The 54,876-nt window shown below is 61.7% G+C and carries 59 protein-coding genes (2 of these 59 running past the window's edge); 21 read left to right on the top strand and 38 right to left on the bottom strand.

Annotation, left to right across the window (positions count from 1 at the left end):
* The 5 genes from dapB to FJV77_RS16455 all read right to left on the bottom strand — a co-directional run.
* Positions 1-72, bottom strand: the 5' portion of a protein-coding gene (gene dapB / locus FJV77_RS16475) for a 4-hydroxy-tetrahydrodipicolinate reductase (RefSeq protein WP_142867831.1). It extends 708 nt beyond the left edge of the window; the window shows 72 of its 780 coding nt (coding positions 1-72); it begins with the start codon at positions 70-72; the stop codon falls past the left edge of the window.
* 63 nt (positions 73-135) lie between these two features.
* A complete protein-coding gene (locus tag FJV77_RS16470) occupies positions 136-939 on the bottom strand; it encodes an agmatinase family protein (protein WP_142867830.1) in 804 nt (267 codons plus the stop codon).
* A 108-nt stretch (positions 940-1,047) separates the two neighbouring features.
* Complete coding sequence (locus tag FJV77_RS16465; protein ID WP_142867829.1) at positions 1,048-2,220, bottom strand: amidohydrolase; 1,173 nt, start codon at positions 2,218-2,220, stop codon at positions 1,048-1,050.
* Between the two features lie 13 nt (positions 2,221-2,233).
* Complete coding sequence (locus FJV77_RS16460) at positions 2,234-3,460, bottom strand: Zn-dependent hydrolase (RefSeq protein ID WP_142867828.1); 1,227 nt, start codon at positions 3,458-3,460, stop codon at positions 2,234-2,236.
* The gene (locus tag FJV77_RS16455) at positions 3,457-4,665 is read right to left on the bottom strand and encodes a diaminopropionate ammonia-lyase (RefSeq protein WP_142867827.1); all 1,209 of its coding nucleotides are present in this window, start codon (positions 4,663-4,665) and stop codon (positions 3,457-3,459) included. The genes FJV77_RS16460 and FJV77_RS16455 overlap by 4 nt, the downstream gene beginning before the upstream one ends.
* A 106-nt stretch (positions 4,666-4,771) precedes the next feature.
* On the opposite strand from FJV77_RS16455, the gene FJV77_RS16450 reads away from it, so the two are divergent.
* Entirely contained in the window at positions 4,772-5,248 is a 477-nt protein-coding gene (locus tag FJV77_RS16450; protein WP_142867826.1) for an Lrp/AsnC family transcriptional regulator, read from the top strand.
* Positions 5,249-5,254: 6 nt separating this feature from the next.
* Here FJV77_RS16450 and FJV77_RS16445 read toward each other — a convergent pair whose 3' ends face one another.
* Positions 5,255-7,363: a molybdopterin oxidoreductase family protein gene (locus FJV77_RS16445; RefSeq protein ID WP_142867825.1), complete on the bottom strand. Its 2,109-nt coding sequence runs from the start codon at positions 7,361-7,363 to the stop codon at positions 5,255-5,257.
* Between the two features lie 215 nt (positions 7,364-7,578).
* On the opposite strand from FJV77_RS16445, the gene FJV77_RS32400 reads away from it, so the two are divergent.
* Positions 7,579-7,737, top strand: coding sequence for a hypothetical protein (locus tag FJV77_RS32400; RefSeq protein ID WP_185970344.1), 159 nt, complete (start codon positions 7,579-7,581; stop codon positions 7,735-7,737).
* Positions 7,734-8,435 (top strand): hypothetical protein, encoded by a 702-nt coding sequence (locus tag FJV77_RS16440; RefSeq protein WP_142867824.1) that lies wholly within the window; start codon positions 7,734-7,736, stop codon positions 8,433-8,435. The genes FJV77_RS32400 and FJV77_RS16440 overlap by 4 nt, the downstream gene beginning before the upstream one ends.
* Before the next feature lie 18 nt (positions 8,436-8,453).
* Here the strand turns inward: FJV77_RS16440 and FJV77_RS16435 are convergent, their stop codons facing one another.
* The 5 genes from FJV77_RS16435 to FJV77_RS32395 all read right to left on the bottom strand — a co-directional run bounded on the left by FJV77_RS16435 (position 8,454) and on the right by FJV77_RS32395 (position 13,198).
* The gene (locus tag FJV77_RS16435; protein WP_142867823.1) at positions 8,454-10,331 is read right to left on the bottom strand and encodes an ABC-F family ATP-binding cassette domain-containing protein; all 1,878 of its coding nucleotides are present in this window, start codon (positions 10,329-10,331) and stop codon (positions 8,454-8,456) included.
* 230 nt (positions 10,332-10,561) lie between these two features.
* Positions 10,562-11,008, bottom strand: coding sequence for a MucR family transcriptional regulator (locus FJV77_RS16430; protein WP_142867822.1), 447 nt, complete (start codon positions 11,006-11,008; stop codon positions 10,562-10,564).
* Positions 11,009-11,177: 169 nt separating this feature from the next.
* Positions 11,178-11,396 carry a hypothetical protein gene (locus FJV77_RS16425; RefSeq protein ID WP_142867821.1) on the bottom strand — a complete coding sequence of 73 codons (219 nt, stop codon included), beginning with the start codon at positions 11,394-11,396 and terminating at the stop codon, positions 11,178-11,180.
* Entirely contained in the window at positions 11,389-12,351 is a 963-nt protein-coding gene (locus FJV77_RS16420; protein ID WP_246691283.1) for a DMT family transporter, read from the bottom strand. Before FJV77_RS16420 ends, FJV77_RS16425 begins: the two co-directional genes overlap by 8 nt.
* Positions 12,352-12,364: 13 nt before the next feature.
* A complete protein-coding gene (locus FJV77_RS32395; protein WP_185970343.1) occupies positions 12,365-13,198 on the bottom strand; it encodes a hypothetical protein in 834 nt (277 codons plus the stop codon).
* Between the two features lie 111 nt (positions 13,199-13,309).
* Here FJV77_RS32395 and FJV77_RS16405 point away from each other — a divergent pair, with 111 nt between their 5' ends.
* Positions 13,310-14,278 carry a LysR substrate-binding domain-containing protein gene (locus FJV77_RS16405; protein ID WP_142867820.1) on the top strand — a complete coding sequence of 323 codons (969 nt, stop codon included), beginning with the start codon at positions 13,310-13,312 and terminating at the stop codon, positions 14,276-14,278.
* 61 nt (positions 14,279-14,339) lie between these two features.
* Here FJV77_RS16405 and FJV77_RS16400 read toward each other — a convergent pair whose 3' ends face one another.
* The 3 genes from FJV77_RS16400 to FJV77_RS32390 all read right to left on the bottom strand — a co-directional run bounded on the left by FJV77_RS16400 (position 14,340) and on the right by FJV77_RS32390 (position 15,165).
* Positions 14,340-14,531 carry a hypothetical protein gene (locus tag FJV77_RS16400; RefSeq protein ID WP_142867819.1) on the bottom strand — a complete coding sequence of 64 codons (192 nt, stop codon included), beginning with the start codon at positions 14,529-14,531 and terminating at the stop codon, positions 14,340-14,342.
* Positions 14,512-14,835, bottom strand: a complete 324-nt coding sequence (locus FJV77_RS16395; protein ID WP_142867818.1) for a hypothetical protein — start codon at positions 14,833-14,835, stop codon at positions 14,512-14,514. Before FJV77_RS16395 ends, FJV77_RS16400 begins: the two co-directional genes overlap by 20 nt.
* A gap of 171 nt (positions 14,836-15,006) precedes the next feature.
* The gene (locus FJV77_RS32390; protein WP_185970342.1) at positions 15,007-15,165 is read right to left on the bottom strand and encodes a hypothetical protein; all 159 of its coding nucleotides are present in this window, start codon (positions 15,163-15,165) and stop codon (positions 15,007-15,009) included.
* Between the two features lie 140 nt (positions 15,166-15,305).
* Between FJV77_RS32390 and FJV77_RS32385 the strand changes: the two genes are divergently transcribed.
* The 3 genes from FJV77_RS32385 to FJV77_RS16385 all read left to right on the top strand — a co-directional run bounded on the left by FJV77_RS32385 (position 15,306) and on the right by FJV77_RS16385 (position 18,100).
* Positions 15,306-15,470 carry a hypothetical protein gene (locus FJV77_RS32385; RefSeq protein WP_185970341.1) on the top strand — a complete coding sequence of 55 codons (165 nt, stop codon included), beginning with the start codon at positions 15,306-15,308 and terminating at the stop codon, positions 15,468-15,470.
* Positions 15,471-15,559: 89 nt separating this feature from the next.
* Positions 15,560-17,641, top strand: coding sequence for an ATP-dependent helicase (locus FJV77_RS16390; protein WP_142867817.1), 2,082 nt, complete (start codon positions 15,560-15,562; stop codon positions 17,639-17,641).
* A gap of 156 nt (positions 17,642-17,797) precedes the next feature.
* The gene (locus FJV77_RS16385) at positions 17,798-18,100 is read left to right on the top strand and encodes a DUF982 domain-containing protein (protein WP_142867816.1); all 303 of its coding nucleotides are present in this window, start codon (positions 17,798-17,800) and stop codon (positions 18,098-18,100) included.
* Between the two features lie 31 nt (positions 18,101-18,131).
* Here the strand turns inward: FJV77_RS16385 and FJV77_RS16380 are convergent, their stop codons facing one another.
* The 4 genes from FJV77_RS16380 to FJV77_RS16365 form a co-directional block, all read right to left on the bottom strand.
* Positions 18,132-18,959 carry a sterol desaturase family protein gene (locus FJV77_RS16380; RefSeq protein ID WP_142867815.1) on the bottom strand — a complete coding sequence of 276 codons (828 nt, stop codon included), beginning with the start codon at positions 18,957-18,959 and terminating at the stop codon, positions 18,132-18,134.
* A gap of 223 nt (positions 18,960-19,182) precedes the next feature.
* The gene (locus tag FJV77_RS16375; protein WP_142867814.1) at positions 19,183-19,971 is read right to left on the bottom strand and encodes a GGDEF domain-containing protein; all 789 of its coding nucleotides are present in this window, start codon (positions 19,969-19,971) and stop codon (positions 19,183-19,185) included.
* A gap of 260 nt (positions 19,972-20,231) precedes the next feature.
* On the bottom strand, positions 20,232-20,807 hold the full coding sequence (locus tag FJV77_RS16370; protein WP_142867813.1) for a hypothetical protein: 576 nt from the start codon (positions 20,805-20,807) through the stop codon (positions 20,232-20,234).
* A 229-nt stretch (positions 20,808-21,036) separates the two neighbouring features.
* Positions 21,037-21,549 (bottom strand): DinB family protein, encoded by a 513-nt coding sequence (locus FJV77_RS16365; protein ID WP_142867812.1) that lies wholly within the window; start codon positions 21,547-21,549, stop codon positions 21,037-21,039.
* A 70-nt stretch (positions 21,550-21,619) separates the two neighbouring features.
* Here FJV77_RS16365 and FJV77_RS16360 point away from each other — a divergent pair, with 70 nt between their 5' ends.
* Both FJV77_RS16360 and bluB read left to right on the top strand, forming a co-directional pair.
* Positions 21,620-22,318, top strand: a complete 699-nt coding sequence (locus tag FJV77_RS16360; protein WP_142867811.1) for a glutathione S-transferase family protein — start codon at positions 21,620-21,622, stop codon at positions 22,316-22,318.
* Positions 22,319-22,408: 90 nt separating this feature from the next.
* Positions 22,409-23,044, top strand: coding sequence for a 5,6-dimethylbenzimidazole synthase (gene bluB, locus FJV77_RS16355; RefSeq protein WP_142867810.1), 636 nt, complete (start codon positions 22,409-22,411; stop codon positions 23,042-23,044).
* Between the two features lie 6 nt (positions 23,045-23,050).
* On the opposite strand, the gene FJV77_RS16350 is transcribed toward bluB, so the two are convergent.
* Positions 23,051-23,251, bottom strand: coding sequence for a hypothetical protein (locus FJV77_RS16350; protein ID WP_142867809.1), 201 nt, complete (start codon positions 23,249-23,251; stop codon positions 23,051-23,053).
* A 197-nt stretch (positions 23,252-23,448) separates the two neighbouring features.
* Between FJV77_RS16350 and ndk the strand changes: the two genes are divergently transcribed.
* Entirely contained in the window at positions 23,449-23,871 is a 423-nt protein-coding gene (ndk, locus tag FJV77_RS16345; protein WP_142867808.1) for a nucleoside-diphosphate kinase, read from the top strand.
* A 135-nt stretch (positions 23,872-24,006) separates the two neighbouring features.
* Positions 24,007-24,618, top strand: coding sequence for a class I SAM-dependent methyltransferase (locus FJV77_RS16340; protein WP_142867807.1), 612 nt, complete (start codon positions 24,007-24,009; stop codon positions 24,616-24,618).
* A gap of 2 nt (positions 24,619-24,620) precedes the next feature.
* On the opposite strand, the gene FJV77_RS16335 is transcribed toward FJV77_RS16340, so the two are convergent.
* Positions 24,621-25,037 carry a MarR family transcriptional regulator gene (locus FJV77_RS16335; RefSeq protein ID WP_246691282.1) on the bottom strand — a complete coding sequence of 139 codons (417 nt, stop codon included), beginning with the start codon at positions 25,035-25,037 and terminating at the stop codon, positions 24,621-24,623.
* Positions 25,038-25,140: 103 nt separating this feature from the next.
* On the opposite strand from FJV77_RS16335, the gene FJV77_RS16330 reads away from it, so the two are divergent.
* The gene (locus tag FJV77_RS16330) at positions 25,141-25,617 is read left to right on the top strand and encodes a cupin domain-containing protein (protein ID WP_142867805.1); all 477 of its coding nucleotides are present in this window, start codon (positions 25,141-25,143) and stop codon (positions 25,615-25,617) included.
* Between the two features lie 80 nt (positions 25,618-25,697).
* Here FJV77_RS16330 and FJV77_RS16325 read toward each other — a convergent pair whose 3' ends face one another.
* The 7 genes from FJV77_RS16325 to FJV77_RS16295 form a co-directional block, all read right to left on the bottom strand.
* Positions 25,698-25,967, bottom strand: a complete 270-nt coding sequence (locus FJV77_RS16325) for a hypothetical protein (RefSeq protein ID WP_142867804.1) — start codon at positions 25,965-25,967, stop codon at positions 25,698-25,700.
* A 198-nt stretch (positions 25,968-26,165) separates the two neighbouring features.
* The gene (locus FJV77_RS16320) at positions 26,166-26,933 is read right to left on the bottom strand and encodes a YbaY family lipoprotein (RefSeq protein WP_142867803.1); all 768 of its coding nucleotides are present in this window, start codon (positions 26,931-26,933) and stop codon (positions 26,166-26,168) included.
* Positions 26,934-27,002: 69 nt separating this feature from the next.
* Positions 27,003-27,476, bottom strand: coding sequence for a molybdenum cofactor biosynthesis protein MoaE (locus tag FJV77_RS16315; RefSeq protein WP_142867802.1), 474 nt, complete (start codon positions 27,474-27,476; stop codon positions 27,003-27,005).
* Between the two features lie 4 nt (positions 27,477-27,480).
* Positions 27,481-27,738, bottom strand: coding sequence for a molybdopterin converting factor subunit 1 (gene moaD / locus FJV77_RS16310; protein ID WP_112560833.1), 258 nt, complete (start codon positions 27,736-27,738; stop codon positions 27,481-27,483).
* Position 27,739: 1 nt separating this feature from the next.
* A complete protein-coding gene (gene pgsA / locus FJV77_RS16305; protein ID WP_091577231.1) occupies positions 27,740-28,336 on the bottom strand; it encodes a CDP-diacylglycerol--glycerol-3-phosphate 3-phosphatidyltransferase in 597 nt (198 codons plus the stop codon).
* 100 nt (positions 28,337-28,436) lie between these two features.
* The gene (uvrC, locus tag FJV77_RS16300; protein WP_142867801.1) at positions 28,437-30,515 is read right to left on the bottom strand and encodes an excinuclease ABC subunit UvrC; all 2,079 of its coding nucleotides are present in this window, start codon (positions 30,513-30,515) and stop codon (positions 28,437-28,439) included.
* Entirely contained in the window at positions 30,512-31,276 is a 765-nt protein-coding gene (locus FJV77_RS16295; RefSeq protein ID WP_142867800.1) for an SDR family oxidoreductase, read from the bottom strand. Before FJV77_RS16295 ends, uvrC begins: the two co-directional genes overlap by 4 nt.
* Positions 31,277-31,688: 412 nt before the next feature.
* Between FJV77_RS16295 and FJV77_RS16290 the strand changes: the two genes are divergently transcribed.
* Positions 31,689-32,339, top strand: a complete 651-nt coding sequence (locus FJV77_RS16290; RefSeq protein WP_142867799.1) for an outer membrane protein — start codon at positions 31,689-31,691, stop codon at positions 32,337-32,339.
* A 64-nt stretch (positions 32,340-32,403) separates the two neighbouring features.
* Here FJV77_RS16290 and FJV77_RS16285 read toward each other — a convergent pair whose 3' ends face one another.
* Positions 32,404-33,000 carry a glutathione S-transferase family protein gene (locus FJV77_RS16285; protein WP_142867798.1) on the bottom strand — a complete coding sequence of 199 codons (597 nt, stop codon included), beginning with the start codon at positions 32,998-33,000 and terminating at the stop codon, positions 32,404-32,406.
* Positions 33,001-33,299: 299 nt separating this feature from the next.
* Positions 33,300-33,725 carry a histone gene (locus FJV77_RS16280; protein ID WP_142867797.1) on the bottom strand — a complete coding sequence of 142 codons (426 nt, stop codon included), beginning with the start codon at positions 33,723-33,725 and terminating at the stop codon, positions 33,300-33,302.
* 140 nt (positions 33,726-33,865) lie between these two features.
* Between FJV77_RS16280 and FJV77_RS16275 the strand changes: the two genes are divergently transcribed.
* The gene (locus FJV77_RS16275; protein ID WP_142867796.1) at positions 33,866-34,138 is read left to right on the top strand and encodes a hypothetical protein; all 273 of its coding nucleotides are present in this window, start codon (positions 33,866-33,868) and stop codon (positions 34,136-34,138) included.
* Between the two features lie 178 nt (positions 34,139-34,316).
* Here FJV77_RS16275 and FJV77_RS16270 read toward each other — a convergent pair whose 3' ends face one another.
* Positions 34,317-34,847 carry a DinB family protein gene (locus FJV77_RS16270; protein ID WP_142867795.1) on the bottom strand — a complete coding sequence of 177 codons (531 nt, stop codon included), beginning with the start codon at positions 34,845-34,847 and terminating at the stop codon, positions 34,317-34,319.
* Between the two features lie 62 nt (positions 34,848-34,909).
* On the opposite strand from FJV77_RS16270, the gene FJV77_RS16265 reads away from it, so the two are divergent.
* The gene (locus FJV77_RS16265) at positions 34,910-35,536 is read left to right on the top strand and encodes a TetR/AcrR family transcriptional regulator (RefSeq protein ID WP_348643825.1); all 627 of its coding nucleotides are present in this window, start codon (positions 34,910-34,912) and stop codon (positions 35,534-35,536) included.
* An 86-nt stretch (positions 35,537-35,622) separates the two neighbouring features.
* On the opposite strand, the gene FJV77_RS16260 is transcribed toward FJV77_RS16265, so the two are convergent.
* The 3 genes from FJV77_RS16260 to FJV77_RS16245 all read right to left on the bottom strand — a co-directional run bounded on the left by FJV77_RS16260 (position 35,623) and on the right by FJV77_RS16245 (position 38,002).
* A complete protein-coding gene (locus FJV77_RS16260) occupies positions 35,623-36,075 on the bottom strand; it encodes a hypothetical protein (protein ID WP_142867794.1) in 453 nt (150 codons plus the stop codon).
* Positions 36,076-36,531: 456 nt separating this feature from the next.
* Complete coding sequence (locus FJV77_RS16250) at positions 36,532-37,380, bottom strand: 23S rRNA (adenine(2030)-N(6))-methyltransferase RlmJ (protein WP_142867793.1); 849 nt, start codon at positions 37,378-37,380, stop codon at positions 36,532-36,534.
* 7 nt (positions 37,381-37,387) lie between these two features.
* Entirely contained in the window at positions 37,388-38,002 is a 615-nt protein-coding gene (locus tag FJV77_RS16245; RefSeq protein ID WP_142867792.1) for a hypothetical protein, read from the bottom strand.
* A 1,210-nt stretch (positions 38,003-39,212) separates the two neighbouring features.
* On the opposite strand from FJV77_RS16245, the gene FJV77_RS16240 reads away from it, so the two are divergent.
* On the top strand, positions 39,213-40,250 hold the full coding sequence (locus FJV77_RS16240) for a UDP-glucuronic acid decarboxylase family protein (protein WP_142867791.1): 1,038 nt from the start codon (positions 39,213-39,215) through the stop codon (positions 40,248-40,250).
* Complete coding sequence (galE, locus tag FJV77_RS16235) at positions 40,251-41,330, top strand: UDP-glucose 4-epimerase GalE (RefSeq protein WP_142867790.1); 1,080 nt, start codon at positions 40,251-40,253, stop codon at positions 41,328-41,330.
* 201 nt (positions 41,331-41,531) lie between these two features.
* On the opposite strand, the gene FJV77_RS16230 is transcribed toward galE, so the two are convergent.
* The 3 genes from FJV77_RS16230 to FJV77_RS16220 form a co-directional block, all read right to left on the bottom strand.
* A complete protein-coding gene (locus FJV77_RS16230; protein WP_246691281.1) occupies positions 41,532-42,107 on the bottom strand; it encodes a DUF995 domain-containing protein in 576 nt (191 codons plus the stop codon).
* A 228-nt stretch (positions 42,108-42,335) separates the two neighbouring features.
* Positions 42,336-44,825: a sulfatase-like hydrolase/transferase gene (locus FJV77_RS16225; RefSeq protein WP_142867788.1), complete on the bottom strand. Its 2,490-nt coding sequence runs from the start codon at positions 44,823-44,825 to the stop codon at positions 42,336-42,338.
* Positions 44,826-45,098: 273 nt separating this feature from the next.
* The gene (locus FJV77_RS16220) at positions 45,099-45,617 is read right to left on the bottom strand and encodes a hypothetical protein (RefSeq protein ID WP_246691280.1); all 519 of its coding nucleotides are present in this window, start codon (positions 45,615-45,617) and stop codon (positions 45,099-45,101) included.
* 337 nt (positions 45,618-45,954) lie between these two features.
* Here FJV77_RS16220 and FJV77_RS16215 point away from each other — a divergent pair, with 337 nt between their 5' ends.
* Positions 45,955-48,540 (top strand): DUF6212 domain-containing protein, encoded by a 2,586-nt coding sequence (locus tag FJV77_RS16215; protein WP_210246566.1) that lies wholly within the window; start codon positions 45,955-45,957, stop codon positions 48,538-48,540.
* 172 nt (positions 48,541-48,712) lie between these two features.
* Complete coding sequence (locus FJV77_RS16210) at positions 48,713-49,000, top strand: hypothetical protein (protein ID WP_142867786.1); 288 nt, start codon at positions 48,713-48,715, stop codon at positions 48,998-49,000.
* 50 nt (positions 49,001-49,050) lie between these two features.
* Here the strand turns inward: FJV77_RS16210 and FJV77_RS16205 are convergent, their stop codons facing one another.
* Entirely contained in the window at positions 49,051-50,049 is a 999-nt protein-coding gene (locus FJV77_RS16205) for a glycosyltransferase family 2 protein (protein WP_142867785.1), read from the bottom strand.
* 156 nt (positions 50,050-50,205) lie between these two features.
* On the opposite strand from FJV77_RS16205, the gene FJV77_RS16200 reads away from it, so the two are divergent.
* Both FJV77_RS16200 and FJV77_RS16195 read left to right on the top strand, forming a co-directional pair.
* The gene (locus tag FJV77_RS16200; protein ID WP_185970338.1) at positions 50,206-53,481 is read left to right on the top strand and encodes a DUF6212 domain-containing protein; all 3,276 of its coding nucleotides are present in this window, start codon (positions 50,206-50,208) and stop codon (positions 53,479-53,481) included.
* Between the two features lie 88 nt (positions 53,482-53,569).
* Positions 53,570-54,346, top strand: a complete 777-nt coding sequence (locus FJV77_RS16195; protein ID WP_185970337.1) for an OmpA family protein — start codon at positions 53,570-53,572, stop codon at positions 54,344-54,346.
* Between the two features lie 46 nt (positions 54,347-54,392).
* On the opposite strand, the gene FJV77_RS16190 is transcribed toward FJV77_RS16195, so the two are convergent.
* A protein-coding gene (locus FJV77_RS16190) for a TetR/AcrR family transcriptional regulator C-terminal domain-containing protein (protein ID WP_246691279.1) crosses the window boundary here: on the bottom strand, positions 54,393-54,876 show its 3' portion. It continues 125 nt past the right edge of the window; 484 of the gene's 609 nt are visible here — the last part of the coding sequence; its start codon lies beyond the right edge, outside the window; the stop codon is at positions 54,393-54,395.

Raw genomic sequence — 54,876 nt, 5'->3', positions numbered from 1 at the left:
GGCCGTGACGGCTTCAGCCATTTCCCTGCCCATGCGGCCAAGCGCGCCGGCTATCGCTACTTTCAACGGCATGGCGGCTTTTGTTGAAAATGCGTGTGCGAACAATCGTCTGGCATGCCGCCTTGCCGGATTGATTCAAGCAGCGCCATGCGTCTTGATCATCATACCGGCGATCTCCTTGACCAGCTTGGCAGCAACCAGCGCCGTCAGGTTGGAGATGTCCTGGTTCACATTGTACTCGACGACATCGGCGCCGACGATGGGCTGGTCGATCCTCTGGATCAGGTTGATCACTTGCCGGGTTGTCAGACCACCGGGTTCGCGGTGCGACACGCCGGGCGTACAGGCCGGATCCAGGCCGTCGAGATCGACCGAGAGATAGACCGGCGTCTTGAGGTCGAGCCGCAGATCCTCGCTGAAATGGCGCGCCTCGATCGCCTCGACGCCGAAGCGTTCGAGCTGGTCACGAAGCTCGTCGTTGAGCGTGCGCAGGCCGATCTGGATCAGCCGGTCGGCCAGTCCCTCCTCCAGGATGCGCGCGAAGGACGAGGTGTGCGAGCGTTTGTTGCCCTGATAGGCGTCGTAGATGTCGGGATGGGCATCGATCTGGACGATCGTCAGGCTGGGGTGACGCCGACGCACGGCGCGCAGCAGCGGCCAGGCGATCGCATGGTCGCCGCCAAGGCTGATCAGCGGATGGCCGGCGTCCAGCGCGCGGCCGACCTCGGCCTCGATCCGGTCCCACGGGTCGCCGGCGGCTGTGAAATCGATGTCGCCATGGTCGAGAAAACTGTCCGCCACATCGAAGCCGGTTTCGCTCCACGAGGAGTGCGCGTCGCTTTTGAGCTCGCGCCGGATCAGGGCCGGCGCTGCGGCCGCGCCTTTGAGATAGGACGAGTTGTCGTCATGCGGTATTCCCAGAAGCGAAACCCTGGCCATTGGCGTACGATCTCCGGCTACAGGCCTTGTGACTAAACCCGGGAGCTGGCTGGCGATAGCGCAGCCGCTTGGGCCAGCAGCGAAGGCGAACCGGCAATCAGGCCGCCGTCATTTGCCGGCTTCGCCGCCCAGCCTTTGCCTGACGATCGCGACATGGAAATTCGTGCCATGCAACAGCCCGTCATCGTTGAAGTCGTAGCTGGAATTGTGCAGCGGCCCCGAAGCCTCGCCATTGCCGAGGAAGACAAAGCAGCCCGGCACATGGTCGAGGAAGCGGGCGAAATCCTCCGAACCGGTCATCGGCTCCGCCGCAACGCCAACGGCGTTGTCGGCCAGCACACGCCTTGCGGCGGCAAAGGCTTCATCCACCAGGTCGGCATCATTTTGCAGCGGCACGAACTCCCTGGTGTAGGTGATCTCGGCGGAGACATTGTAGGCGGCGGCCGTACCCTCGGCGATGATGCGCATCTGCCGCTCGATCTCTGCGCTGACCTCCGGCCGAAAACTGCGGGCGTCACCGAGGATGCGGGCAAGGCCGGGCAACGCGTTGCGCGTGCCGTCGGTGATCAGTTCGGTCACCGAAACCACCGATATGTCGGCCGGGCTCAGCCGGCGCGAGACGATGGTCTGCAGATTGGTGACCAGCGCGCAGGCGGCAACCAGGGTTTCGTTGCCGGAATGCGGCCGGGCGGCGTGGCCGCCGATGCCCTTAAGCACGATCTCGAAATTATCCTCGGCCGACATGATCGGGCCGGCGCGGGTTTCGAAATATCCGATGGGCAGACCAGGCATGTTGTGCAGGCCGAAAATCTCGTTGAAGGGAAAGCGCTGCCTCAGGCCGTCGTCGAGCATCGCCAGCGCGCCCTTGCCCCACTCCTCGGCCGGCTGGAAGATGAAGCGCACAGTGCCATCGAACCCGCCCTCGGCGGCCAGCAGTTTTGCCGCGCCGAGCAGCATGGTGGTGTGGCCGTCATGACCGCAGGCATGCATGATGCCGGGGTTCTGCGAGCGATAGGCGGCCGCCGACTGCTCGGTGATGCGCAGCGCATCCATGTCGGCCCTGAGCGCAATCGCCCGGTTGCCGCTGCCGCGCTTCAGCGTGCCGACGACACCGGTGCCGCCGACACCCTCGGTGACGTCGTCCAGCCCGAATTCACGCAGCTTGGCGGCGACGAAGGCGGCGGTGCGCTTTTCCTCGAAACCGAACTCGGGATGCGCGTGCAGATCGCGCCGCCAGCCCGTCATCTCCCGCTTCAGCGCACCACGATCGAGCTCAGCCATTTTCTCCCCCGACCTATCTTGCAAGCTCACTGGCGACATCAAGCAGGTTGTTGGCGCCGGCGACAAGCTCGGCATCCTCGGTATGTTCGAGCGGACTGTGGCTGATGCCGCCGGCACTCGGCACGAAGATCATCGCCGCCGGCGCCATGCGGGCCATCATCTGCGCATCATGGCCGGCGCCGGAGGTCATGCGCCTCACAGCGAGACCACGGTTTTTTGCTGCAGCCTCAATCCGTTCGACGATGCCGATGTCGAATAGAACGGGCTCGAAGCGAGCCAGCCGTTCGACCGAGATCGATACGTTCTCGGAAACGGCAAGCTCTTCGAGATAGGCGGCAAGGGCTGCCTCATGCGCCTGCAGGCGCTGTTCGTCGGGATCGCGCAAATCGATGGTGAAGATGGCGCGCGAAGGGATGACGTTGATGGCATTCGGCTCGAAGCGTATCGTGCCGACGGTAACCACGGTCGGCCCATTGGAAGCCGTGGCCCGATCGTGCAAGAAGGTGATGACGCGGGCGGCGGCATGCCCGGCATCCCTGCGCATCGACATCGGCGTGGTGCCGGCATGGTTGGCCGCGCCGTCGATGGTAATGCGCTGCCAGGAAATGCCTTGCAAATTCTCGACCGCGCCGATCGGCACGCCTTCGCGCTCCAGCACCGGCCCCTGCTCGATATGCAGTTCGAGATAGGCGTGCGGCTTGAGGAAGCCGGGTTCGCGGTCGCCGGCATAGCCGATGCGGGCGAGTTCCTGGCCGAGCACGCTGCCATCCGTGCCGACGGCGGCCAACATCGCGTCCGCGCCGGCGCCACCGGCATGGACCAGCGAGCCCATCATGTCGGGCGTGTAGCGCACACCCTCCTCATTGGTGAAAGCGGCGACCGCGACTGGACGTGAGGGCGAAAAGCCCGAGGCCTTGAGCGTCTCGATCACCTCCAACCCGGCCAGTACGCCATAGCAGCCATCATAGATGCCGGCATCGATGACGGTGTCGATGTGCGAACCGATCAGCAGGGGCGCCTGCCCGGCATTATCTGGGCTTTGCCAGATGCCGAAGATATTGCCGACCCGGTCGATCGCGACATCGAGCCCGGCCTGGTTGAGCCAGCCGACGAAGAGGTCGCGGCCTTGCTTGTCGGTATCGGAAGCGGCGAGCCGGATCAGCCTGCCGTCGCCGTCACGACCGACGGCGCCAAGTTCACGGATGCGGCCGAGCAGGCGCTGTGCATCGATGCCAATCATTGCAAAGCCTCGGCAGGCACTTTGCCGACCAGCACATCGGTGGGGCTTTGCCCAACCAACTCGGCATAGCGATGCGGGTCGGTGGCGCCTTCCGTGTTGATCACCAGCACCCGGGATCTGCGATCGAGGCCGAGCTCGACCTTCTGGTCAGCCACCGCCCGGATTAGTCCAGCAAGACCAACACCGCCGCTTTCACCTGAAACGATCGCCGGATCGCCTGCATTTGGCTGGGCGAGAAGCCGCATCACCGCGACGGCCTCATCCTCGTCCACCGTCATGAAGGCATCGGCAACCCGCGCCAGCACGCGCCAGGCGACTGGAGAGGCCTCATAGCATTCAAGCATCGCCATCACGGTTGGCTGGTCGTGCACGACCTTGACCACGCGACCCGCCTGGGCTGCCGCGGCAACGCAGGCCGCACGCGCCGGTTCGACCACGATGAAGGTCGGCCTGGCGTCACCGAGCACGATGGCGAGATGACCGGCCACCGCTGCGGCAATGCCGCCGACACCGGCCTGCACGAAGACATGGGTTGGCGGCTGCGGCAACAGGTGCAACGCTTCGCGCACGATCGCCGTATAGCCCTGCATGACCAGACCGGGGATGCGTTCGTAGCCGGGCCAGGAGGTGTCGGACACCACGGTCCAGCCCTTCTCGGCCGAAACCTCGGCGGCCTGCCTCACCGAATCGTCATAATTGCCGTCGACGCGGATCATCTGCGCGCCATAGCGGGCGATGGCCGCTATCCGCTCCTCGCTGACGCCCTGGTGAACGAAGATTGCAGCCTTGGCGCCGACGAGTTGCGCCCCTTGCGCAACCGAGCGGCCGTGATTGCCGTCGGTGGCACAGGCCACCGTCATGCCGGCAGTGATCGCCCGGACGTCGGGCCGGTCGAGATCGGCTACGTCCACGGGCCGGCCGAGCGACCGGCTTGCCTCCTCCAGCACAAGGCGGAAGACGGCATAGGCGCCGCCCAGCGCCTTGAAGCTGCCGAGGCCGAGGCGAAAGCCTTCGTCCTTGATGTGGATCGCGCCGAGGCCGAGGCCGCCGGCCAGCGCCGGCAGCGCATGCAGCGGCGTTGGCAGGTGATTGTCGCGGTGGGCAAGAAAGCGCTCGACCGTGTCGGCTCCGGCAATCCCCAGCGTTTCGGCATCGACCGGTTCGAGCGGTTCGCGGTGCAAGGTATTGCTGTTGAGCAGGAACACGGATGGCCTCCTTGAGAGTCAGACGAAATCGTATTGCAGCAGAGGCGCAAAGTGCGCTGTAATTGGCGCTTTGAAATGCAAGTTTGTTTCGCCGGGGACAGCGCCTTTGCCTACATCGCCTTCACTCGACAGTTTCGACCTCGCTATCCTTGCCATCCTGCAAAGGGACAACACCACCCCGCAGCGGCTGATCGGCGAAGCCGTCAACCTGTCGGCGCCGGCGGTGCAGCGGCGTATCAAGCGCATGGAACAGTCCGGCGTCATTGCGGGCAATATCGCTGTCGTCGAGCCGGCGGCGGTCGGCCAGCCCATCACCATCTTCGTCGAGGTCGAGTTGGAGAGCGAACGCTTTGACCTGATCGACGCGGCCAAGCGGCAATTCTCGGCAGAGCCGCAAGTGCAGCAATGCTACTACGTCACCGGCGAGGCCGACTTCATCCTGGTCATCACCGTGGCAGACATGGGCGCCTATGAGGCGCTGACGCGCAAACTGTTCTTCGACAGCAAGAATGTGCGAAAATTCCGCACCTTCGTCGCCATGGATCGCGTCAAGGTCGGGCTGACCGTGCCCTTGCCCGGATAAGCCGGATCAATCAGCCGGCCGCAGCCAGACCTTGTTGTCGTGGAAAGCGGCACCGCCATAGGGCGCAGGCGCATCGGCGCCGGTCAGCACATTGATGCCCTCGCCGCGCTCATGCGCGCTGTTTGGCCAGATGCCTTCGGCGATGACCACGCCGCGCTTGATGCCGTCGAACAGCTTGGCGTGCAGGACGACCTCGCCGCGCCGGTTGCCGACCTCGATGCGGTCGCCATCGGCGAGCCCGAGAGCCGCGGCATCGTCCGGATGCAGCAGGAGTTCCGGCCGGCCCTCCTTGGCCCGCGACACCGGTGTTTCCGAGAAGGTCGAGTTCAGAAAATTGCGCGCCGGCGATGTCGTCAGCCGGAACGGATGCTCGGCGTCCGCGACCTCGATCAGGTCGACATGGTCGGGGAATTCCGGCAGCTCGGACACCGGCCCGAACAGGCCCATGCTTTTCGGTGGCCGGTTAGGCGCCGCCTGCCCGCTCCAGTTGGCGCGGAAGTGGAATTTCTTGTCGGCGTGACCGAAGCCACTGATGAAATGCGCCGCCTCGAAATCTGGCTGCAGGTCGACCCATTTGTCTTCCTTCAGGCTGGCGAAGCTGCCCAGCCCGCGCTTGCCCAGGATGATGTCGATATGCTGCTGCTCGGTCAGGCCAAAGCCCGGCCGGTCGGCGACGCCGAGACGCGCGGCCAGTTGCTCGATGACGAAATGGTTGGTGCGCGGACCTTCCGGCGGTTCGATCAGCTTGGGGCCGAGCGTGATGTGCTGGTTGCCGCCGCCCTTGTAGACGTCGTCATGTTCCAGAAACATCGTCGCCGGCAAAACGACATCGGCGAGTTTTGCCGTGTCGGTCATGAACTGCTCGTGCACGCAGGTGAACAAATCGTCGCGCAGGAAGCCTTGTTTCACCAACCGCTGCTCGGGTGCGACATTCACCGGGTTGGTGTTCTGGATCAGCATCGCCGTCACCGGCGGGCCGCCATAGAGCGCATCGGCCGCTCCGGTCAGCACCGGGCCGGTCCGCGACTGGTCGAGATAGCGGATGTTGGGATCGCGCATCGCGGTGCCTTCCAGCACATCCTGGTTGAGCTTGAAGATACCGGAGTTGGAATGGAAGGCGCCGCCGCCCTCATATTGCCAGGCGCCGGTGACGGCGGCGATGCAGGATGCCGCGTGCATGTTGACCGAGCCGTTGCGCTGGCGGGCAAAGCCATAGCCGAGGCGGAAATAGGTCTTTTTGGTCGTGCCAACAAATCGCGCAAAGGCCTCGATCTCGGCGACGGCAAGGCCGGTGATGGCGGACGCCCATTCCGGCGTGCGCGTCTCAAGATGCGCCTCCAGACCCTTGGGGTCGTCGGTGTATTTTTCGAGGTAGGCGCGGTCGGCCATACGTTCCCTGAACAGCACATGCATGACCGCGCAGGCCAGCGCGCCGTCGGTGCCGGGCTTCAGCACCAGGCCCATATCGGCCTGCTTCATCGTCGCGTTCTCGTAGACGTCGATGACGACGATCCTGGCGCCACGTTCCTTGCGCGCCTTGATGGCGTGGGTCATGACATTGACCTGCGTGACCACGGCATTGGTGCCCCAGATCACGATGCAGTCGGACTTCGCCATTTCGCGCGGATCGGGACCGCGCAAGGCGCCCGCCCCCATCATCCAGCCGGTCCAGGCCAGATTGGTGCAGATCGAGCCGAAGAAGCCGGAGTATTTTTTCGCATGGCGCAGCCGGTCGATGCCGTCGCGCTGTACCAGTCCCATCGTGCCGGCATAGTAGTAAGGCCAGACAGTCTCGGAACCATATTTTTCTTCCGCCGCGATGAATTTTTCGGCGACGAGGTCGAGCGCCGCTTCCCAGCTGGAGTCCTTCCAGACGCCGTCGCCCTTGGCGCCGGCCCGCACCAGCGGTTTCAGCAGCCGGTCCGGATGGTGGACACGGTCGGCGTAGCGCGCGACCTTGGCGCAGACGACGCCGGATGTGTAGGTGTTAGCCTTGGCGCCATGGACGCGGCCGATCCGGTTGCCGTCGAGCAATTCGACCTCGAGTGCGCAGGTCGACGGGCAATCATGCGGACAGGCGGAGTGGCCGATGCGGAGCTTGGCGTGCTGGTTCATGGTGCGTGTCTAGCGGGTTCCAGACGCGGCGTGTTGGGCCAGATATGGCGCAGGCTTACCCTCTCCTGTTTCGAAGCCTCGAAGCCGCACCTTTGCTTAGCATCTTGTTAGGCTCACATCCGAAATTCAACTGCAGATGGTGGTTTCCCAGAGTATTCATGGTGAGAGCTTTGCCATGTTCGGCAGAGTCGGCGATCCGTGGGGTGTGATCGAGAATGCGCAAGGCAGCGATTGTCGTCGGCGAGGTGATTGTGTTCGCGGGCCTGTGGGCGGCGCAACTGGCGGCTGCATGCGACGCAGCTGGCAGCCGCGTGATGGGCAAAGGCAAGCTCTTGCATGGACTGGTGATCGCCCCATTGGAGCGTCGCCCATGAAATATCGAAAGCTTGCGGTCGGGCTGATTCTTGCGGTTGTCGGAGTGGCAGGCGGATTGCTCTTGTTGGGCGGGGCTCTCGCAAGCCTCACCACTTCAATGTTCGGCGCATCTCGTATGATTTCCAAAAGCATGGAACCTTATGAGGTCGTGCTACGAACCTCTTTCAAAGGGGGCAAACGTCTTCCGCCTGAGGCAAAGCCCCTTGAGTGGCGCGTCGTCTTGCCACGAGCGTTCGTGACCATAGAGATAGGCACCAACGGCGCGATTGCCCCTGGGGAGCGCCCAGATAGCCGCTGGTACGAATGGCCGGTGCAAAGGAACTTTTTCGTACATTTTGAGACGGTTATCGATCTTGAGAATGATCAGTTGACGCCAGCTGTGCTGTCCAACCCAGAAAAGATTAAGGATAATTTTATGGACATTGCGCTGAGTAACGGAGCGCTCTATCCCGACGTTATATACGATGAATACTGTATCCGCGACGACGAATATGACAAGAATATTTTAAAAAATGGAAACCAAAAGCCATTGTCTCCATGCTCATCAACGCCGAGATGTGGCATTAACACGATTCTCGACGGGTGGGACATCCGACTTATTGTTTCGCGGGCGATCTATGATCAGCCCCAAAAAATGTGTGCCGCCGCTCGGCGCTTTCTTTCAGAGCACACAATCAAACGTGACAGCATCCGTTAGCCCGGAGACGGCGCCGCTTTACTCCGCCGTGCCTTCCTCATACTCGGCCGACATGGTCAGCCATTTTTCCTCGTGGCCGGCCAGTTGCTGCGCCAGTTGCGAGCGCTCCTTGGCGAGCCTGGTCGCCGTCGACGGATCCTTCTCGTAGACGGCCGGATTGGCGAGTTCGTCCTCGATCAGGTCGATGCGCTTGCGGATGCGGTCCATCAGCGCCTCGGTGGCGCGGATTTCCTTGGCCAGCGGTTCGAATGCGGCGCGGCGTGCGGCCGCATCGCGGCGGCGATCGGCCTTTGATGCCTTCTCGGCCTCGCGCTTGCCGCGGCGGTCCCCGGACACGCCGGTGACCAGCGTCTTGTAGTCCTCCAGGTCGCCGTCATAGGGATTGACCGCGCCGTCCTTGACCAGCCACAGCCGGTCGGCCGTCGCCTCGAGCAGATGGCGGTCGTGCGAGATCAGGATGACGGCGCCGGGAAACTCGTTCAGCGCATGGATCAGGGATTCGCGGCTGTCGATGTCCAAATGGTTGGTCGGTTCGTCGAGGATGAACAGGTTCGGCCCCTCGAAGGCCGACAGGCCCATCAGCAGCCTGGCCTTTTCGCCGCCCGACAGGTCCTTAGCCGCCGTATTCATCTTTTCGGTGGTGAGGCCAAACTGGGCGACGCGGCCGCGCACCTTGGATTCCGGCGCTTCCGGCATCAGCCGGCGGACATGCTCGTAGGCATTTTCCTCCGGCCTGAGATCGTCGAGCTGATGCTGGGCGAAGATCGCCACTTTCAGCCCGGGCGCAACCGTCATGGTGCCGGTTTCCTGCTTCAACCGGCCCGACAGAAGCTTGGCGAAGGTCGACTTGCCATTGCCATTGGCGCCGAGCAGCGCGATGCGGTCGTCGGCGTCGATGCGCAGCGTCATCTTCTTCAGGATCGGCTGGCCTTCGGTGTAGCCGACATTGACGTTGTTCAAGGCAATGATCGGCGAGGCCACCGTTTTCACTGGCTCCGGAAAAGAGAACGGCCGCACCGTGTCGTTCACGATCGCCGTGATCGGCTTCATCTTCTCCAGCGCCTTGATGCGAGACTGCGCCTGCCTGGCCTTGGAAGCCTTGGCGCGGAAGCGCTCGACGAAGGATTCCATATGCTTGCGCGCGGCTTCCTGCTTGACGCGGCCCTTCTCCTGCAACTCCTTCTGCTCGGTGTACTGGCGCTCGAACTGGTCGTAGCCGCCGCGCCAGAAGGTCAGCTTCTTCTGGTCGAGATGGACGATGGAGTTGACGGCGCGGTTGAGCAGGTCGCGGTCGTGCGAGATCAGAAGCACCGTGTGCGGATACTTCGACACATAGTTTTCCAGCCACAGCGTGCCTTCGAGATCGAGATAGTTGGTCGGCTCGTCGAGCAGCAGAAGGTCGGGCTCGGCAAACAGCACCGCGGCGAGCGCCACGCGCATACGCCAGCCGCCGGAGAAGGACGAGGCCGGGCGGCGCTGCGCCGCATCATCGAAGCCGAGGCCAGCAAGGATGGTGGCCGCGCGCGACTCGGCCGAGTGCGCATCGATATCGGCCAGCCGCATGTGGATGTCGGCGATGCGGTGCGCGTCGGTGGCGGTCTTTTCCTCCTCAAGCAGGGCAGTGCGCTCGAGGTCGGCCTTGAGCACGATCTCGATCAGCGGCTCCTCGGTGCCCGGCGCTTCCTGCGCCACCTGGCCGATGCGGGTGTTCTTCGGCAGGCTGATCGAGCCGGTCTCGGAAGGGAAATCGCCGGTGATCGCCTTGAACAAGGTCGTCTTGCCGGTGCCGTTGCGGCCGACGAGGCCGGCCTTGGTGCCGGCCGGCAAGGTCAGCGAGGCATGGTCGAGAAGCAGGCGTCCGGCCATGCGGAGCGAAAGGTCGTTGATGATAAGCATGCCGGGGCTTTTGCACGGGAGGGCGGCGCTTCGCAAGGGCTTGGAGGGCCGGCCGGGGCATCAGGCATGAAAACGGCGCGCCTGAAGCGCGCCGTCCAAACTGATAACTTTCAGAGACGACCTAAAGCGTGTCGCGCTGAAACGGATTCAAGCGACGCCCTTTAAGTCTTTGTTTTGATGCATGTCGTTATCCCAGAACCGCAACACACTTCTGGGCGACATGCATTAGGTCAGGCCTTCGTCTTGCGCTTCGTCACCTTGGCCGTGGCGGCCGGAACGGCCGGCTTGCGGCCGAGGCCCGAGGATTTGGCCAATGCCGAACGAGTCGCGGAATAGTTCGGCGCCACCATCGGATAGTCCGGCGGCAAGCTCCACTTGGTGCGATACTCGTCAGGGGTGAGGCCATGATCGGTCATCAAGTGGCGCTTCAGCGACTTGAATTTCTTGCCGTCCTCGAGGCAGACGATGTGGTCGGGAAACACCGAACGCTTCGGATTGACGGCCGGGTTAAGCACAGGGCTCTCCACGGCGGCGGCATTGCCCAACTTACGAACCGAAGCGCTGACGCTTGCGATCAAGTCCGGTAGACTAGAAGCTGGCAGTGGATTGTTGCCGACATAGGCCGATACAATGTCGGCGGTCAGTTCAATAGCAGTCTTGTTGTCGAGAGTTTGCAATTTGTTTTTCTCCCGCCGGTGATGCAGTTGCCGGCTTTTTTTGAAGAGTGTTCTCGATGTATCCGCTTAACAGCACCTCCCCAGCAGGTCGTTAAGCGTCAGTAACTCATCAAGAATCGGTGCAGGAGGATGTTTCCACATCAGGTTGCAACGTTGCAAATTAGAAAATCTAATACTTCGAAGCGGCCGATTTCGCCGTTGCGGAACTGACGGGTCTGGAGTCGGCCAATATCTCTAGAATACGTTTCCAGCGGGCGCACCGCCCGAAGTCTTTTTGCTCGATCGCCTTTTCGGCTTTCATCGCGGCATAGAGCGGCGCCTCGGCGCCGAACTCCTTGATCAGCCAGTATGCTTCCTGTCTGGCGAGGCGTTCATCGTCGTCAAGCATGGTTTTCAGCCTCCGAACGTTCAATGCCCACCGCAATGCAACTACCGATGACGAGGACCGCACCGGCAATCGCGGTCAGCGTCAGCCTTTCACCAGACAGCGTCAGCAGCAGCGTCGAGGTGATCGGCGTCAGATAGGCGACAACCGCAACCTTGCCGCCGCCTTCGAGCTTCAAAGCGCGTGACCAGAAATAATAGCCCAGCCCCATCGGACCGGCGCCGAGATAGAGGCTAAGCAGGAGGTCCGCGCCAGCTGGCCAGGCCGCGCCGTCGTGAACACACCACAGCAAGGTCAGGCCGACGCCGACCAGTGCCGAAGGCAAGAGCAAACGCTCCGACGGTGTGGCCAGGCGAGCGACCGCGATCGAATAGAACGCCATGCACAGCGCCGAGCCGAAGGCGGCGAGATAGCCGACGATGCTGCCCTGGAGAAAAGACTGGTCGCGACCACCCGAGATCACCAGCGCCACGCCGACAAAGCCGACCACGGCAGTCAAGCCGAGGAGCACGGGGCGCTGCGGTTTGCCCAGCACGATGACCGCCGCCGCGACCATCAGCGGCCAGGTGTAGGCGACGAGATTGGCCTCGATCACCGGCATGGAGGCAAAGGCGATGTATTGCAGCACCATGGTGCCTACCAGGCCGATGATGCCGACCGCGACCGCCAGGGCGCCTGTGGCTGTGTTTTCTGGCGCCGCGTTCTTGCGGCTCGCCAAATGGATGACGGCGAACACCAGCGCCGCTCCGCAAAACTGCAGCAACTGCACCAGCGACACCGGGTGACTGGCCAGCAGGGATTTGCCGACCAGCGCGTTGGTCGACCACAGGGCGACCGCGCCGGCGGCGAAGACCAGGGCCGAGGGCGAGCCCGACCCGTCCCGGGAAGGCCGGGACGGCGCCCTGTCCCCGTCGCCGACCATGATTTCTTCCGAACCGACGGTCAAACCGGTGTCCACTTCTACGCTCTGGCTACCATGATTCCCTTGACCCGCCCGGGAACGGCGCATCGGTCGCCGCCGCAACCGGGCGTTCTTCCTCGAAGCGGCGATAGGCCGGCAGCTGGTTTGTCCAGACGTCTTCGGCCAGTTCGTTGACCCATTCGCGGTCATGATCATTGTCGGCGGCGAGATAGAACATGCGGTTGTCGTCGACATAGGGCTTGGCCACCGAGCGCTGGTTGAGCACAAGCGTGACGCGATCACCGAACTGGATCGGTGCCGTCCGGTGCAGAACGCCAAGAAACTGCCCGAGCGTCGCGTAGTTCATCTTGTGGTCGATGCGCATGACACGGTTGCGCGGGATCTCGCGGCCGGATTCGAGGATGGCGCGGCCGGTCTCGGAATCGTCGCAGTAGATTTCGAGATGGCCGCCAACCAGCGGATTGCTGATCGACAGCGGAATGAGTTCGGTGACCGGAACACCGTCGCAATGCCAATCGACGGCGCCGTCCTTGGGATTCATGAAGGTGACGGTCGAGCCGACGATCGACAGCGGGTAAGGCTCGAGCTTGGTGCCCATCATGTCGGACAGACGCTCCAGGCGCAGCTTGTCATGCAGCAGTTCCTTGATCTCCGGAATGAAGCGATCGGCGCCGGTGATGAAGGTCAGATCGAGATGCTTGTGCACGGCGTGGCTGGCCTTGAGCTTCAACGCAGCCTCCTCGATCGCCGCCAGCAACGCCGGGTCGTAGCCGTGCAGATACTGCGCAACGCCGAAACTCGACACTTTCCAGGCTGTCTCGTGACCGATAATGGCTTCACGGCTCATCGCATAGCGCAAATCGGGAATGGTATGGGCGTTCATTCTACTTCTCCAGGGTGGGGACATCACTTGGTAAACAGTCGATTAATTTCCCCACCCCTGTAAAATTAGGAATGCTGGTGCTAGTGTAAGCCCAGCTTAAGGTCGAAACGCGTGCGTCTGCTCAGTCAGGTCAACCTCAATTCGCTGAAGATTGTGGAAAGTGCCGCCCGGCACCGTAACTTTACGCGCGCCGGCGAAGAGCAGTTCATTACTGCTTCCGCGGTCAGCCAGCGTGTCAAAAGCCTTGAGGACCAGCTGCGCTTCAAGATTTTCCAGCGTGGCGGCAATGCGGTTTCGCTGACGCCCGAGGGCGAGACCTATGTGTCGCGCGTTCGCGAGGCGCTGGAGCGGATCGTGGCCGCCAGCATGGAGGCGACCGGACAGTCGCAGGCACATGTGCTGAAGATTTCGGTGCTGCCGACTTTCGCCGCGCGCTGGCTGTTTCCGCGCCTGCCGCTGTTCCAGCGGCAATATCCCGAAATCGAGATGCGCGTCTCGACCTCCTACGCCACGAATGAGTTCGCAACTTCCGAGTTCGATCTCGAGATCCGCTACGGAGACGGCAGCTTTCCGGACCTGGCGGCGGACCTCTTGTTCAAGGAGGATTTGACGCCGGTATGCAGCAGGAAACTGTTCCAGGAGATTCTCGGCGACAAGCCGCTGTCAAAGGTGACGCCGGACGACCTCAGGCATTTTACGCTGCTGCATTCCGACACCTGCACGCAGAACTGGCAGTCGTGGCTGGGTTTTGCCGGCGCGAGTTCCGTGCTCGGCGAGGCCAAGAGCATCTATTTCGATTCCTGCATGATGTCCTATGAAGCGGCCAATGCCGGCATGGGCTTTGCAGTCGCCAACCGCGCCTATATGGCGAGCGACATCCGCGCCGAGCGGCTGGTGGCGCCGTTTGCCGTCCATCACCCCAACACCGCCGGCTGGTATTTCGTCAGTCCGGCCACCGCGCTCTATGCGCGCAAGGTGGACCTGTTCAAGCAGTGGATCATGGCCGAGGCGGCGCTGACACAGTGCCAACTGGACGCCGAGATCGCCAGCGGCCCGGTGCTGCGGCAGGCTATGGCCTGAGGTCGCTCCTACCGAGAGTTCTTGCCCAGCGCTGCAATCTCTCGCACGTCACCGTAGTTGCCTACCAGAGGCTTCGGGTATTTTCCTCAATGCCGCTGGTCTCCAGTATTTTGCCATCGGCGTCGATTGCGAATTCTTCCAAATAATACGCCCGGGATATCCCGCCGATCATGTGGCTCATCTGCACCACCGAGAGGCCGTCCTCGTACAGCCGCGCGGGGAACCTCAACCATTCATGGCGAATGCCGGACAATGCAGCATCCCGGATTGAGCCTCATCAGCTCGTCGACAAAACTGTGTTTGATCGGGCCATGTGCAGATTTTACAGCATCGGCAACCGCAATGGCGATCAGCTGACGATCGCTCAGCCGTTCCCGATAATTGTAGACCACGGTCCACAAGACCAGCGCCGCGATTGTGATCGAGGCGAACATGAGGGCACCGGACAGAAGCTTTTTCATCTTTCCGGCAGTACCCCGTGCAGAGTGGACCAGTCGTGGCGAGATACTGCAGGATTTCGGGGGCTTTCTGCTGATTTTGTGCAGGAGCGCCGTCATTAAGCAGGTCGATGCGGGCCACCTCATGACGCGGAGGAAAGACTCAGCTATCTTCGGTCGTGCGGCGGGCCTGTTTTCCCGCTTGGCCGGCGCTTTCAACTTCCTCCCGAGCAGCGCCGGCCTTCTTCCCTCAGGCGCCGTTTCGCTTCACCACCTCCTGTCGAGAGACGATCATTGCGCCGGTGGCGATTGTTCGCCACCAGTTGCCGGCTTTGGCGCCGAATCCGTCTGCGGGGTTTGATCGAGCACCGGGGCTTTGGTTGGCTGGATGTCGCTGTCGCAGGCCGCGAGCGCCAAGCCTACGGCAAACAGAATCAGAAGCCTCTTCATGGCAACCTCCTAGGTCTGCCCTCTCCTTCGTAAAGGCAACGAGGTGGTTCGGCTTTTGGTTGCACGCCCGCAAGCAACGCCTCCCGCCGGCTGGAACCAAATGCCGCCCCCGGGGTTGGCTGCCCGAAGGAGATCGCGCCATGATCCGTCTGCTCCTAACCGGCCTGGTCGCCTATGCGGCCTATCGTGCCGTAAGAAAAGTCATCGACGAGGTGCCTGACGATTTCGATCCGCTGCCGATGCCCGGCGACGAACGCGCCTTGCGACGCCAGTCGGTGGCAATGGGAGTCGCTCCGCGGAGGTAGGCCAGCCATCCCCACAGGGATAAAGGCCCGGTAGAGGCCGGGCTGCGTCAGCCCGTTGCGAACAAAGCAGAAACGATGCTTGATGGGCGATGACCATCGCCATCAATGATTCGACTCTGCAGCCCGCTTATCTCGCCAAGCTCAACGCCGAGCAGCGGCTGGCTGTCGAGCATGGCGACGGCCAGATCGCCGGGCCGTTGCTGGTGATTGCGGGCGCCGGCTCCGGCAAGACCAACACGCTGGCCCACCGAGTGGCGCATCTGGTGGTCAAGGGCGCCGATCCGCGACGGATCCTTTTGATGACGTTCTCGCGCCGGGCCGCCGCCGAAATGGCCAGGCGGGTCGAGCGCATTGCCGGTGAGGCGCTGGGCCGCGATGCGTCCGTCATCGCCGACGCGCTGAGTTGGGCGGGCACGTTTCACGGCATCGGCGCCCGGCTGCTGCGCGACTATGCGCTGACGATCGGCCTCGATCCGGCCTTTACCATCCACGACCGGGAGGATTCCGCCGACCTGATGAATCTTGCCCGGCATGAGCTCGGCTTTTCGAAGACTGAAAGCCGTTTTCCGACCAAGGGCACGTGCCTGGCGATCTATTCGCGCACTGTCAACGCGCAGGCGCCGCTCGGCGAGGTGCTGGGCGCGGCTTTTCCCTGGTGCTCAGGGTGGGCAGAACAGCTAAAGGCGCTGTTCGCCGGATATGTCGAGGCCAAGCAGGCGCAGAACGTGCTCGATTACGACGACCTCCTGCTCTACTGGGCGCAAATGGCGGCCGAGCCTGAAATCGCCGCGCATCTTTCCTCCCGTTTCGACCATGTTCTGGTCGACGAATACCAGGACACCAACAGGCTGCAGGCCTCGATCCTTTCGGCGCTGAAGCCGGACGGCGCCGGACTGACGGTGGTCGGCGACGACGCGCAGTCGATCTATTCGTTCCGCGCCGCCGAGGTGCGCAACATCCTGGATTTCCCCCAGCAATTCGCGCGAGCCGCAGACGTCATCATGCTGGAGCGCAACTACCGCTCGACCGAGACCATTTTGGCGGCGGCCAATGCGGTGATCTCCGAGGCATCAGAGCGCTTCACCAAGAATCTGTGGTCGGAGCGTAAATCCTCGCAAAAGCCGAAACTGGTCAGCGTGCGCGACGAGGCCGAACAGGCAAATTATGTCTGCCAGGCCATCCTTGCCGAGCGCGAGGCCGGCACGGTGCTGAAGTCGCAAGCGGTGCTGTTTCGCGCCTCGCATCACAGCGGGCCGCTGGAGATCGAGCTGACGCGCCGCAACATCCCGTTCGTCAAGTTCGGCGGTCTGAAATTCCTTGACGCCGCCCACGTCAAGGACGTGCTGGCGGTGCTGCGCTTTGCCGAGAACCCGCGCGACCGCGTCGCCGGCTTTCGCGTGCTGCAGCTTCTGCCCGGCATCGGCCCTTCGGCGGCCAGCGCCGTCGTCGAGACCATGGCGACATCGCTCGATGAGGCGATGGGGCTCGCCCGCTACCGGCCACCGCAACGCGCGGCGGAGGACTGGCCGGCATTCGTCACGCTCTATTCCGGCCTGCGCGCCAGGTCAGGCAAATGGCCGGCAGATCTCGAACAGGTCAGGCTGTGGTACGAGCCGCATCTCGAGCGCATGCATGAGGACGCAACGACGCGGCGAGCCGACCTCATGCAGCTCGAGCAGATCGCCTCCGGCTACGCCTCGCGCGAGCGCTTCCTGACCGAACTGACACTTGATCCACCGGATGCGACCAGCGACCAGGCCGGGCCGCCCCATCGCGACGAGGACTATCTGATCCTGTCGACCATCCATTCGGCCAAGGGCCAGGAATGGAAGAATGTCTTCGTGCTCAACACCGTCGATGGCTGCATCCCGGCCGATCTCGGCGTTGGCACAAAGGAAGACATCGAGGAGGAGCGCCGGCTGCTTTACGTCGCGATGACGCGGGCCAAGGACGGCCTGCACCTGGTGACGCCGCAGCGCTTTTATCCGCACAACCAGCCGGCGCGCGGCGACCGCAACGTTTACGCCTCACGCAGCCGCTTCATCCCGGCCTCGATCCTCGACGCCTTCGAGCAGACTTCGTGGGCGAGCGTCCACGCAAAGGACGATCCGCGCCACAGACCTGAAGTCAGGGTCGATCTCGGCGCCCGCATGCGCGGCATGTGGAAATAGCCGCCGGCCGCAGCCGCGGATGCGGCCCTCGGAAGCGACGTCGAAAAGCAAAATTCTCTGTCATGGAACCTCAGGCCCCGCGCCGCGTTTTTCGGCGTCCAACCCGCGATCGGAGAGCGGCGCCCGCCGTCCCTCCCCACATCCAGAGAGGCCAGAATGCACGACGCGATGTTCTTCACCCCGGTTGCCGTTACCGTTGGCGCCGGCCACAAACGCATGCTTGCTTCGCTGTTCGAAATGCATGATTTCCTGACCGAGTTTCCGCCGTCGCGCCGGCGCTTGAGCTATGGCGCCGCGGTGAAGGCCTGCGAGGCGGCACGCGCCGGCGAAATCTCGACTGAGGCCGCGCGCGATGCCCTGATCACCTTTGCGGTAACGGCAGGCATCCTCTGGCCCGCTGTCCAGCCGATCATCTCGGTCAAGCCGGTCGCGCGCGGCTATGGCGGCTACGCCGCCTGAGATGGCGGATCAAACCTGGTCGGCGAAAAGATCAATCGGACTTGCCGGCCGACGTAGGTGCGGCTTCGGCCAGCCTTGCAGCTTGCGCGAGCTGTTCGGTGCTGCCGACAAACGGATAGGCAAGCTGCTGATGATAGAGCGGCGGGACCGGGTCATCGGTGCCGTATTTCTGCGGCATCCTGTCGGGCATGAACAACGTGCCTCCCAGCATGTCGAGCAAAGGCAGCTGCCCGGCGAAATTCTTGTCCCAGGCTTCCCGCTCATTGGCATGATGCCAATGATGAAACTGCGGTGACGCGAGAAGCCATTTCAACGGTCCGACCTTGATACGCGTGTTGGAATGGATGAACAGCGACTGCCACTGATAGATCAGCGTGAAGATCAGTATGGCGGTGCTCGAGAAATCGAGCGCGAAGACCGGCACGAACGAGGCCGATTTGGTCAGGATCTGGTCGACAGGATGGACGCGGTGCGCGGCCAGCCAATCCATCTCCTCGATGCTGTGGTGGATCGAATGGAAGCGCCACAGGAACGGGATGGCGTGAAAGGCGCGATGCGCCAGGTAGAAGCCGGTATCGGCCAGCACCAGAACCTCCACCGCCTGCAGCCAGACCGGCTGCGACTGCACCGCCTGCGTAAGCCCGGCCGGAACAAACTGGTGGAGCACCAGCATGGCTGTGCCGATCACGATGAGCAGGCCGATCTTGATGATAATGCCGTTGAACAAGAGGTAGACGACGTCGTTCAGCCAATGCCGGCGCGTCGATGATTGCTCCGCATGCAGCGGCAATAGCCGCTCCAGCGGAATGAAGATAAGCGCGATCACCAGCACCGCCTTGAGGTCTACGAGATCCGACACCCTGCCCTCGTTGTAGCCGAAGATTGGTTCGGCAGAGATTAATGGCCAAGGGATGAACGGATTGTTGACGGGCCGCGCCATGAACCGGCAGATTCAGGCGCTCGCGACAAGGGACAAGGAATGAGGCGCCGCTGCAGTCGACATCGTGGACGGTAACAGCTCCACCGCGCTATATCAGGTCGGCGTTGCAGCGATCCGGCTGATCAGGCCCGCTCCGACCCTCTCAATGGAACGTTGCCGGATCGCCGGTCAGCAGGCCGCGCGGCCCGGTTGTCTCAAAACTGACCTGGTCGCGCCCGTTCGACTTGGCCTTGTAGAGGTGCCGGTCGGCCGTCAGGAACATATCGGCATAGGTGGTGGGCCCGCTGAAGGCGACGCCGCCGATGCTCACCGAGAGCGGACAAGGTCGTCCACCCGGGGCAAATTCGACCTCGCGGATGCGCCGCCGGATCCCCTCGGCGACCAGCCAGGACTGCGACGGGTCGGCGCCGGGCAGGAAAACGGCGAACTCCTCGCCGCCGATGCGTCCGACAATGTCGGCGCCGCGCAGCTGGGCCTTGATCGTCTCGGCAATCAGCTTCAGCGCCTGATCGCCGCAATCGTGACCCAGTCGATCGTTGATGGTCTTGAAATGGTCGGCGTCGACGATCAGCAGGGCGCCGGCATTGACGACGGCCTGGCTGCGTGCCTGGTCGAGATAGGCTTCGACCAGCATTGAAAACGCGCCGCGGTTGAACACCGCCGTCAGGCTGTCGGTCGCCGCGACGATGCTCAGCTCTTTCTGGGCGATGGCCAGCTGGCGCATCTTGCACATCAGGAAAGAAAAGAACGATCCACCCAGCACAAGCGGCAGCAACAGGTCGGTGAGTTGCGCCCAGCGCAACGCATCAGGCGACAGCGACGGAAAATTGTAGGAATCGACGAAGAAGGCAGCCGCGATACAGATCGCCGTGCCGACAACTGTGACCACAATGACCCTGCCCCAACTCGTGGGCGACAGATCGATCCGCATGCCATTCTCCACCGTGTCCGCCACTTTGCAGTAGGAACACAAATGAAACCCTAAAACCTTGCCTTCAATTGTAATGTGGTTAACAGCCCGTCGAAACCGTGAAGATGCCGGCGGCCACAAAAAGCCCCCCACTCGCGTGGCGGGCTTTCCGACTGGCCGGAGGCTTCTCGTCAGCGCATGTCCTCGGGAAGCCCGGGGCATGCAGTAGGAGAGTGCCGTAAAGCCTCACGGCTGGTTCGACACTCCCGGCGAAACCCGTCTCAGCGACGGGAGATCATCAGGCAGAGCTGCCGCAGGTCGCTGTCGTAGGTGCCCTCGCTGCTGAGCACATCGATGCAGCGCTTCTTCAAGCGTGTCAGCTGGCTGGCCGACATGCTGGCAACGACGCCCGGCATAGCCGGCGTGGTGGCAGTTGCCGCAGTGCCGAGGGTGCCAGGAACCCCTGGCGTTCCAACTCCAACATTGGCGCTCGTGCCGCCGAGCGTCACGCCGACGGCGCTGTTGGTGCCGTTGCCCAAACTTGCATTTGCTCCAGCGCCGTTGGTGCCACCGATGGATGCCGTAGCTGTGGAACTGCTGCCGCCGATGGTGGCAGTCCCATCGGCGCCATTTGTGCCGCCGATCGAAACGTTGGCACTGGTTCTGCTACCGCCGAAAGATGCATTTGCGTCAGCTCCATTTGGCCCGCCCGCATTGGCGTCGGCTCTGTTTCCGCCGACGGATACGCCGCCAAGTCCACCAAGCCCGACGCTTTGGGCGTTCGCAGGCATGGCGAGAATAACGATGATTGCACCACTCGCCAATGTGCTGGCGATTCTCTTTACGATACTGGCCATAACACTCTCCTGTGTGGTTTTCTATTTTCGCATTTCAGCACTCGCAGATTTAAACGCGCTCGTTCTTTTTCGATAAGATACGCGGAGAGCGGTGTTTTGGTTTCTTTAGCTTTTGTGCATATGAAGAGTCGTGGTTTTTAATCTCTACGCTGCGGCAAGAAGAATTTAGACGAACTTGCTCAAATTTTTAAATTTGAGCAATCTACCACTCGGATTGCTGGAAGGTGCATCAGGCGTAGGCGCGGCCTTCGTCGGTGCGCTGGAAAAACGCCAGATCCAGCTGCACCGAAGGCCGGCCAAGAATGGTCAGGATGGCGTGCGCCTGGCCGCGGTGATGGGTCTGATGGTTGAAGACGTGGGCCAGCGCCGGCGCCAGCCGCTGCGAGACGGTGCGCATGTCGGAAACGGTCATGTAGGAGAAGCGGCCGGACAAGGCCTTTTCAGTCAGACCGCCGACCCAGTCGACGATCCGCCTGTCCTCGGCCTCGCGCGCCAGCCGGAGGCCAGGCAAAGCGCGGTGCAGGATGGCGTCGAGCTTTGCCGGTGCGTCGCCCTCGCCGGTGAAGCGTTTCATCCAGATGCGGTCGGTGGCAAGCAGATGGTTGAGGGTGCCCATTATCGAGCCGAAAAACGCGCCGACGTCGCGGTTGAACTCTTCTTCGTCAAGCGCGGCGACGGCATCGTAGATGCGGCCATTGGCCCATTGATTGTAGGCCGCAAACATCATGAAATGCTGTTTCATCTTTCCTTCCCGCCGACGAGTTCCGCTTCAACCGCTGGCGCCTAATTAGACCGCGAGGACGCAGCCGCCAATGACCATTCTGTTGTATGAACTCGTCGGACGCGACACGACCCGTCCGTTCAGCCCGCATTGCTGGAAGATTGCCATGGCGCTTGCACATAAAAGTCTGGACAGATCCAGCCTGCCGACCCGCTTTCTCGACGTGCCCAGGGTCGAGGGCGGCATCTCGAAGACCGTGCCGGTGATCCGCGACGGCGCTCGTGTGGTGGCCGATTCCTTCGCTATCGCGCTTTATCTGGATGAGACCTATCCCGAGCGGCCGACGCTTTTTGCCGGCGACGGCGGCAAGGCGATGGCGCGTTTCATCGAGCGCTGGTCGCAGTTCACCATCCATCCCTATGTCACCACGGCCGCTCTGCTCGACATCCACGCCATGCAGGACGACGAGAACGCCGCCTATTTCCGCGCCAGCCGCGAGCAGCGCTTCGGCAAACCACTGGAAGCGGTGACGGCGGCCCGCGATGCCGGGCTTGCCGGCTTCCGCGCCGCGCTGGAGCCGCTACGCTCGATGCTCGGCTATCAGCCATTCATCGGTGGCGCGTCGCCGCTCTATGCCGACTACATCGTCTTTGGCGCGCTGCAATGGGCACGCATCACCTCGCCCTACCGCTTGCTCGACGACAGCGACATCGTTGCGCAGTGGTTCGAACGCTGCCTCGACCTCCATGGCGGCCTCGGCCGTACGGTGGAGGCGGCTGCAGCCGCCTAGGAATTAGGGAATAGGCAGTAGGCAATAGGGTCTCCGCGCTGTATTCCCTACTGCCTACTGCCTATTCCCAACAAAAGCCCCCCGATCGCCATGCCACCACCCCCCAATTTCACCGACGATTTCCGCGCCGGGCTCGTCACGTTGCTGCGCTGGCGCAGGGATGTGCGGCGCTTCGAGCGGACGGCTTTACCCGAAGGGACGCTGGAACGGCTGCTGGAGATTGCCAGCATCGCTCCGTCCGTCGGGCTCAGCCAGCCGTGGCGCTTCGTGGTGGTCGAGAGCGCCGAACGGCGTGCAGCCGTGAGAGACTCTTTCGAGCGCTGCAATGCCGAGGCGCTCACATGTTTTTCGGGCGAGCGCGCAGCGCTCTATGCCCGGCTGAAGCTTGCCGGTCTCAACGAAGCACCCTGCCAGTTCGCGGTTTTCGCCGACCGCACGACGGAACAGGGCCACGGGCTCGGCCGCATGACCATGCCGGCGACCATCGACTACTCGGCCGTGATGGCAGTGCACACGCTGTGGCTGGCGGCGCGGGCAGAAGGCATCGGCATGGGCTGGGTGTCGATCCTCGATGCGGCCGAGATGGCCGCAATCCTCGACACGCCGCCCGAATGGACGCTCATCGGCTATTTCTGCCTTGGCTATCCCAGCGAGGAGCATGATGTGCCGACGCTAGAGCGCGAGGGCTGGGAGCGGCGGCGGCCGCCGGTGGTGATCAGGCGGTAATGGCGGTCACTTCGCCTGATCCTTGGGGATGAGCTTGACACAGATCGGGTCGCCCTTTGCAATCGGGGTACATTGCCATTCCGGGCCGAAGCCGAAGTTCGTGTTCTTGCCGAGCCCGAGCAGCATCGCAGCGACAAGGCCGCCGAAGACGGCAAGCATCAGCAGGATTGCCTTGATGTCTCCAGGCCTGCGATCGTGCCAGCTCATTTTCCGCCAACCGACCTCCTTCGGAGATAGTACCTCAACCCGGAGAGCCGTCCAACGTCTCGCCGCGGCCGAACAGCGCTGCCAGGCGCATCGTTGGCGCCTCCCCTTGGCAATGGACCGAGCGGCTTGTATAGAGCCCGCCACTCCCAATTCCACTCTTCATCACCCAATTCCTCTCTTCATCACAAGGACGACCAATGGCGATCGAACGCACCTTTTCCATGATCAAGCCGGACGCGACCCGGCGCAACCTCACCGGCGCCATCACCAGGATGCTGGAAGAGGCCGGCCTGCGCGTCATCGCCTCGCGCCGTGTGTGGATGAGCCGCCGTGAGGCAGAAGGCTTCTACGCCGTCCACAAGGATCGCCCGTTCTTTGGCGAGCTGGTGGAATTCATGTCGTCGGCGCCGACCATTGTGCAGGTGCTGGAAGGCGAAAACGCCATTGCCAGGAACCGCGAAGTGATGGGCGCCACCAACCCGGCCAACGCCGCCGAGGGCACCATCCGCAAGGTGCACGCGCTGTCGATCGGCGAGAACTCGGTGCACGGCTCCGACGCGCCGGAAACCGCCGCCGAAGAGATCAAGTACTGGTTCTCGGATACCGAGATCGTCGGCTGAGCCGATAGGAACGGAATGCATTCAAAAGGCCGGCGTTTCGCCGGCCTTTTTCTTTGGCATCGTACCTCGCTGCACTCCCCCCGAAGATCGGCCTGCGCTAAGGTCGGATAGCGCACCAGCGGACCCGACCCGACCATGACCAGCGCCATCCCCGGTTTCTTCCAGGGCACCGAGATGCCGTCGAGCGGCTGGTGGGAGGCGCTGTGGCCGGATCCCGCCGCCGTGCTTGCGGCAACTGGGCTGGAGCCGGGCATAGAGGTAGTCGACCTCTGCTGCGGCGACGGCTGGTTTACGCTGCCGATCGCCACGGTCGCCCGCCGTGTCATCGCCATAGACATCGACGCCGACCAGCTGGAGGCCGCGCAACGCCGGCTGACCGACGCCGGCGTGGCCAATTGCGAATTCGTCGCCGGCGACGCCTACGAACTCGCGAGCCTGGTGTCCCGGCCAGTTGACTTCGTCTTCATGGCCAACGCCTTCCACGGCGTGCCCGACCGGCCGCGGCTGGCACGTGCCGTGCACGAAGCGCTCGCTCCCGGCGGATATTTTGCCATCGTCAACTGGCACCAGCACCCGCGCGAGACGACCACGGTGTTGGGCGAGCCGCGCGGCCCGCGAACCGAACTCAGGCTGTCGCCGCGACAGACCATCGCGGATGCCGAAGCCGGCGGCCTGAAGCTTGTTAAACTGGTCGAGGTGCCGCCCTATCACTATGGGGCGCGGTTCGAGAAGGCGAAGCCGGTCTGAGCTCAACGAATGAGCGGCGTGTCCCAGAGGTCGCCGAGCAGTGTTTTCAGCTCGGTGAAACGCTTCTGCCCAAGCTCCTCGGCCCATTCGCGCTCGACGTCCAGCAAGATGTCGGCCATCTTCTGGTAGGCGGCGCGCCCGCGGTCGGTGAAATGGACAATGGTCCCGCCGCTCTCATCGGGCGCCGCCGAGCGGGTGATGTAGCCCATCGCTTCCAACGTCTTGAGCAACTGGTTCATCGCCTGCTTGCTCATCCCGGCGCGCTCGGCAAGCGCGCTCGGCCGAAGGCCATCAGGGCCGGGATATTGGATCACCGCCATATGCGGCGGGCTGAGGTCCTCGAAACCCGAGGCCTTCAGATCCCGGATCAGTTTGCGGTGAATGGCCATGGCCGGCACGCGCAGCAGCGCACCGATCAACGGTGGCTTCCTTGGTGGATCTTCCGTGGGGGGCGGCATTGACACTATGGTAAATTGAGTTTACTCATTTCGGTAAATTCGATTTACCACATAGGAGGATGGAATGCTAGACAAAACCGGCCAGGTTCGCGTCAATCCTGCGGAGGAGACAATCAGCCATGGCGGCCTTGCCATCCGCTTCCTGCTGACCGGCGACCAATCGAACGGCAGCATCGCCGCCTTCGAACTGACGGTCGCCGGCTCGCAGCGCCTGCCCGCCCCGGCACACAGCCACGACCACTATGAAGAGACGATGTACGGGATCGAAGGCGTGCTGACGCTGACCGTCGACGGACACCGCCACGATATCGGACCTGGCCAGGCGCTGTGCATTCCGCGCGGTGCGGTCCACCGCTTCGACAACGATACCGCCGAGAACGCCAAGGTGCTTTGCGTGGTGACGCCGGCGGCGATCGGTCCGGACTATTTTCGCGAGGCCTTCGCCATCTTCAGCGCCGGTGGCCCGCCCGACCGCGCCAGGCTCATGGACCTGATGCGCCGGTTCGGCCTGACGCCGGCGCCGCCGCCACCGCAGGCGTGATGGGCTCCAAAGTGGTCAACTGGCGGTGCGGCGTATTGGACGAACAAGAGTTCCCGCCGTCCCTCGCGGCGGGTTTCCTGTCACTTCGCTTGGCGCTCTTTCACATTTGCATGATCGTTCGCCGCTTCGGTGTCGGTGGCCGGTGTCCTAGTGTCCTCACCGGCAAACGGGCTGCCCTGCCCCGGCGCGAGGTCGCCGCTGTGGCCGGCCTTGTTGGTCGTGAACGCACGGCTGTCGGGGCTGAGACCATGGTCAAGGGCGTTGACGAGATGGTCATCCGCCCGGGCAAGGCCGGTAAATGCCATCAGCGATATGCCAGTGGCGGCAAGGATAAGCGCGTGCTTTTTCATGTCTGGACTCCTTTTTGAGTGGCCAGATCGAGCCGCATTCGGTCTGGCGGCTTCAGTGAAGGGACATGTCCCTTTTGCCTACCCGCCATATGGGAAGTTAACGCTTCGCGCGGCCGGAATATTCCCGGCTGTCGCGTGATCCGGGTCGGAAAAATCGCGAAGACGATTCCCGCGCCGCCGCCACGCCGCTCGTCGACATCAGCTTGCCGCGTTGAACCGCAAAATGTCGCGGCCGTCCTTGTCGGCGATGGTGAGCTTGCCAGCATCGATATGGTACGACGCCGCCTTGACCAACGCCTCGAACAGCGCCTTTTCCTCGGCCATCACCTCCGGCGCACAGGCCTTGTAGGTCGAGCCTATGTCGCTTACGGCGATCGTCGAGCCCTCGACCTTGGCGGTGGCGAAATAGGCGTTGCAAGGGCCGCTGCCGCCGGCCTTGCCGGCTTCACTGACCCTGAACGTCGCCTTCGGTTGCGCGATCACACCGATGCCGTCGATATATTCGACCAGCCAGCTCTGATCGAACAGCGAGGCCGAAGTCGGCGTGTCGCTCGGCGCCACCATTTTCAACACGATCGTCTGCGGCGCATCGCTCAGGGGATCGACCTGATGGCGTGTGTCCGTGATGAACAGCAGCTTGTCGTCGGCGGTGATGCGTGCCTGCAGCGCGTAGGTCATATTGGGCCGGATCACCGTTGGATCGAAGCTGATCTCGAACTTGATCGGCACCTGGCCGGCCGGCGAAACCTTTCGTTCGCCGACAATGGCGGCCGGCGCATCGGCCAAAGACACATCGGCCAGCTGTACCGAAAGTACGGCGTTGGGCGGCAGCGCGATGCGCTCGCGATACATCACCTCGCCCTTGAGGGTTTTCTCGGCGGCGACAGACATTTCGGGAACGGCCAGCATGCCGATGACCAGCGGCACAAAACCGAAGACGAAGAATTCAGCGATCCTGTCCAGCATGCCCTTGCTCCCTTTTGCCAGATGCGATTTGGCCAAGGGAATGCGGTCAATACATGGCTACGCCGAGATTTATTCAGGCCGCGCCTTCCAGCGAGCCGCCGCCTCGTCGTCGGCCTGCTTGGCCTCGACCCAGCCGCCGTCGGTACCGTCGGCGCGATGCTCCTTCTTCCAGAACGGCGCACGTGACTTCAGATAGTCCATCAGGAAATTCGCCGCTTCGAACGCCGCCAGTCGGTGCGCGGACGCCGCCACCACCAGCACGATGTTTTCGCCGGGTGCGATCTTGCCGTGGCGATGGATGACGGTGAGCCCTTGCAACGGCCAGCGTGCTATGGCTTCGGCGGCGATGCGGCCGATCTCGGCTTCGGCCATGCCGGGATAATGTTCGAGCTCGAGTGCCGACAGCTGACCTTCCTCGTCACGGCAGAGGCCTTGGAAAGACACCACGGCGCCGATGTCGGCGCGGCCCTGCGTCAGCCTGGCGATCTCGGCGGCAACGTCGAAATCCTCGCGCTGGATGCGCACCATCGGCACGCCGGACATGGTGTCAGCCCCCGGTCATCGGCGGAAACAGCGCGATCTCGCGCGCGCCGGCGACCTTTTCCCGATGCTCTACATGTTCCTGGTTGATGGCGACGCGGATCACGTCGGGATATTGCAGCGCGTGCTCATACTCCTCGCCGCGCGATTTCAGCCAGCGCAAGAGGTCGGCCACCGTCTCGATACCGGCGGGCAATTCGACGTCTTCCTCCGGCTTGCCGATCCGTTCGCGCACCCAGGCAAAATAGATGAGCCGCGTGGTCATCTCACTCGTCCATGATGTGCTTGAGGCCGGCGCGGAAATAGTCGTAGCCGGTGTAGAGCGTGACCAGTGCGGCGATCCACAGCAGCACCAGCCCGGTCTGCGTGGTCAGCGGGAAGATCTTGTCGCCGGCAGGGCCGGCAAGCAGGAAGGCGATGGCGACCATCTGGATGGCGGTCTTCCATTTGGCGAGTTGGGTCACCGGCACCGAGACCTTCAGCGCCGCCAGATATTCGCGCAGGCCCGAGACCAGGATCTCGCGGCAGAGGATAATGATCGCCGCCCAAAGCGACCAGCCGGCGATGCCAGCGTGCCGGTCGGTGTCGGCGGCCAAGAGCAGCAGGCAGGTAGCGACCAGCAGTTTGTCGGCTATCGGATCGAGCATCTTGCCGATGTTGGAGGTCTGTTGCCAGGCGCGCGCCAGATAGCCGTCGAGATAATCGGTGATCGAGGCCAGCAGGAAGATGATCAGCGCCGACCAGCGGGCGAAGTCGCTCGATTTCAGATGCCCTTCGAGAAAAAAGCACAGCACCACCAACGGCACCGCGATGATGCGGGCGTAGGTGAGCATGTTGGGCAGGTTGAACGCGCGCTTGGCCATATCTCAGGGACTCTTTCTGCCTGCGTACTCAAATCAGAAGCGGATGTAGGGGGTCAACAGCCGAGATTCGATTGGCCAGACGAAAATAGCACCCCGGCGGTCAGCTCTCGTGGAAATGGTTGTAGACCAGTTTCGCCACCTGCTCGGAAATGCCATCGACCTTGACCAGATCCTCGACCGCCGCGCGGCTGACCGCCTTGGCGGTGCCGAAGGCCAGCAGCAGGGCGCGCTTGCGGCCGGGGCCGATGCCGGCGATCTCGTCGAGCGGGCTCTTGACCAATTCCTTCTTGCGCCGCGCGCGGTGCGAACCGATGGCAAAGCGGTGAACCTCGTCGCGCAGCCGCTGGACGAAATAGAGCACGGGGTCACGCACCGGGAGCGAAAACGAGTCCCTGCCCTTGACGAAGAAGCGCTCGCGGCCTGCGTCGCGGTCCTGGCCCTTGGCGATGCCGATGGCCACGACCCGGTCCTCGATGCCGAGATCGGCGAGGATCTTGCGCACCGCACTCATCTGGCCCTGGCCGCCATCGATCAGGATGACGTCGGGCCATGCCGGGAAACTGCCGGAAATGTCGTCCTCGATGTCGTCGGCTGCCTCGCCTGCCGCCGCATCGTCGGCCACGGCGACATCGCTATGCTCCTTCAGCAGCCTAGAAAAACGCCGCTCCATCACCTCGCGCATCATGCCGAAGTCGTCGCCGGGCGTGATTTCGGTCGAGCGGATGTTGAATTTCCGGTACTGGTTCTTCACGAAACCTTCCGGCCCGGCGACGACCATGGCGCCGACGGCGTTGGTGCCCATAATGTGCGAATTGTCGTAGACCTCGATGCGCACGGGCGGCTTCGGCAAGCCGAAGGTCTCGGCAAAACCGGCGAGCAGACGCCCTTGCGTCGAGGTTTCGGCCAGCCGGCGGCCGAGCGCCTCGCGGGCATTCTGCAGCGCGTTGTCCGTCAAATCCTTCTTCTCGCCGCGCTGCGGCACCGAGATCGACACTTTGCGGCCGGCGCGGGTGGACAGCGCCTCGGCCAGCAGTTCCTGGTCCTGGACGGCTCGCGACAGAAGAATGTTCCGCGGCGTCGGCTTGTCGTCATAGAACTGCGCCAGGAACGAGCCCAGCACTTCCGCCCCCTCCAGCGCCGGATCGGCCTTAGGGAAATAGGCGCGATTGCCCCAGTTCTGGCCGGTGCGGAAGAAGAACACCTGGATGCAGACCTGGCCGCCCTCCTGGTGGATGGCGAAGACATCGGCCTCGTCGACCGTGGCGGGGTTGATGCCCTGATGGCTCTGCACATGCGACAGCGCCGCTAGCCGGTCGCGATAGATGGCGGCGCGCTCGAAATCGAGCTCCTGCGACGCCTGTTGCATGGCTTCAGAGATCTCGGTCTTCACCTTCTGGCTGCGGCCGGACAGAAAATCCTTCGCCTCGGCGACCAGTTCGGCATAGTCACTGTGCGAGATCTCGCCGGTGCAAGGACCGGCGCAGCGCTTGATCTGGTAGAGCAGGCACGGCCGGGTGCGGTTTTCGTAGAAGGAGTTGGTGCAACTCCTCAGCAGGAAAGCGCGCTGCAGCGAATTGATGGTGCGTCCGACGGCGCCAGCGGAAGCAAACGGGCCGAAATAGTCGCCCTTGCGCGAGCGCGCACCGCGATGCTTGTAGATACCGGGCGAGACATGATCGCCGGTCAACAGGATGTAAGGGAACGATTTGTCGTCCCGCATCAACACATTGAATCGCGGCCGCAAGCGCTTGATAAGATTGGCTTCGAGCAGCAGCGCTTCGATCTCGGTGCGGGTGACGACGAACTCCATCGTCGCCGTTTCGCGCACCATGCGGCCGATGCGGGCGGTGTGGAACCGGCCTTGCGCGTAGTTGGTCACCCGCTTCTTCAGGCTGCGCGCCTTGCCGACATAAAGCACGTCGCCGGCGGCGTTCATCATGCGGTAGACGCCGGGCGCATTGGGCAGCCGCTTGACCAGCGTCTGGATGACCTCGGCGCCGACCATGCCGTCGGCGTCGCCGGCATGCGGCGCCCAGTCTATCGCGGTGAAGGCGACATCGGGTCCAGCGGCCTCGGGCTCGACGATCTCCTCGGCCGCCTCATCCTCGAGGTCGATGTCCGGCGGCATATCGTCAGCGGCGCCGGCGCGCGTCTTGTGTTTCTGGTCTGCGGGACTCATTCCACCATGCCTGTCACATCCGGCGTCTGCCATGCAAGATGCTGGCCGCCGTCGAGTGCGATCATCTGGCCGGTCACCGAGCGCGCCTCCCAGAGATAGCGGATGGTGGCGCCGAATTCGGCCAATTGCGGGCCGCGCTTCAGGATCAGGCCGTCGACCTGCTTGTCGAAATCGTGATCTTCCTGGCGCGCATTCTTCAGCGTCGGACCGGGGCCGATGGCGTTGACGCGGATGCGCGGACCGAGCGCCTGCGCCAGCATCTCAGTCTGCGCCCACAGAGCCGACTTCGACAGCGCGTAGGAGAAATAGCGCGGCGTCGGCCGCCAGACGCGCTGGTCTATGATGTTGACGATCAGCCCCTCCTGCCCCCGCGGCAAGGCACGGGCGAAGTTCTGCGCCAACTGCGCCGGCGTCTTCACATGGATGGCGAAGTGGCGGTCCCAGGCGGTCCAGTCGAAGTCCTCGACGCTGTCGTCGACGAACAGCGAGGCATTGTTGACCAGAAGCGTGACCGGGCCGAGCGCTGCCTCGGCGCGGCCGACGAGATCGCCAACGGCGTCCATGTCGGTCAGGTCGGCGGCAACCACGGCGGCGCGGCCGCCCTCGCCCCTGATGCGCGCGGCAAGCGCGTCGGCTTCGGCGCCCGAGCGATTGGCATGGATGGCGACGGCAAAGCCGTGCGCGGCCAGATCCTCGACGATCGCCTTGCCGATCCGCTTTGCCCCACCCGTCACCAGCGCCGTTTCGGCGGCTTCGATCATCTGTCAATCCTCAATCTGAGCCTCAATTCCGCTAGCCGGCACATTGTGACGCGTCCAGGGGTTAAATGCCGTTTCCACCTGGGGCAGGAATGTGGCGAAACGGCTTTTTCAGCGCCTGGACCCGTCCGGATTCGGGCCGGCAAGACCGCAATATAGGACGCTGGACTCCTTGCACCAAGCCGAGTGCAGTGCAGCATCGCAAGCGTGCTGACATTTCGCTGTTGCGAAGATGCAACGTCAAGCTTCGGCCTCATTCGCGCCGGGGAATGACCCAGTTTCAGGTTCGCTGCCGCCGCATTTTGACACGACATTCGGAACCGTTGAGTGCCAGAGCCGTTTCATCCCCCGGACGGGTTGATGGCGCTCAAGACAAACAAGCCTACGTGTCTTGTGGCTTAAGGAGTAAACAACAATGCAAGCCAATCTCAAATTCGCGCCGATCGCGGTCGCGCTCGGGCTCTTCGCCCTCAGCGGTACCGCTTTTGCCGCTGACGTCGTCTCGGAAGAGCCCCCGGCACCTGCCCCGATCGCCGAACTCCCCGTCGCTTCCTGGGCCGGCCCCTATGCCGGTATCAGCGCCGGCTACGGTTTCAGCGGTCATGCCAAAGTCCACGACGGCGGCCCCGACATCAAGACCAAGGGCTTCGTCGGCGGCGTTTTCGGCGGCTACCAGTGGCAGCAGGAAAACTTCGTGTACGGTGCTGAAGCCGATCTCGGCTACAACGGCGTCAAGGGTGACAGCGGCGGCGTCAATTCCAAGGGCGGCTTCGAAGGCTCGCTGCGCGCCCGTCTCGGCTACGCTGTGACCCCGGAAATCCTGCTTTACGGCACCGGCGGTGGCGCCCTGAAGAACCAGAAGATCTCGGTTCCGGGCGACAGCGACAGCAACACCATGCTCGGCTGGACGGCCGGCGTCGGCACCGACATCAAGATCACAGACAATGTGTTCGGCCGTGTCGAGTACCGCTACACCGACTTCGGCTCCAAGAGCTTCGACAGCGTCGGCACCAAGGTCAAGGAAAGCGACAACCGCGTCACCTTCGGCGTCGGTATGAAGTTCTAACTGTCGTTCAAGCCACGACACAAGAAAGCCGGGCCTTGCGCCCGGCTTTTTTTGTTTAGCTCCCTCACGCCGGCACGGACCCCTTCAGCTCCGGAAACTTCTCGTCGAAGCGCGCAGCCCACCGGGTCAGCCGGCCGCGGCCCTTTTCCCATTTGCCGGCGAAGCGCAGCGAGAGATAGCCAAGGCAGGCGCGCAGCGCCAACTGGCCAAGCGTGATCTTCTTGGGCAGTTTCGGCGGATTGGCATTGAGGAGATCGAGCGCGGCGGTGATCTTCGTCCACTGGCGATCGAGCCAGGGCTGATAGACCATCTCGTCGGGCCGCGTGCGCCGCTCATAAACCATCGACAGCGCGCAATCGCAGATGCCGTCGGCCAGCGCCTCCAGCACTTCGGCTTCGAGCCGCTTGTCGGCATTGCGCGGCAACAACAGATTCTTCGACACGCGGTTGAGGTGCTGGGTGATGGCGCGGCTGTCGTGGATCGAGCGGCCGTCGTCGAGCACCAGCACCGGGATCTTGCCGAGCGGATTGGCCGATATCAATTCGGCCGGCTTGTCCTCGGTCTTGATCGGCACCAGGTCAACAGCGATGCCGGCATAGAGTGCCGCCATGCGCACCTTGGAGCTGTAAGGGGATGAGGACGCGTAGAGCAGCTTCGGCATGATCGGTTCCCTGTTTTCGCAGACAGTGAGTTTCTACCGATCGACGTCTACAGGCAAATGCCAGCAGAAGAAAAAACTGACCGCCAGAGGAAGCGGTATATCGAGAGCCAGGCGGTCTGCTCAGGGCAACAAAAAAGCCCCACCGGACTTCGCCGTGAGGCGAAGTCCTGGGAGCTGCGAAAGATAGATTACGTTCGCCCCTCTTTTCGTGCGCCATAACACCGAAGCGGAGAGCGCGGCGTATCCAAGGCGCCCGCCCTCATGTCCCGGCATCGTCCCCGGCGCGCGAAGAAACGCGATTACTTTTTCGCGGCCTTCGCAGGCGCTGCCTTCTTGGCAGGCGCTGCTTTCTTCACGGCTGCGGTAGATTTCGCAGCGGCGGCCTTGGCCGGAGCCTTGGCAGGTGCCGCCTTCTTCGCGGCGGGTTTTGCCGCGGCCTTGGCAGCCGGCTTCTTGGCAGGCGCCGCCTTCTTTGCCGGCGCAGCCTTCTTTGCAGGCGCAGCCTTGGCCTTGGCCGGTGCTGCTTTCTTCACTGCCGGCTTGGCAGCGGCCTTCGCAGCCGGCTTCTTAGCCGGTGCTGCTTTTGCCTTGGGCGCTGCCGCCTTCGGCTTGGCAGCAGGTGCTGCCTTCTTCACTGCAGTTGCCGCTTTCGCCGCCACTGCCTTTACTGGTGCTTTCTTTGCCGGTGCCTTGGATGCCGGCGCTTTGGATGACTGCTTAGCCATGCGATGCCCCTTGCGTTTGTGCCGTTGGCCGTTAGTGACCCGGCGAGCCTATGCATATCTGACTCGCGCGTGTCTAGCCAGCGAAGCATTACACTGAATCTTGCAGATTAAATTTCGGTTACACCGAGAGCATGTTCGCGATGATCGATAGCGAAATCGGCAAAGAATCTTCGCGCGTCACAGCGAACTTTTGCAGCAGAATTTCTGAGCGTTGCGACTCATGCGATCTTCTCGTCAAGTTCTCAATCTCTTGCGGCGGCGTCGATCGCGCGTGGTCATTCGTAGCTTGGCAGATCACAAAAAACCATCGTGTCGCATCAACTGATCTTGCTTCATTCAGACGACAAGAAAAACAGCACGAAATTGAATGCGAGCTTTTTGCTCGTATACAATTTGAGATTGGCCCGACATGATGAAAGGCAGTATTTGAAGGAAGCAGCGCCCGCTCTGTTCTGCCTAATATCTCCGCCAGGTGAAGGGACCTGCCAGCCTCGGCGCGGGAGTTTCCTCGGAGGGCAAAGGGGCGCCAAGGATCGCGGCGATCCTTATCCTGCGAAGCAGCGTACCCCTTGGAATCCAAGGCTTGCAGCTCTACACCCCAACGGGCTCACGCATCATCTGCAGCCGACGCGCAGGCTCGGTCTGGTGGAGGTGGACGGCAAACGTATCGCATGGCGGCCTGACGCCAATCTGCACCAGGATCCGCCCGATCTCACCGCGATGGTAGCCGCCGTGGGTGACGACATGGGTCAGCATTTCCTGGCGCGACATCATTGCCTTGTCGCCGTCGGTGAAGATGAAGGGCACAGGCTGTGACAGAAGTTCAGGCGACACGGCTTCGAGATAGTCGAGATACCAGCGATCCATCGCAGCGACATCGGCGCTGAGTTCATCGAGCGCCGGCATGTCCTCGGTGTCGTCTGACGCGTAGCCGTGATGCGTGCCGGAAAGATGCGCCGCGAATATTCTCGACACGACGAGATTATGGTTGACCAGGCGGACCGCAGCATGACGTTCCTTCGCATGCTTCTGCTGATCCAGGCTCGCGAGTTTCTCCAGCAATTCGCCATTGGCCCAGGCTTGGTAGATGAAGAGACTGCGAAGCAGATTCCGCTCGCTCATGGTCTGTATCCTTTCCGGAAAATGTGAGTATGTTGTCTATATTCTCGGCTGATGGAGCAGGCATGTCTACTCGCATTGCAAAGCCGCGCTCGCGCATGCGCAAGCAGCCGCGCCAGGCGCGTTCGCGCGCAACCGTCGAGGCGATCATCGAAGCCGGTGCTCATGTTCTGAGCACGCTCGGCTGGGCCGGCTTCACCACCAACAAGGTGGCCGACGCCGCCGGTGTCAGCATCGGCTCGCTCTACCAATATTTTCCCGACAAGCTGTCGCTGGTCGAGGCAATCCGTCGGCGACATTTCGATCAGGTGCTGTCGGTGATCGCCGAATCAGCAGAGGACGACAAGCCGCTCAAGCGATTCGCGCAGGAGCTGGTACGCGGGATGATCGACGCACACAGCATCCATCCAACCCTGCATCAGGTGCTGCTCGACGAGGCGCCGGGCGATCGCGGCTCGCGCGCCGCTCATGCCTCGTTTCAATCGCGCTATCTCGACCACTATACTGCGGCGGTAGCGCAGTATCGCAAGCGCAGGAAGGACAATGAGACCGTGGCCCGCGTGCTCTCCTCGGCGGTCGAGGGCGTCATCCACAATGCCGCGCGGCGCGACATGCTCGATACGCCGGAGTTGCAGAAGCAACTCGTCGAGCTGATCTGCGCTTATGTGTCGGGTTCCGGCCGCAGCGCATGAACAGAATAGCGCGATCGAGATCCCTCACCGCTCACGCCTGCGGCCGATCTCGCCACAGGCGTCAAAGGTGGAGAAAGGTACTGCTCTCAGCGCAGGACGCGGCAGCGGCCGTTGTAGACCATCCAGCGGTCGAAGCCCGAAACGCAGAATTCGACATTGTCGCCGATCGAGGCGAAACCCTGGCCTTCCTCGATCAGGTACCAGATGGTGCGGGCACGGCCATCGGAGAGGCTGACGGTAGCGCCGCAATAGCGGCGGCCGATCGGCCATTCTTCGCTCGCCGGCAGATAGCGATGCTGGTGAATGCGCTGGAAATCGGTGATCGAGACATCAGGCAGATGCGGCACGTGATGCACCTGATAGGAGAAGCGGCTGGAGATCTTGTTCAGCACCCAGGCCTGCCCGCAGACGCCGCTGTCCTCGTCGGAATAGACGGAAAGATCGGCGGCCTGCACCGCCTGGGTGATGCCAAGGGGTGCGGCCAGCGGCGTGCAAAGCGAAATCAGGGCAGCAAGAGCGGATTTGGCAAAGCGAGTCATGGCAGCCTCTCAAAGGTCGACTGCGCGCACTCTGCGGATTCGGCGGCGCGCGGTCAAGCGGTCGCGCGGACGATGGTTTGCGGCCCCGCGGCTGGTTTGCCGGTGCGAAGCCGTCAAACCACCGTCATGTGCCTTTGAAGAACCCGCCTTCTCCTTGTTTCGGGGAAGCGGCTGCCAAGGCCGGCGCTCTGTCGAGGCCTTTCAGGCCTGCTTGGCGTCGCCCTGCGGCACCGCGGCCGGGTCCACCCACATCGCTTCCCAGATGCGGCAGTCAGGGTCGGCCAGGCTGCGATTGTACATGAAGCCGTAATCCTGCTGGCATTGATGTCGGCCGTGCCGCCATGTTTCGCCGCCGCCTCGTTCATCGCATCGACCGCCGCGCGGCTGTCGCAGGACACGGCAAGCATGACTTCGCTGGAGGTTGCGGGCGCGTGCGGCGCCCGCAGCGAAGCGTTGTTATTCCCCGGCCAGCCATTCCAGCGACCAGTGCGCCGGCTTTTCGACCGCCAGCAATCTGTGCAGAGCCGGCAGCACGATGCGCAGGTCGCGCTCCAGCGTGAAGGGTGGGTTGACCACCACCATGCCGCTGCCGTCGAGGCTGGATTCTCGCGATGCAGGCCGGATCTCAAACTCGATGTCGAGCAGCTTGGGAACGCCGGATTGCTTGAGCGCCTTGCGGAAGGCGATAATCGTCTTGCGGTCCTTGATCGGATACCACAGCGCATAGATGCCACCCGGCCAGCGCTTGTGCGCTCTTTGCATCCCGTCGACGAGGCGGTCGAATTCGCCGGCTTCCTCGAAGGGCGGATCGATAAGAACCAGCCCACGCTTTTCCTTCGGCGGCAGATGCGCGCCGAGGGCCAGCCAGCCGTCGAGCTCGATCACCCTGGTCTGGAAATCGCCGGCAAACAGGGTCTTCAGCCTGGCGGCATCATCGCCATGCAGTTCGATCGCCGACAGCCGATCGTGCTTGCGCATGAGATGGCGGGCGATGAGAGGCGAGCCCGGATATTTCCTCACGCCGCCATCGGGATTGAGCGAACGCACCGCTTCGAGATAGGGGGCAAGCAGCGCAGCCGCCGATTTGTCCAACGGGGCGTCGATCAAGCGGCCGATGCCGCCCCGCCATTCGCCGGTCTTCTGCGCTTCCGTCGACGACAGATCATAACGGCCAATCCCGGCATGAGTGTCGATGACACGGAACGCCTTGTCCTTCTGCTTCAAATAGTCGAGCAGGAGGCTGAGCACGACATGCTTGACGACATCGGCGAAATTTCCGGCGTGATAGGCGTGACGGTAATTCATGCTGCACTCACGTCGAGGAGCCCCTGCCCCAGCGCGGCGGCGGCGGCTTCGAGTTGGGGTTCTCCGGCCGGCTGCCGCCGAAACGCAACGACAGCAGGAAGCCGATCAGGCCGACGGCAATCAATCCATAGCCGACCGGCCGGGCGCGGCTGCCGATCTCGCCGGTACCGGCGCGCAGCACCAGGTCCACCGCCCGCATCGGGATATCATCGGCATCGCCCGGGCCGACGGTGAAGAGATAGGAGCCGGGGCTGACGGTCGCGATCACGCCGGCCTCGTCGCGAAAGATCTTGTCGGGCAGTTGCGGGCTGACCTGGCGCGGATTGTCCGAGTGGTTGAACTGCAGCGTCGAGGCGAGCACCGTCTTGCCACCGGCAGCCGCGGTCAACGTCAAGATAGTGCGCTGCTGCGAGACGATGCGTTCGGCCCGCGCCGTCAGGTCGACCAGCACCCTGACCGGCGCATCGCCTGCCGAGAGCGCCACCGTCACCGCCTTGAAGCGGCCCTGCTCGTAGACCCTGTAGCTGCCGATCTCATGGCCGGAGAAATTCGTCATCGCCCAGGGATAGACGACGCCGCCGGCGATACCGGCGAGCAGGATCAGGAAGAAGAGAAAGCGCATTGAGAATAACCCGAGTGTTCGACCAGCTTGCCAATAGCGCTCCAAGGATCAAAAGGCGATGGCCTGCGCAGCGAGCCTCGTTTGTCCAAGACAAAGATGAATGAGTGTGCGGATTTGGACAAAGCGAGCTGCCCGCCGTCCAAACCGTATCGGAGTCATGTCTGCGTCGCCGATGGATTTCTACCTATGCGCTCAAAAGCAATCGCTAAATTAATAAAGTCTAAATAACGGATGGGTGCCAGGATCATTCCACGATCTTGATTATTGAGGGGCATATTGTGCCCCGGGGGAGGCTCGATCCCAAAAGTCTACAAGAAGCACGGTGGCACATGTTTCAATTCAAAATGTCTTCGATGCAGATCTTTATGCATAGCATCACAGCCTTACGTTTTGTCTTAGCTGTAACCAGCCACAAACCTTCCGAGATTGGCGAGTCAGTACTGTTGAACTTTCTTGGTATTGTTTGCTATCGTCCCGATAACCTGAACACCGGCCAGGCTATAAAGACCATGAACGCGCCCGCCCCAACCGATGGGCCGAACTCAACCGCATACATTGGGAAAGCCGCGAACATTTTTAGGCCAACCCGCTACAGGCGCCGATCGCATTGTTTTATAAGAATTTATGGACAAATCGCTATGCTGCAATATTTTCGATATTTCAAAAACTCAAACATTTTCAAATATCAATTTTTACATGCAAAACAAGTATTAGCTTTCGACCGGCGATTTCCGCGTCATATCTGTAATTACCCTGGCGCATCCCTGCATTCGTCTATCGAAAAATTCCTAAATATCCCTATTTTTTGTTGGATATTTCCAATTTCGCGATCAGCCCTCGAGATGGGGCGGCAGACGCTGCCGACCTCATGATTAACCACTCCCCAACGATTACGGTTAAGGATTTGCTAATTTAGTTGACTATGATTTCCACAGGTATATTTTCGGTACGTTGGGATGTGCAATTTGGGCGAGCAATGGGCGATGGTGGCACCAGACGCGTAACCACGATTTCGGGGCGTATCGAATGCTGAACGGCAGCTAATGGCCGTATAGCGTCGCCCAGCGAACTCAGAAAGCAATCGACAGACATCAGGAGTGACGATTCCGCAGAAGCGGAAGGTTTGTGACGTTCTCAGGAACGTCGCCGGGCAACGCTATGTCCGGTCCGGCGTCAGCGTACGCAGTGCGTAAGGGCGAAGGGGTGGAGTATGGGTAGGACTGTCAATGTTCTGAAACTCGAGTCCGGGAACAGCCGAAGGCGCGCCAACTCCAATCGGGGCCGCGCCCTGGTTGCCGGTGGGGCGGGATTTCTGGGTTCGCATCTGTGCGAACGTCTTTTGCTGGATGGCTACGACGTTGTCGCGCTGGACAATTTCCACACCGGCAAAAGATACAATCTCAAGGCCCTCCTGCGCGATCCGCGATTTACGTGCATCGAGCACGACATTGTCGACGCACTGCCTCCGGATCTTCAGGTCGATGAGATCTACAACCTCGCTTGCCCGGCCTCCCCGCCGCATTACCAGGCAGATCCAATCCATACGTTCAAGACAAGCGTGCTTGGTTCGCTGAACCTGCTCGAACTCGCGCGGCGGAACAATGCCAAGATATTTCAGGCGTCGACGTCCGAGGTCTATGGCGACCCCTTGGTGCATCCGCAGCCGGAGGGCTACTTCGGCAACGTCAACCCGCATGGTCCGCGATCCTGCTATGACGAGGGCAAGCGTTCGGCCGAGACGCTGTTTTTCGACTATTCGAGAACGTATGGCCTCGATGTCCGCGTCGCGCGGATCTTCAACACCTATGGCCGCCGCATGCAGCCAGACGATGGCCGCGTCGTGTCGAACTTCATCGTCCAAGCCTTGCACGGTGACGACCTGACCGTCTACGGCAGCGGCCAGCAGACACGTTCATTCTGCTACGCGGACGACCTGATCGAAGGCTTCATCCGGCTGATGAACGCACCGAGCGCACCGCAGCACCCGGTCAATCTCGGCAACCCTGCCGAATTCACCGTTCTGGAACTGGCGACACAGGTGATCGAATACACCAACTCGCGGTCGAAGATCGTGCATCGGCCGCTGCCCGTCGACGATCCCAAACAGCGCAAGCCGGACATCTCCTTTGCCCGGGAAAAACTTGGCTGGGAGCCAAAGATCAGCCTGAGCCAGGGGCTCGCGCATACCACGGCGTATTTTGACGCCCTGCTCTACCCGAGCCGGCCTGTCAAAGAAGCCGCGATGTAAATGAGCCGCCCGGCAATCCTGGTGACGGGTGGGGCCGGTTACATCGGCAGCCACACCTGCAAGCTGTTGTCGGCTGCCGGCTACCTGCCCGTCGTTTTCGACAATCTGAGCCGCGGCAACGAGAGATCGGTTGCCTGGGGGCCGCTTGTCGTCGGCAATATCCGGGACCGGACAGTACTGCAGCAGGCGATCAGGACCTATCAGCCGAAGGCGATAATCCACTTTGCAGCGCTGGCCTATGTCGGCGAGTCTGTTCATGAGCCCGCGGAATATTATTCGACCAATGTGTCGGGCACCATCGCGGTGCTGGATGCGGCGCGCGCAAGCTCGATCGAAAACATCATCTTTTCAAGCAGCTGCGCAACCTACGGCGTGCCCGAAACATTGCCCATTCGGGAGACCTCGGCGCAAAATCCAATCAGCCCCTATGGGCGCACAAAACTGATGGGCGAGCAGATCATCAGGGACTATGCCTCCGCCTACGGAATGAAATATGCGATCCTGCGTTATTTCAACGCCTGCGGCGCCGACCCGGAGGGCGAGCTGGGCGAATGGCACACGCCGGAAACGCACCTAATCCCGCGAGTGCTCATGGCCGCATCCGGCACGATCGACGAGATCGAGATTTTCGGCGCGGACTACGACACGTCGGATGGCACCTGCGTGCGCGACTACATCCATGTCAGCGATCTGGCCCGCGCGCATCTGAGGGCTCTCATGCATCTTGAGGCGGGTGGCGAAAGCCTGTCTGTCAATCTCGGCACCGGACGCGGGGTTTCGATCAAGGAGATTCTCCAGGCGGTCACCCGGATGACGTCAAAATCGGTTCCGGCGGTCTTCAGGCCCCGGCGCCCGGGAGACCCGGCAGAGCTCTACGCCGACCCGACCGGCGCACGCGAACATCTGGGTTTCATGCCGGAACTTTCCGACATCGATACGATCGTCAGGACAGCCGCCCCATTCTTCGGACTGGAGGCCGCCGCGTCCACAATTCCGATGCCGACGGCGAAGCGCCGCCAGTCAACTGCGCCAGACATGTCAGGTGCATCGGAAAGCAATACCAGCTCGCAAAGCTGGTAGTCGTCCCGTTTGTTGTGCGTCGGGACGTGGGCTCGCTGAGGTGGGTGAGGGCTTCTCAGCGAGCCTTTGATACGGCTCGGCCCTGGAAATCGTGGGGAGTCCTCACGACAGAGCCTGAGACCAAAGCACGTCAACGCGCGCTTATCCCTGTCTTCATGCATGCAGTGCCCCAAAATCGATGCACGCTTTGGGCCGCATGCATCAACTCTTGGAATCGATCAGGCTACGGATCTTGTCAAACTGCGCGCCCTCTGAATCGCCTTCCTCGAATTTCCGTTGCTCGTCGGAAGGGTCTTCCAGAGAGTGCCTGAAACTGTACCAGACTCCGTCCGGATCCTTGCGCTGCTCGAGGGTCCCACCCCGGATGCGGTGGCTGAAACACGTGCGAATCGGCGCTGCGGCGTAGGTCTGGGACCGCCAGATGAGATCCATGCACATCCTGCCATCGTTGCTCAGATGCCATCTGCCTTCGCCGACAGAAGCCGTGTCCTGCTCGGAGGTCCAGGCCCGAACCGGTCGATCCTTCTGTCCGAAATAGGCCGCTCCGTTATCCCATATCCACGTGCGGTCGGCATAAACAAGCTGAAGTTCGAAAGCAGTCGGGACGGTAACGGCATCCGCAGGTCCGCTGTCTTTAGCAGCAGCTGCGTGCGCGGCTCCGCAAAGCGCCATCTGGCACCAAATGGCCAGGAGGGGCGCCAGGGAGACACGCCTGGCAAGTCGATGGCGCCTCGCCCCGCTCGCCGATTCAGATGGCAATCCGGTCTGGGTCGTCATGGCGAGCGATCGCATTCGATGTTTGCTTCCCAAGCGGGCGTCGACCAGCCGAGCATACCGCAAGAACGGGCCCGGTCCGTCCTGCGCTGACAATTGGCTCCACGCCACAACCATCAGTATTTCGCATGCTATTGACTGCCGCGCGAAGATGTCAACCGGGAGGCCGACAGTATCTGTCGCGGCACGCACGGGCTGCAAATCGAGGACGACGGTCAGGCGCGCGGCACGTTATACACATCCCTCGACGAAGGGGCCGCTAACCCATAGCGAGCCGTTGCTGTACATGGCTGTCCCGTTGTCGTCGGTGTAGCCGTGAGACTGTTCGTCGACATGCAGCCTGGTGTTTGGCACCAGCTGACCGTTCACCTTGATGCTCTTGATGAACAGGTTGCGATCACCTGGCTTGCCCTCTCCGCCCCACAGGTCGTTGACATAGCGAAGCTCGATCGTCTTCGGGTTCGGCACGCTGCTGAGATCGATGTGGAACGGCTTGGCCTCGGTTGACGCCTGCATTAGCTCCGCCACGGCGGCTTCGGGCGTCGATGCAACGCTTTCCTTTCCCGGGACGTCGATCTCGGCGACGGTCTTTCCGTCGACCAGCACGTCGACCCGAGGCGCGCCTTGGAGATTAATGCCGGCAGCGTCGACCTCCAGACTGGTGATGGAGCAACGTCCTGTTTCTTTCGCCGCGGCGGCCACCAGGTCGGCTACGCGCTGCCTCTGCGATTGCACCCATCCGGCGATGGGCTGCAGCAGCGCGTTTCTGTCGCCGGTATCGGCCGTGAAGAGGTTGGTTCGTTCATCGGAATCGGCCTTGAGGTCGTATTCCTCCACCTTGCCGGTGGTCGCGTTGAAGATGATCTTTCGATCGTTCTCGCGATAGCCGAACAGGAACCCGGCCCAGGGATTGAAGAAGAAGGTCTTGTTTGGCCGTTGCTCGCTGAACAGGCTGCGCCCCTGCCACTGCTTCGGCAGCGGAAGTCCAAGTATGTCGAAGATCGTCGGGGCGATATCGACGATGCCGCCGACCGGGTGCGCAACTTCGTCATGAAAGAGATACTTGTTGATCATGACGAGCGGGATGTGGATGTTTTCCTCGTAGATCGCGCTGGCATGAATGTAGTCGCCATGCTCCCCGAACGCCTCGCCATGATCGCCCAATATGACCACGAGCGTCGAATCGAGCTTGCCGGACTGCTTGAGCGATTCAAGGATCTCGCCAAGCGCCGTATCGCCGACCTTCAGGGCGTTGAGATAAGCATTGAATTTCTGGTCATCCGAGTAGTGGACCAGCGTGTTGCCGTCGGAGGAAGGCGCCATCTTCGAAAACATCGGGCTGTCGGTGATGTAGGGATAGTGGGTCATCGCCGTGAACATTATGCCGAAGAAGGGTTTTCCCGCGTCCTTGTTCATCCAGTCGATGATCGACTGCGCCGTGCAAAGATCGCTGTTGTAGTCCATGTTCTTCCACTGCTCGGAGCTGAGCTTGAAAGTCGGGGTACCGCATTTCTGCCCCCGGTAGTCCTGGATCACATCCAGTCCCTTGTTGAGCAGAAACTCATCGACCCGTTGGAATCGGGAATCCGCGCTCCAGAAAAACCCTGTGCGGAAATTGTTCTTGGACAGGGTGTTGGAGATCGTGTCCAGAGGCAGATATGGATACCTGGTGGTCATGCCATAGTATGAAATATCGTTATACATGGAGGTGAGCAGAGAAAACACCGAGTAGTGCGTGGAAGGCGCGTGCGCATATATGTTGTCAAATCGTATGGAGTCCTTTGCATAACTCTTGATATTCGGTGTGATCGGATACTTGCCGCCATACGTCTCGATGTATTTGGATGGCACCGACTCCATCATGAAAATCAGCACGTTCTTGATCGGGTTTGGCGTCGGCGCCTTGAAGGTGGACGTCTCCGGCGGACGCTCGCCGACGCTTGCGACATCCGGGTCATTGGCGTTGGCATTCATTGCCAGCACGACCGGCGTTGGACTGAGCACTGCCGATTCAACAAAATACAGGATCGGATTGTCGATCTTGGCCGCCGGCAGCGCCTCCGCCCGCACGTGGTACCCGGAACCAGCGATGGCCGCGCCGACACACACAACGAGCACGCCCAGAAAGGCCCCGTAGCCAGCGGCGCTCAGCCGCTGGCACAGGCTGGCCGCGGCATAGCCAAGGATGAGCACCAGAATGACGGACCCGGAAAGGGTCGCGAAGTCCTTTATGTTGAGCGCGTCGCCCATCGCGTTCCTGGCATCGGCATTCTGCAGGAAGTCGCCATAGACCAGCCACTGGAACGTGAACGGTTCGCCCAGCATCTTGACGAGATTGATGTTGGCAAATCCCCAGCCCAGAGAGACCACGACAGCAACATAGAAGAGGAAGACAACGATTGATGAGCCGAGACGGCTGGCCTTTGCCAGGAACAGCAGGATCAGGGTCACCACGGTCAGGGAGGTAACGACAATCAAGTCGTAGTAGCTCGATGCCAATCCCTTGGGGATGGCCCCCATAAGGCCTGGAAACGTGGTTTGCGGATCAACGATTGCGCTGCGGTAGACACCCAAAAGCAGCCAGGACAACAGGGCCGTGCAAATGATCCGCAGGCTCATGCGCCGGAAGCGCAAGTCCCTCGACGAAGCCCTCCCCGCCTTCGATTCCGTAAGGCCGCTCTCAGGTCGGCTCGCCGACCCCGTATTGCCGCCGATGCTCATACAACTACCCGCCGCCAGCCTGCGCTTCGGCCCAAACCACGGCCGATAGCCTTTCAAACCCCCATCCGCAGAATCGACTTGCGCTAAAAAAGAGTCAACAAAATCAAGTTTGGGTTAACCAAGTCTCTTGAGAACTGGTTAACCGAACGGATTGAACGACGATCCGTTTTGGCCAGGTGAGCTATTCAATCAACTGTGCACCCGCCGTATGAATCGCGACGGCGGGCGCCGTCGAGCGCCCGCCGTCGTGATGTTTCAGTACCGCGTTGGTAATCAGCCGCCGCGCAGACGCGTCGGGCTCAGGCTTGCGACGGTCGTGCTCCGCTGTTCGGAAGGGCACGTTGGCAGAAAGCGGCTCGCATCCGCGTATGTCATGGTCGCGATGGAACTCTTCAGCCCGCCACGCTTGGCGATCCAGCCGCGAACCCAGCCAGGGTAGTTTTTCATCATGAAATTGGCGGCCACCTGATTGCCCCGCGCAGAAACGCCATATGGCAGGTGAAAGCCGAACGAAGCGTTCCGCGTGACGCATACCTTGCTCTTGGGCATCGACAGATAAAGCGTGCAGGCCGAGTCGCACGAACCGTTGAACCGCACAAAGGTGCCGCTGCGGCGCATTTTCAGCGCACGGATGGCATAGTCGATCACATAGCCGCCGCGATCGCCACTGATCGTCTTGACGTTGGCCGTGCCAAGGCTGATGCGCGGTCGCAGCAATTCACCCGCGGAGCCCGCCGAGACCATTGCGCCCATCAAACCGAGCGCACCGAGAAACTTCATTATCGTTTTCATTTGCGCCTCCTGCTATGCCGTCAATGACTAGCTGGGAGGCGTAAAGATTGAATATTCCGCGTCGCTAAAGTTGTATCAGTTGATTGATTGTGCAGCCGTTTTAGGACCTGATTGACGATTTGGTTTACCAATGGCGCAGAAGGATGATCACTGAAAAGTAAACCCGGCGCGGGCATCATTGCATATCGACTGTGCTGCGGAGCGCACTCGGCGCAATTGGATCAGAGGAAGTCGGATGGCCGTTGGTGGCAAGGAGCGGAGGCCGTCAAAGGAAGGCAAGCCTCGCCGCGTCTGCGTCGTGACAAGTGTAATCGGTCAGGGTGGCGAAGACGCCGCCATGGTCGAACTGGCCAGGCTTTTCGCCGAAGATGGCGACGACGTCACCCTGCTGTGGGTTTCCGGCAGGGATGCAGCATCTCTAAGGGAGGAGGCAGCGCGCCACCGCGACCTGGAGGCAGCCTCGGTGCGTCTGGAAATTCTCGACAGGTCCGATCAGTTGCTTCCTTCGCTGGCGACGCCCGAGAGCCGGTCCGCCGCTGTGCTGCATTATCTCGAACGGTCCGGCCACGATTTGGTCTTCGCGCCGCTTGAGGGCGGGTTGCCTTACTACACGCTGCTGGCGGTCGAAACTGCGGCCTTTGCCGCGCCGCCGATCGTGGTCGTCGCCCACGCTCCGGAAGAATGGGAACATGAAGCCGACAAGGCGTTCATGGACAGCACCGAGGCGATTGCCGTCGCCTACATGGAGAAATACTGCGCCGAGATGGCGAACAGGACGAGCTGTGCGTCGGCCGCCTTGCGAATGTGGATGTTGTCGAAGGGCTGGAAGGTGAAGAAGGCGATCGTGACGCCGATGTTGCCGTTGCAGGATCGTCTCGGTCGAGCCGGAGCGCGGCCGTCCGTTGTGACGACAAGCGCCAGAGAACTTGCCGTCTTGGCCGGGTGGCGCTTCCGCGATGGCCTGACGCTGCTTTGCGACGCGCTCGACATCATCGCGCCAACAGCGCCAGAAGGGCTGACGGTCACCGCATTCGGTCCATTCGGAAAGATCATGGGCGAGCACAGCGGTGGACTGCTTCTGAGACGCGCCGAGCGGTGGCCGTTCAAGCTCAACCTGTTGGCGCACGCAAACCCCGCCGCAAAGCTCGACTACGTCGCGCGGACCGGCGCGCTTGCCGTCATACCCGCCCGCGCTGCATCGACGGGCGGCACTGTTGCCGCATGTATCGAGGCGGGACTGCCTTTTGTTGCGACCAATGTCGACGCGAACGCCGAGAGCTGGAATGCGCAGGCGAGGCAACCGCGGCTGGTCGATCCTGACGCCGCCGCGTTGGCGCAGGCGATTTCGGCGGCGCTCAATGACCCGCCTCGCCCGCTGCCTGTCGACAGCCTGCGCCAATCTCGGCAATCGTGGCTGGATACGCGCAATTTGCCAACGCCGGCCAAGCGCAGGCGCGTCGACGAAAATGTCGGGTCGTCACCGCTGGTCTCCATTGTCATGGCCCATCGCAACCGGCCGCTCTATCTGAAACAGGCAATCGCGGCGATCGAGGCGCAAACCTACGATCACTTGGAGCTGGTTCTGGTCGACGACGGAAGCGACCTGGACGAAGCCAGGCGATTGCTGGACACGCTGGAACCGACCTTCCGTCAGCGCGGATGGAAGATCCTGCGCCGACCGCACGAGCATCTCGGCGCGGCGCGGAACGCCGGCATCCGCGCTTCGCAAGGCGAGCTGATCCTGTTCGTCGACGATGACAACGCGCTGTTTGCGGAGGCCGTCGATCATTTCGTGCGTGCGATGGCAACATCGGGCGCTGACATCTGCACTGCGTTCCAACTGATCTTCTACGAGGATTTCGTGCCCGAGGATCGCGCCGACGGGCTGATCCAGTACCTGCCCCTGGGCGGTCCCGACGTGCTCGGCCTGATCCACAACGTCTACGGTGACGCGAACGCGATGATGCGCCGATCTGTGTTCTCGCAGATCGGGCTCTTGATAGAAAAACCCGGCTACGCCATGCACGACTGGGAGTTCTTTGCGCGAGCCTCTCTCGCAGGTCTCAAGATCAGGACGATTCCAAAGCCGCTATACTGGTATCGCTCGAAACCGGATGGAATGTTTCGCACGTCGAATTGGTACGACAACCGGCTTCCCGTCCTGGAGGCGTTCAGGTCGAGCCAATCCGATGACGTCCGCCTGCTGCATCATTTGGCCATCGCCCAGAACACGCACCGGTCCGAAATTGAAAGTGCCCGCGAAAACCTGAAATATGTCCCCGGCAATCGAAAATATCTGGGGCTGTGCGACATCGAACCGAACAGCGATGCAGCCATAGAGAAGCTTGCGAGCATTGCTGGGTCGATCGGCCGCCCCGATACGGCTGCGACCTTGCTTGGACGCCCCGCCGCCACATACCACAATGCACCGGACCGTCCTGACATCGGCGGCAGTTCGATCATCCTCGACTACGACATACTGAGGAGCGCACGGTTGCTTACGCCGCGCGTCTCGGCTCTCCCGCTGCTGCTTGTCGCACCGGATGGCGGCGGGGTGTTCTTGCGTCCGCATGGGGATGGCGCGGTCGCTGCATCGCTTGACCATCAATTTCCAGCCTTCTTCCGGAAGGTGGAAGCAATCGTAGAAGTCGCTCATGCCGCTGCGCCGGCGATGGATTTTGCTCTCGCCCTTGCTCGCCCCGATCAAACCATAGATTGGCAACAGGACATCGGCGCGCAAACGATCGCCTTTTCAGGCTGGATGAGCATCGAAGACAGGCTTGTGCGTCACCCCTTGGTGGCAGCGCTTCGCACACGACGGAAGATGCCGCTTTCAATCGTTCTCGCCGTTCGTTTCACCGGAACGTCCAATGGTTTTCCGACCAATGCTTTCTTTCGGAAGCTGACACTGTTCAGCGACTAGCGGCGATCCGACCGAAGCAACTGAAATCTCAGAGAGCAACTCCGGCCCCGGTCCAATCAATTGCTCGTCAATTGTGGCGTTAACCACGTTTCCTCAAGCTTGCCGAAATGGTTGACAAAACGTTAACAGATGCTAATATTTCAGTGGGTTGTTTGTGTGTGTGGGGTGCGTCATGCGCAAGGTTCATTCTTTGCTTTTGGGCGGACTTAGTCTGCTGGGTTTGAGCGTCGCTTTCTCTGGCGCGGCGCAGGCGAGTATCGATGTTGGTGTCAAGGAAGCCGAGCTCGCATGCGAGCAGGCCCTCAAAACCGGCACAATCGAGGCGCTTGAGGACTATTTGCACCGTTACCCGAATGCTCCGACAGCCTGTAAGGCGCTTGCTCTCAACAGTCTGTCCCAGTTTGCGGGCGGTGAGGGGAACGGAAACCATGGTGACGGTGGTCACCGCTACGGCGGATAAGCATCAGCCGGTTTTCCCCGTTCAATAGTTCGCCGCTTCAGGTGGCTGCGTCACCGCGATGTTGCGGTGTCCAGGGTAGAAACGAATTCGGCATAGCGATCCGAGGTTCTCATCCAGCCGAGTTCGACGAGCTGGACGGCGTCACCCCGATAGCGGACAGACCTTTGATTGCGGAGCGCGAGTTTCGGATTGCGCTCCAGCGCCTCCATGTAGGCGGCGCGCTCCTCAAGCGTTTTTTCCTTGAGTTGCGCATTTTCACTCAGAGACGACGCTGATTTCTGGCGAAACCCCCAGACGAATTTGAAGTGCAGCAATGCGACGCGCAGTTCGCTGAATCGGACCTTGCTGATCGTGTGCTGTGCGACGTGATAATGCGTGCCCCGCCCCCATTTTACGATCGGCACCTTTGTCAGACACGGGGGAAAGGTTTGCTTGAACCGGCCGTGCCAGAAGACCCGTTCCCTCACGCCCCCGAACATCTGCTCGGGTGGATACATACCGTCGCGGGCGCGCAGCCACCCTGGCTCCGGGTCGAAGTAAGGTGAAGCTTCAACAAGCGGGATCGTGCCGTCATAGCTGTATTCGGCCAACGGGCCGTCGGCATACATGTCGATCATGGAGCCTATCACAGCGTCCGCGCCGGTCGAATCGAGATAGCTGCAAAGCTGCCGCAGGTTCGCTCGCTCAAAATCGGGATAGACGAGGAGCTCGTCAGCGTCGATCGAAAGGCACCAATGGCCGGTGCCGAACACATTCATGAGCGTGTTGATCCAACGCGGCGGATCGATGTTTTCAGCGAAATGCGATCCTTCCGTGTGGAAGCAGTGGCTGTCCGGCTGCTCCAGGATCAACTCGCGCGTCCCGTCCGTGGAGCCATTGTCCAGGAAGAAAAACCGATCGACGCCGAGGCCGCGGTAGTGGTCGAGAAGTTGCCCCAGCAATTTGGCTTCGTTGCGCAGTCCGACAAAGCACAAGATCTCGCCATCGGTCACATCAATCGGCCGGTCGTCCAGTCGCGCGAGATGTTTTGGGGATCGAAGTTCAACCATCCTAACGTCATCAAACCTGTTTACGCGAAAGGCAGGTGCGGTATGGTGAGCCCCGCGAGACGATTATCAAAGTATTATCCAACTGTTGGCAAGACTGTTTCGAGCGAAGCGGCTGACAAGGGGGGCTCATTGAGCGTTGGTTCCAAGGCAGGCGCTATGCCCAAGGGCAAGCGACAGGCAAGCCAGAAGCCTCGCAATGTGTGTGTCGTTTCGGAGGTTGAGTTCGGCTCGACGGTGACTGGCGATCACGGCTCGGTAACCTACGCGCTGGCGCAGCATCTGGCTAGAACCGGTGACACCGTGACGCTGCTTTGGGCGCCGAGCCCGCTCGGCAGCCAGCCCGATGATCAGGAAATCGCCAGGCTACGCAAATGGTGCTTCGACAATTTCCTAGTGCGGCTCGAATTGCTGCCGCCGTCGCCGGAGTTGCTGCGCGGCATGGACTCCAGCGACAAGAACTCATTGGCTGTCTACCACTACCTCAAGCAGAACGCATTCGACGTCGTCTATTTTGCGCTTGAAGGCGGACTGGCGCATTTTTCCATCCTCGCGAAGCGCACAGGCGTCTTTCCCGATCCTCCCGCGATCGTCGTGCTCGCGCATGAGCCGCTTATGTGGAAGCTGGAAGCCAATTCCCGGGCGGTCGAACGAAAGGAGCAGATGACCGTCGCGCACATGGAAAAGACGTCGGCCGAGATGTGCGACCATCTTGTCATCGCTGGCCAGTCGCTGCTCGACTGGATGGCCAAGGCGGCATGGAAGCTGCCCACCAGCCGTCACATTGCTGCGCCTCTCGAGCCGGAGGAGTGGCGTTCGAACTTCGCTGTCAATCACTACAGGCCGCGAGAGCGGCCCGCCGCCGAAGTGGTTCATTTCTCGGGCACAGAGGCGCGTGATGGACTGACGCTGTTCTGCGATGCCCTCGATCGTCTGGCCGACAGCGGCGTCACCGATCTGACAGTGACGGTTGTCGGCGCGTTCGGTCATGTCCTGGGCGAGCATTCGGGCGGCATGATCGTTCGGCGTGCGCGGCAATGGCCGTTCAAATTGAAGCTCGTGCCCATTCGAGATGAGCCCGATATCTACAGATACCTGCGGCAGAGTCGTGCTCTGGTGGCGATGACGCACTCAGCGACTCAGCTCCCGCTGGAAGTGATGACATGCCTCGATGAAGAGATTCCATTCATCGCGACAGATGTCGGCAGCATTCGTGACGTGCTCCACCCGAAGTCTGCTGACGCCGTCATGATGGAGGCGTCAGCTTCCGCCATCGCGGCCAAAATTGCGTCTGTGCTGGAAAGCCGATCGTTTGGCCCGGCAAAGCCCCTGCAAAAACGCGAAGCGCGCGAGAAAACCTGGAGCAGGCTGCACGCAAAATTCTCCCGTGAACCCGGTAAGGTCTCCAGTCGCAGCCGGAGCCAACCGCCGCTCGTTTCGATCATCACTGCGCACTACAACCGGGTGCGCCTGTTACCGCAGGCGATTGCCTCGGTTCGACGCCAGGACTATCCCAACATCGAATTGATCGTCGTCGATGACGGCAGCACCGATCCCGATGCAATTAATCTGTTGGCGGAGCTCGAACCGGAGTTCGAGCAGCGAGGCTGGCGGATCATCCGGCAGAAGAACGGCTTTCTCGGCAAGGCGCGCAACACGGGAATCCGCGCCGCCAAGGGTTCGCTGATCCTGTTCCTGGACGACGACAACGTACTGTTCCCAAACGCCGTCAGTACATTCGTCGCCGGCATGCAAAAGTCCGGCGCCGATATCTGCACGACCTTCGCCAAGTGGCTCAACGAGCCCTTCGTGCCGCCGGACACCAAGAGCGGCTACATGCTTTACTTCCCGGTCGGCGGACCGACGGACATCGCCTTGCTCAACAATCCGTATGGCGATGCCAATGCGATGTTCCGACGTGAGGTGTTCGACAAGATAGGTTACCTGAACGAAGAGCGGGGTTTTTCCGCAAGCGATTGGGAATTTTTCCTTCGTGCCGACCTGGCAGGTCTGGAGATCGTCCCCGTCCCGGAGCCGCTCTATTGGTACCGGTCGGCACCGACGGGCATGAATCGAAATGCCGAGTGGCTGAGGAATCGCAAGCCGATCATCGCTGTCTTTCGAAAGCACAGATTCGCGAAAACGGACATGTTCGTGCAACTCGGCATCAGCTCGAACACCGACAATCATGAGAAGGAGCTCAACCTCTGGAATTTGGAGCTGCGCGTCAATGACGAGCGGTATCTCAGATTGAGTACGGGTCCCGCCAATACAGCAGACGCAATGCAGTTGCTGGCCGAGATCGCGGCACGCGAAGGCAGGGCGGATACCGCAATTTCGCTTCTCGCCCATGCAGGACGAACCGACTTCGCCCTGGGTGTGGTTGAAATACTCAACGCGGCGACCGAAGAGACCGTGCCGGAGTTGCATTCCTCACTTTATCGCGAGCAGTATCTTTCCGCCGAGCCCATGCGCCTGGCTCATGTCAGTTCGTATCCGGATGCCGATCCGAACCTGTTGAGCTATGTCGAACAATCGCCGGACCAATTGTTCCTCGAAGCCAGGGGCAGCAATGTCACCATGGCTTTGCTGAAAGGCGTCTGCCCGCCGGGCGCCATAGGCGCAAGCTGTTGGGTTTATCTCGACGAGGAACTGACGGGCTCCGCGCAGTTTCAGCTCGCGATCGTGGACGCGGAAAACCAGACCTTCAGCAATCTCGCCCAGCTGCTTGAGGATGGGAGCGGGAGCGGTTGGGCTGATGTCAGCCGACGGCACGAGGCGCGTGAGATAGGGGCGACCGTCAGTTCGCCGGCAACCGGCCGGCGCGATTTGCTGTTTGCGGTCAAATGCGGCGGCAGCCGCCCGGACGCGCGCGTACTCGGCGGCTTTTCGAGCGTCCAGATCCGCCATGTCGTTTCGACCGACGCGCGGCGCCCGCGCCTCAACGCACCGCAACAGCGCCAACGCATGCGTCGAATGACCAATGATGAGATGAAGCGTGCGACGCTTGTGACTAACTATCCGTCCGAGCTGCCGACGCTGCTCATCGCCGGTGACAATGGCGGCATATTCCTGCGGCCGAACACGCATGGTCCGGTTGTTGCCGCCCTCAATTCGGCCTTTCCGGCCTTTGCCAGAAGTGTCATCGCGACGGTGGAGATCGCTCACGATGACGCATCCCCATTCGAGTTCGCCATGGCGCTGGGCAGGCAGGAAGAAAAACTCGTGTGGAAACACGATGCTCCTGTCGGCGCCTTGTCATTCTCCGGATGGACGCGCGTCTCGAGACCTTTCGAACTGCATGACCTGAAAGTTTCGATCCGCGAGATCGATCGCAAGTGGCTGACGATCTATCTGGCAATCCGGCTGCCACGCGGCTCGAAGCCGATGCCGTCCAATGCTTTCTGGCGCAAGTTGTTGCTGGTGTGGGACTGACAGGCACGCGTTGTCGATCGCAAGAACATTACCTTGTCGAAGCACTGAATGCGGTACTAAGCAGAGCGAGTTCAGGAGGAACCAGAAGATGAAGAAGTCATTCAGTCTTGTTCTGGCCCTTACTATCGTTGTCGGCAGCGCAGCATTTTTCACCGCGATCGCCCAGGAACGCGACGTGGGGCCGAAATGCGTCCAGTGGAACTCGTACCGGGTCCTGTTCAACAAGGGCGACGGCAAGATTTCCGAGGAATCCGCGAAGGCCCTGGCGGCTTTTATCAAGGATGCTGGGCACGATTGCGGCTACCGGCTCTACGCAACGGCGAGCAAGGAAGGTAACTACGGCAAGGCCTACGACGTCGCTGGTCGCAGGCTCGATGCCACCGGCGATTTTCTCAAGGCGCAAGGCGTCCAGCCCGAAATGGTGCTGGCGCTTTCGCATTGGGTTGATGACGGCGCCGCCGACACCAATACGGCGCGGAGCACAATACTGTACACGCTGCCAAAGCAAGGAATATCGTGCCGGCAATATGAGAAGCGCAGCCCTGTGCAGGTCGACCTGTTTTTCTATAGCCAGTCATATGTGATTTCACCGCGGGTCAAGGATGACCTTGAGAAGTTCGCCGCCAGCATCCGAGACTCACGCTGCAATGTCGAACTGACGGCTTTGGCGGCCACGGAATTCACCGGCGCCAACGCCGCAAAGACGAACAAGAAACTGGCCAAGCAGCGCGTGAAGGCGATCGAGGATATCTTGACCGCCGCCGGGATCGACAGCGACCGTCTGGTGGACACGAAAGTCGAGTACGTTGGCGACAAGAAGCCGAACGTCGTTCGCAATCGTCTGGCAACCGCGTCCCTGATGTAACGGCCCGCGAAATCTGGATTGGCCGGCGCCTTTCGGACGCCTGACACTACCTTGTGTTGACGCCGTCGCGCAGGCGTTCCATCTCATCCAGCAGCATGTCGAGGCCGAGCTCGAATGTCGCGTCGAATTCGGCGGTGCCGAAATAGCGGCCGGCGGCCGTGACATTGGGAAAATCGCGCGCCAGTTGCTCATCGCTGACCGTGCTGACCGCCGACGCACCCCGGGCATAGCCGGCGGTCTCGTCGAGGATGGCGCCCATAAGGTAATATCCGGCAGTGCGGAACAACCGCGCTCCCAGCTCGGTGCCAAAGCCGCCGGCTTCGAACAGACCGATGACGCTGTTTAGCCAGGCAAGGCAGGTTGGCGAATTCATCCGGTAGGTAACGAGGAACGGCGCAAAGGCCGGATGCTCGCGGCCGACGCGGCGGAAATCCTGCATGGCCATGCGCATCCTTTGCCGCCACGGCAGGCCGGCGTCGGGCATTTCGAGCGCGCCGATCAGCCGGTCGACCAGGGCTTCGTGCAGATGC

The sequence above is a fragment of the Mesorhizobium sp. WSM4306 genome (assembly GCF_007003975.1).
Lineage (GTDB): Bacteria > Pseudomonadota > Alphaproteobacteria > Rhizobiales > Rhizobiaceae > Mesorhizobium.
This window is presented reverse-complemented; position numbering and strand designations above follow the sequence as displayed.

Coding starts and splice junctions, on each gene's coding strand:
- FJV77_RS16440 (WP_142867824.1), top strand. CDS start 7,734: ATGAAATATCGAAAGCTTGCGGTCGGGCTGATTCTTGCGGTTGTCGGA.
- ndk (WP_142867808.1), top strand. CDS start 23,449: ATGGCGATCGAACGCACCTTTTCCATGATCAAGCCGGACGCGACCCGG.
- FJV77_RS16460 (WP_142867828.1), bottom strand. CDS start 3,460: ATGATTGGCATCGATGCACAGCGCCTGCTCGGCCGCATCCGTGAACTT.
- FJV77_RS16260 (WP_142867794.1), bottom strand. CDS start 36,075: ATGACTCGCTTTGCCAAATCCGCTCTTGCTGCCCTGATTTCGCTTTGC.
- FJV77_RS16425 (WP_142867821.1), bottom strand. CDS start 11,396: ATGCTTGACGACGATGAACGCCTCGCCAGACAGGAAGCATACTGGCTG.
- FJV77_RS16370 (WP_142867813.1), bottom strand. CDS start 20,807: ATGGCCAGTATCGTAAAGAGAATCGCCAGCACATTGGCGAGTGGTGCA.
- FJV77_RS16325 (WP_142867804.1), bottom strand. CDS start 25,967: ATGAAAAAGCACGCGCTTATCCTTGCCGCCACTGGCATATCGCTGATG.
- FJV77_RS16395 (WP_142867818.1), bottom strand. CDS start 14,835: ATGACGGCGCTCCTGCACAAAATCAGCAGAAAGCCCCCGAAATCCTGC.
- FJV77_RS32395 (WP_185970343.1), bottom strand. CDS start 13,198: ATGAACGCCCATACCATTCCCGATTTGCGCTATGCGATGAGCCGTGAA.
- FJV77_RS16445 (WP_142867825.1), bottom strand. CDS start 7,363: ATGAACCAGCACGCCAAGCTCCGCATCGGCCACTCCGCCTGTCCGCAT.
- FJV77_RS16245 (WP_142867792.1), bottom strand. CDS start 38,002: ATGCGCTTTCTCTTCTTCCTGATCCTGCTCGCCGGTATCGCCGGCGGC.
- FJV77_RS16270 (WP_142867795.1), bottom strand. CDS start 34,847: ATGAGCGAGCGGAATCTGCTTCGCAGTCTCTTCATCTACCAAGCCTGG.
- FJV77_RS16360 (WP_142867811.1), top strand. CDS start 21,620: ATGACCATTCTGTTGTATGAACTCGTCGGACGCGACACGACCCGTCCG.
- FJV77_RS16205 (WP_142867785.1), bottom strand. CDS start 50,049: ATGGTTGAACTTCGATCCCCAAAACATCTCGCGCGACTGGACGACCGG.
- FJV77_RS32390 (WP_185970342.1), bottom strand. CDS start 15,165: ATGAAGAGGCTTCTGATTCTGTTTGCCGTAGGCTTGGCGCTCGCGGCC.
- FJV77_RS16365 (WP_142867812.1), bottom strand. CDS start 21,549: ATGAAACAGCATTTCATGATGTTTGCGGCCTACAATCAATGGGCCAAT.
- FJV77_RS16225 (WP_142867788.1), bottom strand. CDS start 44,825: ATGAGCATCGGCGGCAATACGGGGTCGGCGAGCCGACCTGAGAGCGGC.
- FJV77_RS16290 (WP_142867799.1), top strand. CDS start 31,689: ATGCAAGCCAATCTCAAATTCGCGCCGATCGCGGTCGCGCTCGGGCTC.
- FJV77_RS16295 (WP_142867800.1), bottom strand. CDS start 31,276: ATGATCGAAGCCGCCGAAACGGCGCTGGTGACGGGTGGGGCAAAGCGG.
- FJV77_RS16275 (WP_142867796.1), top strand. CDS start 33,866: ATGATCGATAGCGAAATCGGCAAAGAATCTTCGCGCGTCACAGCGAAC.
- FJV77_RS16265 (WP_348643825.1), top strand. CDS start 34,910: ATGTCTACTCGCATTGCAAAGCCGCGCTCGCGCATGCGCAAGCAGCCG.
- FJV77_RS32400 (WP_185970344.1), top strand. CDS start 7,579: ATGCGCAAGGCAGCGATTGTCGTCGGCGAGGTGATTGTGTTCGCGGGC.
- FJV77_RS16215 (WP_210246566.1), top strand. CDS start 45,955: ATGGTCGAACTGGCCAGGCTTTTCGCCGAAGATGGCGACGACGTCACC.
- FJV77_RS32385 (WP_185970341.1), top strand. CDS start 15,306: ATGATCCGTCTGCTCCTAACCGGCCTGGTCGCCTATGCGGCCTATCGT.
- FJV77_RS16470 (WP_142867830.1), bottom strand. CDS start 939: ATGGCCAGGGTTTCGCTTCTGGGAATACCGCATGACGACAACTCGTCC.
- FJV77_RS16285 (WP_142867798.1), bottom strand. CDS start 33,000: ATGCCGAAGCTGCTCTACGCGTCCTCATCCCCTTACAGCTCCAAGGTG.
- uvrC (WP_142867801.1), bottom strand. CDS start 30,515: ATGAGTCCCGCAGACCAGAAACACAAGACGCGCGCCGGCGCCGCTGAC.
- FJV77_RS16240 (WP_142867791.1), top strand. CDS start 39,213: ATGGGTAGGACTGTCAATGTTCTGAAACTCGAGTCCGGGAACAGCCGA.
- FJV77_RS16315 (WP_142867802.1), bottom strand. CDS start 27,476: ATGTCCGGCGTGCCGATGGTGCGCATCCAGCGCGAGGATTTCGACGTT.
- FJV77_RS16330 (WP_142867805.1), top strand. CDS start 25,141: ATGCTAGACAAAACCGGCCAGGTTCGCGTCAATCCTGCGGAGGAGACA.
- galE (WP_142867790.1), top strand. CDS start 40,251: ATGAGCCGCCCGGCAATCCTGGTGACGGGTGGGGCCGGTTACATCGGC.
- FJV77_RS16350 (WP_142867809.1), bottom strand. CDS start 23,251: ATGAGCTGGCACGATCGCAGGCCTGGAGACATCAAGGCAATCCTGCTG.
- FJV77_RS16195 (WP_185970337.1), top strand. CDS start 53,570: ATGAAGAAGTCATTCAGTCTTGTTCTGGCCCTTACTATCGTTGTCGGC.
- FJV77_RS16250 (WP_142867793.1), bottom strand. CDS start 37,380: ATGAATTACCGTCACGCCTATCACGCCGGAAATTTCGCCGATGTCGTC.
- bluB (WP_142867810.1), top strand. CDS start 22,409: ATGCCACCACCCCCCAATTTCACCGACGATTTCCGCGCCGGGCTCGTC.
- FJV77_RS16375 (WP_142867814.1), bottom strand. CDS start 19,971: ATGCGGATCGATCTGTCGCCCACGAGTTGGGGCAGGGTCATTGTGGTC.
- FJV77_RS16340 (WP_142867807.1), top strand. CDS start 24,007: ATGACCAGCGCCATCCCCGGTTTCTTCCAGGGCACCGAGATGCCGTCG.
- FJV77_RS16230 (WP_246691281.1), bottom strand. CDS start 42,107: ATGACGACCCAGACCGGATTGCCATCTGAATCGGCGAGCGGGGCGAGG.
- moaD (WP_112560833.1), bottom strand. CDS start 27,738: ATGACCACGCGGCTCATCTATTTTGCCTGGGTGCGCGAACGGATCGGC.
- FJV77_RS16320 (WP_142867803.1), bottom strand. CDS start 26,933: ATGCTGGACAGGATCGCTGAATTCTTCGTCTTCGGTTTTGTGCCGCTG.
- FJV77_RS16390 (WP_142867817.1), top strand. CDS start 15,560: ATGACCATCGCCATCAATGATTCGACTCTGCAGCCCGCTTATCTCGCC.
- FJV77_RS16280 (WP_142867797.1), bottom strand. CDS start 33,725: ATGGCTAAGCAGTCATCCAAAGCGCCGGCATCCAAGGCACCGGCAAAG.
- FJV77_RS16210 (WP_142867786.1), top strand. CDS start 48,713: ATGCGCAAGGTTCATTCTTTGCTTTTGGGCGGACTTAGTCTGCTGGGT.
- FJV77_RS16385 (WP_142867816.1), top strand. CDS start 17,798: ATGCACGACGCGATGTTCTTCACCCCGGTTGCCGTTACCGTTGGCGCC.
- FJV77_RS16465 (WP_142867829.1), bottom strand. CDS start 2,220: ATGGCTGAGCTCGATCGTGGTGCGCTGAAGCGGGAGATGACGGGCTGG.
- FJV77_RS16435 (WP_142867823.1), bottom strand. CDS start 10,331: ATGCTTATCATCAACGACCTTTCGCTCCGCATGGCCGGACGCCTGCTT.
- FJV77_RS16220 (WP_246691280.1), bottom strand. CDS start 45,617: ATGAAAACGATAATGAAGTTTCTCGGTGCGCTCGGTTTGATGGGCGCA.
- pgsA (WP_091577231.1), bottom strand. CDS start 28,336: ATGGCCAAGCGCGCGTTCAACCTGCCCAACATGCTCACCTACGCCCGC.
- FJV77_RS16200 (WP_185970338.1), top strand. CDS start 50,206: ATGCCCAAGGGCAAGCGACAGGCAAGCCAGAAGCCTCGCAATGTGTGT.